Here is a 57671-nt window from a genome sequence, read left to right as displayed (position 1 = left end):
TTTATCGGCGCAGCCTTTATATGAACCCATCTATGGGCGAGGTTATTTTGTGATGAATCATTTTGCAGAAGTCATGCAAGCCTATGAGGACCTAAAACAAGGTCGCTTTATCCAAAAAGCAGGCAATGAAAAACCATAAAATCGGCTGTATAAAAAGACCAATACAACGCCAGCAAACACTGTTAAAATAGTCGGACTCAAACCGACAGATCGGTTCGTTGAAGTTCATTTTATCTCTATCTAGCGTCTTGTGAATACGACGCACATATGGCGGATACGCCGCAAATTCATTTTTAAAATTAATATTACAGTGCTCGTCATTGGGCTGAAGTGTCTCTCCCGCTTTGTCATTTCAAGCTCGACAGCACATATTTGATATGTAGATAACAATGCAAAACGTACAAACCACAAAATTAAGTCGTGCCACCTTAATGTTTCCCTTGGCACTGGTTTTATTTGAATTTTCTGTCTATATCGGAAACGACTTAGTCCAACCTGCCGTGCTTGCGATTACTCAAGAGTTTGGCGTGAGTAGTTCATGGGCACCGTCGTCGATGTCCTTTTACTTACTGGGTGGTGCGTGTGTCGCTGCGATATTAGGGCCCTTGTCAGATCGATTAGGTCGTAAAAAAGTCCTATTGGGTGGTGTAGCGTTCTTTAGCTTATGCTGTTTAGCGATATTGCTCACACATAATATCGAAAGCTTTTTAACGTTGCGTTTTTTACAAGGTTTTGGCTTGTCGGTTATTTCAGCCGTGGGCTATGCCGCTGTTCAGGAAACTTTTGAAGAGCGAGATGCCATCAAAGTCATGGCGATCATGGCCAATATTTCACTACTGGCGCCACTGATCGGACCCGTCCTCGGTGCTTTTATGATTGATCATGTGTCATGGCATTGGGGCTTTATTGGAATCGCATTTTTATCTTTTCTGAGTTGGTTTGGTTTAAAAGCCAAGATGCCGACTCAACACATCAGCATCCCCAAGCAACCAGTGGGTTATATCATTGATGACTTTAAGCAGGTGTTAAAAAACAAACGCTTTTTGGCACTGACCTTGGGTCTACCGATGGTGGCAATGCCACTGATGCTATGGATTGCGCTATCTCCGGTGATATTGGTGGAACAGCTAGGACTGAGTAGCATGCAATATGGCATGGCACAGTTTCCCGTTTTGGGCGGTCTGATCCTCGGTAATATTGTTCTGATTAAAATCATCGATAAACTGCCATTAGGTCAGTCTGTGATGATCGGGCTACCTTTGATGTTACTCGGGACGAGCCTCGTAGTTATTGGAACGATGACTGAAAGTTATTTTCTGACATTTCTCATACTTGGCATGAGCTTGGTCAGTTTTGGTGAAGGGATTAGCTTTTCTGTGCTCTATCGTTTTGCCTTAATGTCGTCTGAAATGTCGAAGGGCACAGTGGCTGCGGCAGTGTCTGTGATCATGATGCTGACGTTCTTTGCTGTGATCGAAATCGTGCGCGTGTTATATGAAAACTTTGGACTTTGGGCATATAGTTTGGCGGGTTTTACCCTCATTATCTTGTGGTTCAGCCTACCACGCTTGGTTGTGCGAGATATTATGCGACAACGTAAATTGACGGGTGAATTTTAAATTCGAGTTCATGCCATCATAGAAAAAGCCCAATGCTGTGTAGAACAACATTGGGCTTTTTTATTTTCTTTAAACAGTCTTAATTTGATGTTGCAGGTTGTTCTGCATTTTTTAATTTACGATCGAAAATAAATGGACCAAAAGGCAAAATCGATGCAATCAAGCCCATTAGAAATATGCTGAGCGACCATTTTTGCTTTTCACAGACCACAAATAGCACCACCAAGAAGGCAATAAACAAGACGCCATGTCCCATCCCGACGTATTTCACTAATATCGGGTTGCCCATTAGGTATTTCATTGGCATCGCAATAAACAACAATAACAGGAACGAAATGCCTTCCAGCAGGCCTACAAAACGTAAGGTCTTGATATTCATGTGCAGTCTAAATTCAAAGTGATTTCAGTCTTGAGTGTACCTGAAAGCACAGCAGGAACGAAGCGTTCCTACTGAAAATATTAAACTGATTTAATGGTCTAAGTTTTTGTATTTAATGTTAATTCTGAGTGGTATGCTTGGATTAATGATCTAGACTGGCAAGCGCTTCATCAACCGAACCTTGATCAAATTCATAATTACAGCCGAGTAAAATCATTGGGCTTTTTCCGGTCATTTCAGACAAGCTCAATTTGTGATTCACAGCATGAAGTTCATCGGTTTCTGCTTCAGTCCGCAATATTTTTTCACCACGGAAAAATGGCAAACCAACAAACATAGGATGCTGTTCTATACCATATTTTTGCGCAAGTTTTTTTACATCCGCTTGGCGATAGATCGCGAATACTGCATTGGAAGACAGGCCAATTTCTTGTGTCGGCATGCCAAAAAATTCAACAGCTTGCGTATTTTTATAAATATAAATAAACGGTTGATGTGGGTCATCATGACGTTTCCAACCTAATTTTGGTAAATCTTCTTCGTAGTGGGAAAGCGCCTGATGGTAATGATCATAGTCTGACTGACATTCTAAGACTTGTTTTAATTCACTTGCGGTCGGTGCAGCCACTGCATTTGTAGCGACAAGAGCAGTAGAAGCCAAAGCTACCGAAAAGAATGCATTTTTTAAATTAAAGTTTATAAAGGACATCATTATTTTCTCTATTCGGCCTATTAAAAATACAGGTCTATTCATTACAACGTTCTATTTAATTTCAGCACGAATTAATTGTGTTCTGAGTTGAATTAACTCAGGCAAGGTTTCAAGTAATAAACTGATTTGTTTAAGCACCAGTTGCAGGTGATTAGACAATATTTCTTTAGCATTGAGTGTTTGAATTTCGAAAAGTTTTTGCTGAATGCGCGCTGTATCTAAGGGCTTTTGTTGTAGTAGAACGTCATCCAAAGTCTGTTGGCACCACTGTAGTAGGTCTAGCACTTGGGCATCTTGTACCTGTTCACGATGGCTGCCCAAGGCTGAAATATAACTGAGCTGACTATGGCTATAAACCAAATAGCGAAAGGCGTGTTGTATTAAGTTCTGGTCAGGATCAGGTTCCGTACTTAAACTGGAAATCATGCTAGATAATTCAGTCTGGGCATTATGCGCTGAACGACGTGCACGTCGATAAGCAATGCTGTTGGTTTTACCTTGTAAATATTGCTCGACCACGGCATCAAAATAATTCAGCGTCGCGCATGAGCTTTTTTCAATGGTTTTGGAAATATTACGGAAATCCCAATCTGGCCAAATTGTATTTACGGCAACCCAAGCAATTAAACAACCAATGAGGGTATCCATAATGCGCGGTAAGATCACAGCATACCCTGCGCCTTTTAAATTGAAAATCAACAAAACCATCAGCGTTGCCATTAAGGTTGCCATGGCATATTTCTTTGCACTTAAGTAGAAAAAGCACACCCCAAAAATAATGGTGAGAAATAATTGTCCTTCTACACTGGGCACAAAGTACAAAACAGGAATGCCAAGTAATACGCCTAATAAGGTGCCTAAGGTACGCATTTTGAGACGGCTTTTGGTCGCGAAATAACGCATTTGGCAGACGAATAAGCTGGTTAATAAAATCCAGTAACCGTTCTTAGCAAAGGGCAATAATGAAATGCCATAACCGACGGTAAAAACGATAGCGATGCGTACTGCATGACGAAACAGCGCAGACTCAGGACTGAGATGTTGTTTAAGTTTGAGCCATAAATCATGCCAGCCATGAATATCATCATCGAGTAAATTGAGGTTATCGACATGTTGTTGATAATGTAGCTGTTGCTGACTGTCTAAATCATTTAAATGGTTAAAACGTTCTTGAACGCTGTCTAAATTACTTAAGATCAGTTGCAGGTTTTTAACTTCAATATTTTGTGGATTGGTTTCAACCCATTCTTGCATAGATGCATGTAAATTATCGAGCGCTTCAGCTGCAATAGGATTTGGAAGGAATACTTCGCGATGCAGAATACAACGTGCCAATTGCTGACAAGCTTGAGCTTGCAGACGAATATTTTTTTGAAAGCGAAAAATTAAATCGGTACGGCTAAAATTTTGCTGAATATGTTCATAGTGTAAATAATTTGCACTGGCCTGTTCGTGAATATCTTGTGCCAAGAAATATAAATTGAGCCAGTAAATCGTATTTTTATTGGCACGAGATGCCTTTAAGCGGGTTAAAAGCGAAGCTTTGGTGGTGTTAAAGATTTGCACAACTTCACTATTTTTGAGCGATAACTCATATAAGAGCGTTTCGACATTATTGGTATTGTCAGGGTCGAATAAGCGGGCTTTGGCATTGAGCACATCGGCTATTTGTAAAAAGCAACGTGATAAATTGTCTTGAACAGGTAGAGTGGGCTTAATTAAATAAAATACGATGGCCGTGAGTCCATACCATAACACCCCTAAAACAAAGCATAAGGGTTGAAAATACCAATCTTGATATTCTCCTAAACCGAACATGGTATAGATAGAGAGCAAGATTGTACCGAAGGAAATGACGGCATAACGTTGCCCCAATGCACCAAGTAAAATAAAGCCTGCACTGGATAGCGATAGGTAGAGAATAAATAAAAATTTATAGGGATAAAGAAAATCTAAAATACTGCTGACGCTAAAAAATAATATACAGACATAGCCGAGGTTACGTAGTCGAATACTGAGTCGGTCATCAAAATCGGTCAGGGCAGTGGCAATCGCACCTAAAGTCACAGGTACAATTAACTGATGCAAACCTAAAAAATACAACCCCAAAGTCGTGCCTGAAAGAACGATGCAGATTTGTAAGCAATACATTACGATTGCACTGGATTGAAATTGCTGAAACCACGAAAGACGACTGTTCACGGTTGAGGAATTGCTCATCATTATTTTTGGTTTTAGCCTGAGCTTTTTTGTATGAACTGTCAATTTTTATTCAATGTAGATTAGCAATAAAAAAGCGGACTTAAAGTCCGCTTTTCATCGCTTTTTTTGAGCAAAATTATTTGATTACACCACAGGCAATACGGTCACCACCACCGCCTAAAGGTTTAGGATGATCTGAATAATTATCACCGCCGGCATGCACCATAATGGCTAAACCTTGCACATCAGCTAGTTTTAAACGTGGGGCAATCAGAGACACTTTTGCTGTACCATTGGTTTCGACTTGAAGGATCGGTAAGTCACCTAAGTGACCTGTAATCGGCGTACCGTGGTGAGGTGCAGCTTTAGGGTTAAAGTGGCCACCTGCAGCAAGGGCAGCACCCATTTTCCCATCTTTCTCTGCCGGTGCGCATGAGCCTTTTTCATGGATGTGGAAACCATGTGGGCCTGGAGGTAATTGGGTTAAATTAGTTTGAATAACCAAGCCCGCAGGACTGTCGAGTAATTGAATTTGCCCAATATTTTGTCCAATGCCTTGTGCACTCACTGCATTTACAGTCACTGATTTTGCATTGAGGCTGGTTGCGGGTGTGGTGCTCGTACAACCAGTAAACATAGCCGCTGAAAGTGCTGCTAAAGCACCGAATCGAGTAAAAGATGCCATATGATCATCCTGTCTGTTCTTGTTGGTTAAAACCATTGAAGCAGAAGCGCAAACAGGATGACAGTTGATTTAAGTATTTGATTGTAATATTTGTTTAATCTTTATACTGAACTTTATTTGTCGTTCCTGTCATCTAATGGCTCTAAATCATGTGCCAGTGTGGCTTTCGGCATCATCACCGGTTCAATTTTGGTTTCATGTAACCATTCACGCCAAATCGCCAATAAAACAGCCAAAATGACTGGGCCTATAAATAAGCCAACCAATCCGAAGCTCGCAATACCGCCCAATACACCGAACATAATCAGTAAGAACGGGATTTGAGTTGCACCAGAGATAACTAATGGACGAATCACATTATCAGCAGTACTGACAATACAGACACCCCATGCCATCACACCAATGGCTTCAATGGTTTGACCTTGTGAGAACAACCACAATGACACAGCCGTATACGAAATTGGAGGGCCAAAGGGGATAAGCGCCAACATAAATGTGATGATGGTCAAGAGCATTGGATTCGGTACGCCTGCTACAAAATAGCTAAGACCAGCTAGAAATGCTTGGGCAATGGCGGTGAGACCAATACCATATACCACCGCGCGGGTTGTATCTGAAATGGTAGAAAGATAATGATGAATTCGAGGGCCGATCACCATTTCAAGCGCTTTACTGACCTGACTTAAAATGGTTTGGCCATCACGGTAGAAGAAAAACAAAGACATGACCGCAAAACAAAGTTTAAAAATATTTTTGCTGACTTCGCTAAATAAAACTTTACCGTAATTAAGATGACCTTGAATCCAAATCTGTACTGATTGAATGATGCTGTTTGGATCATCATTTAGTTCACGTAACGTTCGACTGACTTCTTTACCAATAAAAGGCAATTGGCGTACGAAATCTGGCACATTGAAATGGCCTGAAAAAACCTGTTTCTGTAGTTCAAAATACAAATTACGACCTTCATGTTGCAGCAGAAAGATCGCAAAAATAACTGGCAAGCCGACCACCAACATGAACAGTAAAAGCATTAAGGTTGCACTGAGGGTTGCACGTTCACCACAGAATCGGTGTACCGACTGATATAAAGGCCAAGTCATATAGGCAATGATGGCTGCCCACACCACAGGCACAATAAAGTATTTGAGTACGCTAAAGCTCAAAAAAATCAGGATGAAAAATAATCCAAACAACAAGACTTTTTGTAATGTAGGTGCGAACGTTGGCAAAGAATTCTCTGATTTTCTAATCACGGTTAGTCCAATCTTAACTGAAAAAAAAGCTCCCGAAAACGAGAGCTTGTTAAGTTATGGTGAATATCTTTCAGGCAATTTTGGCTTGAAGTTGACAATGAAATATAAAATTAATGAAATCTGTGGTTAAAACCACTCTGTTTCGTCTTCAATAATGGCATTAAGTACAGGTTGCCATTGTTGTTGCATGCCTAAATACACTTTTTGGGTTTTATCAAAAACAGTTAAACCTTGCATGGCTAATTGACCATATGCGGTACGCTCAGAAATCCAAGCAACGGGCTGTTGTTCAATCTTATTGAAAAAATCTTGAATTTCTTTCGAGTTTGCAGAATTTGGTTTAACCCGATTGGCCAATAATAAAATTTGGACTTTGCCTTTACGAATGCGTTTAATATCTTGTAAATGCTTTAAGAAACGACGCGTTGAGTCAATATCAAAAAAAGAAGGCTGCAATGGGGTGATAATCGCATGTGCTTCACTGACCAATTGGTCGGCATGTTCACCGGACAAAGCACCCGGTGCATCAATAATTAAATATTCAATGCCTTTGGGTACTTCACCAATAGATTTTTCATGACGCCAGTCAAGACTTTGAATCGGCGCTGCGGACTCGGGTCTTTGCTTTAACCACTGCCGTGCAGATTTTTGGTTGTCGGCATCGGCCAGCGCAACTTTATAGCCTTTTTGTGCAAGGGCTGAAGCTAAACTGATAGCGGTAATGGTTTTTCCGCATCCACCTTTTTGATTAGCAATTAAGATCGTTTTCATTGGCCTAAATAGATTTTATTCTGCTCAGCTCTAGCATATCATTCTTTAATGCGAGGAATATGACAACACACTAAAGTCTCAAATTTTTCATCTCATTATGTAATTTTCGATTTAAAAAAATCAGGATCAATCAATGTCTGTCTGGATGGCCATGTTAATTGGCGCATGTATTGGGGTTGTGATAACCACCATTATTTTAAGTAGCAGTCGCAATGGACGGATTAAAGCGGAATATGAACAATATATTGCAGAGCTTGAATTAGAGCATCAACAAGCTTTAGCTCATGCACAGAAGCGCAGTGTGAATACCAGTCGTGCTGTCTTGAAAGGTAAAATGGCGGAGCAACTAGCTCCGATTCTGCCTGAGTTCCAATATTTACCGAGTGATGCCAAGTTTTTAGGTGATCCAATCGATTATGTGGTGTTTGATGGTTATACCGACTTCCGCGATGGTGACGGTACAGCTGAAGATATTGAAGTGGTCTTGATTGATATAAAGAGTGGTGGGGCGCGATTAACCAAAGGCCAGCAAGCCATTGCTCAAGCGATTGCGGAAGGGCGTATTCGTTTTGAAACCATTCGCATTGATTTTGATGATGTGTAGATTATTTTAATGTACAGCACGGGTTTGGGATTAATTTTTAGTTTGGAATAAATGGAATTAAATCAATGGATAAACTATTCGCAGCCGCCGCGTTATTTGGTCTATTGCTTTGGGTCTGGGCGGAGTTTTTTCGTGCGATTCCAAATTTAGAACAAGTTGGGGTGCTGAAAAATTTTCAGCTCACGACCAAAGAGGAGATTCAAGGGCGATTCACTGTTTTAGATAAAAGATACTACAGTGCAGGTCACCGCTTGTTACATCCAGCAGCACCAACCGTAGTTGGTGGTTTTCAAGACCTCGCTTATGTCAGCAATATTGACCTACTACTGAGCCAAAATCAGCAAAGTTATCAAACCTTAAAACAACAATTCGAATGGACGCAAGACTCGCGCTGTTTCGAGCTAAAAGCTAAATCAAGCACATCAGCGCCTTTAGCACAAACATCTGAGCAATTATTCAATATGAGTGTGATTGCCAGTACAGAAGCCGTAGCAAATCAAATTCGACGACTAAAAGCAGGGCAGCAAGTTCAACTTCAAGCTGAATGGGTGGATGTGCATTCTATTAAAACTGGCCGAGCATTTAACATTGCTGCCGCTCGTCATGGACAGCATTGTCGTATTTATAAAATTAATGCCATGCAAATATTGTGATTTGCTCAAGCTCATTTAGAGTTTGCGTGCTCGAGCTAAGAGCATACGGCTTCCTATTTTGGGAATTCCCGCAGCATCAAAATATTGGCATTCATACAGTTCAAATTGTGCATTTTTGAGTAGCTTTTCAATATTACGATTGAGGTTACAACCATCCGCGACTTTTTTCTGAATTGGGTTGAGTGCATTTTGTAGGTGCCTAATTTTTGTATTTTCATTATGTTGTACATGCTCAACCAAATGAAACGTCCCTGTTGGTTTCAACACCCGATAAATTTCGTCGAGTGCCTGCTCAATTTCAGCAACGCTGCACAATGTCCAAGTACTGATAATATGATCCAGACTATTGTCCGCAAAAGGCAATTTTTCTGCACCAGCTTGTACATGTTGCACATCAAAGGGAGTGCTGTGTACCCGTTCCGCAGCCAAATGGTAGATATCGATATTGGGTTCAAGTGCATATAAGGTATCTACATTTTGATAAAACGGCAGGTTTAAACCTGTCCCAAAACCAATCTCTAAGGCTTCACCTGAAACCGCAAGCAGAAGTTCACGACGCTTATCCATCAAGCTGGCCGTTTGCATCACCTGATTTAACAGATGCGGAAAGATATATTGTTGATAAAATTTATAAATCATTTGATGGCTTTTTTATTCCAATTTCTTAAAGTGTAAATGAACTCACTATGCGAAGGAAATTGCAGCAATGACTGAAGCCCTGCATTTTGTTACCAAGTTCATAAGGTTTATTCCAAATCTGTGCGTAATATAGAGTTACAACTGTTTATTCATGTGCAGCGCATATTTTTAAGACTATTTTCATGTGGATGAATTAGTTTGAAAATTCAATCGGTATCTACAGTTGTAAATGTACAAAGTGTGGAAATTTTTAAGAGGATAGCTCGATGATCAAACGAATACTTTTAAGCACTGTTATGGCAGGCGTATTGTTGAATGTCGGTGTGCAAGCCTCTACAGAATATAATATTGCCAAAGGCTTAGCACCTGTGGCCAAAGGTCAGTCAATTTCGACTTTGAAAGACTTTCAGGGTGATTTTAGAATTTTAGGTTCAAAAACCTATCAAACTGACGAGCAAGCAAAATTTTCACCGATTGATTATGCCGTGAGTTGGGGCTTATTTGCTGAACCTGAAATTGCTCGAACTATATCTGTTAATCAATATGATCGCTTTCTGAATTGGAAAATGGCCAAAGTGCCAGTTCCTCAAAAGCAAGCGATGATGATGGTATCCAATATGCACATCATTCCTGCCAATCCTAAAATTGCCAAACAGATTACCCAAGTCAAACGCGGTGACTTAGTGCGCTTGCAAGGGGATTTGGTTGAAGTCAAAGACAAAGATCTCGTTTGGACATCTTCACTTACACCGACGGATACAGGTGATGGTGCATGTGAAGTCTTTCGTGTCAGCTCAATCCAGTGGATTGAGAAAGTAAAAGGTTAATGAAAAACAGGGTTAAACACTGGATTGAAGATGCAGAATAAAATGACACAACAGATATTTAAAAAAGTTTTTATTGGCGTGAGTTTGGTCAGTGCGTTGCTGCTAGGTGGGTGTACCAGTATGAGCTCTACAGTTGATGGTAAAACGCATGTTTTTACGGAGCAACAAAGTTGCCCAGCTCTACTGGAGATGGATCGTGGTCAAACCTTGGAAGTGGTGTTAAATGAAAACCCTTCAACAGGTTATGTCTGGTCCATAGTGGAACAACCGAAGTTGTTTAAAGTAGAAGAAACCTATCAATCTGATCAACATCGTGCAGATAAAGATGCGGTCCCGATGGTAGGTGTGGGCGGTCAGAAAATTTATCGTTTCACTGCTACCACAGCCGGTGAAGAACAATTGCATTTAAAGCATGCGCGTTCTTGGGAAAAAACCTCGGTGAGCGAATGGACTTGCCGAGTTCGAGTTTCTTAATTTTTTAGCGCTTATAAATGTTCAATAGTTTAAAAAGCCAGTCTCAAGACTGGCTTTCTGACTTATGCTCAAATATCTCGAGATCAAGTCATCTTTTCAATTTGATTTTATTTTGCAGCTAAAGCTTGCCCATCAAATTGAATACCTTCCCAACCATTCTGCATAAATTGGCGAATATTTTGGTGATCAGTCGCTTCTGGTGTCGCAAGTACTGCTGCATAATGTTCAGCAAATAGACTTAATGTTTCAGCTTGGTTTAAACCATTTAATTGCGCAAAAGAAAATACTTTGGCACTACCTTGGTTTTCAGTTGCTGCATTGGCTTGTTTACCATTGGTAAATGCCGTTGGGGTGTGGTTATAACGTGCTTCAATAAATGCGATTACATCTGAAAATTGAGCAGTCCCTGCTTCTAGTTGAGCCAATAATTCCTGAGCCATAATATCCTCAAATCATAAAAAAATAGTACAAAGCGCGCAGACTATAGCAAGCTTTTAAGCCTTTACAGAACACTATTTACGTAAAATAAATGCGTGTATAGTGGACAATACAATGGGTTGAAACATCATTGCATCAGGTTCATTTCAATTTACAAAGGGAAACTATGAATTGGTTATTGGTAGCACTCGGTGGTGCAATCGGGGCAACTTTGCGTTATGGCACAGGTGTATTGCTGATTAAACCAATAGGCATATTTCCTTGGACGACTTGGTGGGTGAATGTGATTGGCTGCTTCTTGGCCGGTGTATTTTTTGCTGTGAGTCAAAAATATTCTTTTTTACAGTCCGAAGCACGTTTGTTTTTGATGGTGGGTATTTTAGGTGGATTTACCACCTTTTCGAGTTTCGGTTTGGAAACATTTCAATTGCTGCGGCAGGGGCACAGTGCGGTGGCGTTCAGTTATGCCATTTCGAGTCTCGTTATTGGCGTGATTGTTCTGGGACTGGGCTATTATTTATTTCAATCGATTTTAAAATTTGACGCTTAAAACTGGGAAGTGTTAGTGACAACTTGATGATGTTGATATCTCTAGGCCAAAACGGACACAAAAAAAAGAAGTTCAGGCTGGAGGAGGGGTTCCCTGAACTTCTTTAATGCTTTTACTTTAAAAGCAAAAACTTAACTCAACATGAACAGATTGTTAGCGTTTGAAACGTGCAAAACGTTTATTAAAGTTGGCGATACGACCTTCATTGTTCACTTGACGCTGCTCACCAGTATAAAACGGGTGAGATGCACTCGAAATGTCGAGACTGACATAGGGATAAGTTTTACCTTCGTATTCACGCGTTTGATTCGTAGCTAAAGTACTACCAATCAAAAAGTAAGCATTGGCATTGGTGTCATGAAATAAGACTTCACGGTACTCAGGATGAATATTTGGACGCATCTTATTATTCCTTCAATTAAGCGATTAAGGAAATGTTATAACATAACAAATATAAATGCAAATATTACCCGAAGCGTGTCGGGCAATATGGTCTTTTAGAGGATTAAGCCATCTTATGCGGTTGGTGGTACAAGCTCGTCAAACAGGTCATTCAGATTGTCATTTACTTTTAAATGGATCAGATTCCAATAATGGCCAGACACAGTACGATTCACCATTAAGGTATCCGGTGAAGGTTTAAACACATCCCAATATTTCAAAGACGGTTTAATTAACTCGACGCCATCATGATGGGCAGAGTTTTCAGCAAAATCGTATTGAGTTGTGAGTGGGCGCATAAGCACTTCAAGCCATTGTTCATAGAGTTCTACAGGGAATTTGCCCAGCTCATTGAGTGATTGAAGTGCATCTAAATGTTGTTCCATTAAGGCAATATCATGCTGGCGTGCAGCATTAATTAATTGTTTAAAGTGTGAGACAACGTCAGGCGATAAGGTTTTGACCCCACCGTAGTCATAAACAATGACTGAACCATCTTCACGGAAAGCAAAGTTACCTGGATGTGGATCACAGTGGAAGCGTTTTAAGAAGAAAATCTCTTGTCCAATGGCACGGAATAAACGACGACCGAGCTCATTTCGTGTTTCCTGAGACCACGTACTGGCAGTTTCTATACTTTCACCCATTTCCAAACTTAAAGTCAGAATATGCCGTGATGAGTAGTCACTATAGACTTCTGGAATAATAATTTTTGAGTCGAGCGCACTATGGAAAGCACGTGCAACATCAAGGTTTTGTGCTTCAATTTCGTAGTTAAGTTCGTTGTCTAAACTGTCTTGAATTTCTTGGAATAGTTTTTCTTGGAGTTTACGATCAATTTTTAAAACGCCCATTAAGCGTAACGCCAAGCGCACCTGTTTTAAATCACTTTCACAGGCTTCTTCTACGCCCGGATATTGAACTTTAACAACGACTTGTTGTCCATTCGGCAAAACAGCTTTATGGACTTGCCCAATTGAGGCAGCGGCAAAAGGTTGCTCATCAAAACTTTTGAAAATTTGCGCCAGTGGTTTGCCTAGCTCTTTTTCTACTTGTGCCTTAATTTCGGCAAAAGGCATCGCAGGTGCTTGGCGCTGTAATTTACTGATAGCCTTTGCAACTTCAGGTGGAAAAATGTCCTTGTACTGCGAGGCAATTTGTCCAACTTTCATCACCGCACCTTTCATTTCACCAAGGGTATCGGCAATTTGCAGTCCGATGTCCTGAAAGAGTTTACTGCGTGACGCATTTTTCTGTTCTTCATCGGCCGTGATATTGCGGATGGAATTGGAAACGGTTTTAGTAGCAATGCTTGCCGTCATGCTGGCAAGTTTCATAAAGCGACGACCCGGTGTGCTAGCCGTTTTTGCCATGTGATGTTCCTCAAGATCATCATTTATTATCTACTACCGATCATAGGCGACAAAACACAAACTGCATACTTTAAATTGTTAAGACTTTATTTCTGTTCATAAAATGATGGGCAATAATGTAAATAATGAAATTCTTTCTGGCAAATTTAAGCTATCGCTTGAATGGTTTAAAATGTCATATCGTTTAGTAAATATTGGTTTAAAGGATCAAAGTGATGAAAGTGTATCGTTATTTAACGGGGAAAGATGACGTGAACTTCTGTGCACGCGTAACCAAAGCATTAAATGAAGGTTATGAATTATATGGCGCACCGACCATGAGCTTTAATGGTCGCGATATTATTGTTGGGCAGGCAATTGTGAGAGACGTAGAAGATGAAAGCCAAGTGCCACAAGGTTTAAAATATGCTTTGGAGTTGCTTAATTAACTGACTTTGGCTGCTCTATATTTTCGTCTTTTTCAAGTTCTAGATGTGGAGTGAGATATTTACTACATTGGTTATGGTGCAGATTTGCATTTAATTTGATGAGGTTTTGCGTCACGATAAAATCTTGATCGTCTGCAGAAGCGAATTTTTTATTGGCCATGATGAAATCTTGATAGGTATAGGCCATGCCAGATTGCTGACAACTCAACTTTAAGCGTGCGGTATATGAGTCAGCTTGTTGCTCATGATAAAAGCGAAAAGCTGTCCAAAGTGCGTGATTAATATAGTCAAATTCTGGCTGAGTTTGGACGTTAATCGGTGCTTGATACAGTGGGAAATGGTTGGGATTTATTGTTTCTTCTGCGTGTGTGGTCAGGCTTAAAATGAGCAGTGGAAGGTACAAGGCTGGTCGAAAGATTTTTAACATATTTGATCCTATTTATCCTCATAGTTGCTTAAGTGGTTATTTAAAGTATTTGTTTGTTATGCATCAAAAAGTGATGTACCTGTTTCAGTTAGGAGTTAATGTGCTCAAATCTGAAACAGGCAGAATAAAACGGGCTATTTTATTTATCAAACGTTCATGGCAAGACGTTTATTCATCATCAATAAACGTGTAACCAGTAACACGCATGCGACAGTTAAACCGACAATTAAGCCGATCCATACACCCGCGGCACCGGTATCTGTATAGCGAGCAAGATAGATGCCCACAGGGAAAGCAATAATCCAGTACGCAATCATGGTAATCCACATTGGGCCTTTGGTGTCTTGCATACCACGTAAGCAACCGGCAGCACTCACTTGCCATGCATCCATCAATTGATAGGCAATGGCAAACAATACAAGGTATACCGCAAGCTGTGCGACATCATAGTCATTGCTATACAGCGAAACAATTTCATTACGTAATAGCCACAGCAATAGCATAGTGATGAGGGCGAATAGCGTGCCAGTCAGCATGCCAACTTTTTGCACTTTACGCATGCTGAGCCAGTTTTTCTCACCATAATAAGTGCCCACGCGAATCGTGAGTGCGATTGCTAAAGACATTGGAATCATGAAGAGCTGTGAGGTGATTGAAATCGCAATTTGGTGTGCGGCAATGGTGACTTCACCTAGAGGGCTAAGCACAATGGCTGCGGTACTAAAAATACTCACTTCAAAAAAGATGGCTAAACCAATCGGCAAACCAAGTTTTAAAATGCGTTTAATCCACTCACCATTCATTTTTTCAAAAGCAGCAAATGGCTGTGTCTTTTGATAAGCAGACCCTTTAAAAATATACATTGCTAAAGCAAAGAACATCAGCCATTGTAAAATCGCAGTTGCAAAACCACAGCCTGCTGAGCCTAGCTCAGGAACAGGTCCTAAACCGTACATAAAAATAAAGTTCAGCGGTATCAGTACTAAGAGAGCAACCAAACTCAGCACAGTCACAGGGCGTGGATGCCCAAGTGCTTCGGAATAACCTCTTAGTGCTGCATACATGGTGACAGCAGGCATACCTAAACTAATCGCATGTAGAAATAAACTGGCTTTAGGAAGCAAGGCCTCAGGGACACCAAGTACAGGAAGTAAAAGCGGCATTGCTTGTAAAACCAGTGCAGCAATAATGCCAAGAAACAATGCAACCCACAAAGACTGACGGGCAATTGTGGCAATTTTTTCAGGTGTGCGCGCACCATTTGCTTCAGCGACCAATGGCGTTGTCGCAATCATGATGCCACTAAACAGTAACATGACCGGTATCCACAAACCCACACCAATGGCAATTGCTGCAAGGTCGTTAGCAGAAAGATGTCCTGCCATAATGGTATCAATCAGACCAAATCCCGCTTGCGCAAATTGCGTAATTAAAATCGGGATCATCAAGTGGAACAGTTGTTTTAATTCATACTTGCTGCTGGTCGCAGCCGTGACAGTAGACACAGAACGTACTCATTTCTTGTGAGGTGCTTAGGAATGAGGTCTTAGCGTTGGAAAGTGAGAAGCACACCAATAAAAATCACCACGCCACCCAATAAGCGTTGCCAGTTAATCGCTGTTTTTTCAGTACCGAGTAAACCATATTGGTCGACAATCATGGACATAATGATTTGCCCAAAAATAATTAAACCTGACAAGGTCAAGAAACCTAACTTCGGTGCAGTGTAAATACTGATGCTAATGGCATAAACACCTAAACATCCACCCAGCCATAAATACCAAGGAATTTGCCCTAGCGTTGCGAGGTCCGGTTTATCTGCCGATTGAAAAAACACCAAACAGGCGAGCACTATTGTACCAACCAAAAAAGAAAAAAGGGCGGCTTGTAAGGGTGAATATAAATATTCACGTAATTGACTGTTAATCGCTGTCTGAAAGGTCATGGCGATGCCAACACCCATGGCAAGCGGCATTAAATACAATAAATGGCTGCTCAATTTCATCTTCTAATCATCTAATTCTTCTTTAATTTTATTAGTCTACTGTATTGCAGATGAGTTTTCATAAGCGCTGTGATGCAGTCATGTTAAAATGCGCTTACTTCTTTTGTTCCTTTTGAGCATTTTCCTTGGCTGAATTAAATCCTGCACTTGTTCCGTTATCTTTATACATTCACATGCCGTGGTGTGTGCGCAAATGTCCATATTGTGACTTTAACTCGCATGCTGTACCGAATGGGGAGTTGTCACTTGATTTAGAGCAGGAATATTTACAGGCATTGGTGGCTGACTTTAAAACTCAAGTTGAATTTGCGCAGGGTCGTCGCATTCATAGTGTGTTTATTGGTGGGGGCACACCGTCGCTAATTTCAGCCAAAGGCTATCAATGGTTGTTTGATCAATTGCGCGCTTTAGTCCCTTTCGAAGCAGGTTGCGAAATTACCTTAGAAGCCAATCCAGGCACTGTCGAGCATGATCCTTTTGCAGGCTATTTGGATGCTGGAATAAATCGACTATCGATTGGGGTGCAAAGCTTTAATACTGTGCATCTGCAAAAACTGGGGCGGATTCATTCCAATGATGATGCCATTTTGGCAATTCGTCATGCGAAAGAAGCGGGTTTTGAGCGTGTCAATGTTGATTTGATGCATGGTCTGCCAGAACAGACTTTGGAACAAGCTTTATTAGATTTAAAACTGGCTGTTGAAAATGGGGCGACTCATGTGTCGTGGTATCAATTGACCATTGAACCGAATACGGTGTTCTTTCGGACTCAGCCAATTTTACCCTTAGATGATGTACTTGAAGATATTCAGGAACAAGGTGAAGCCTATTTAATTGAACAAGGCTTTGTAAACTATGAAGTCTCGGCTTGGCGTAAAGAACTGCCGTCTGCGCATAATTTAAATTATTGGCAGTTTGGTGATTATTTAGCGATTGGTGCAGGCGCACATGGCAAAGTAACGATGCCAGATGGCGTCTATCGTTTCCAAAAAACCCGTTTGCCCAAAGATTATTTAGCCAAAGTACCTGCTGAACATCTTCAGTTTAAGCGCATTGAGGCAGGGGACATGCCTTTTGAATTTATGATGAATGTGCTGCGATTAAATCATGGGATGGAAGCCAAGCTATATAGCGAGCGTACAGGGGAAAGTTTAGAGCCGATTGCCGAGTTATTGAACTCATTGCGTGAACGTAAATTGATGGTCAATGATCCAACACGTTTGTCTTGTACCGAACAAGGACATATCTTTTTAAATTCAGTGTTGGAGGAGTTCCTGTAATGAAAGCTATTGAAAACTTGTTTTAATATTTGAGCGACAAGTAACTTTTCATACTTCGAATGTAATTTGCACAATGTTTAGGAAATTATACAGGTGATAATTGAATTTTCGTGATGTAAAGGAACTTTAGAAAAATGAAATATATTTTAACTGCGACGTTTTTAACTGTGGCTTTGGTGGGGTGCGCAGATAAAAAAGCGCCATCAGAACAAAATGTTGCAACAGAATCAACGACGGCAACTGCACAAACAAACGATGTTGCAGTAGCTCAAGATGAGCAAGTGATTCACTTTACAGGGCCACAAGATCTAACCCTTGAATTAAAAACCAAAGATAATTTTGAAACTGCGCAATTGACTGATAATTCTGATCGTGTATATGAATTGAAACGAGCAGTTTCAGGAAGTGGTGTACGACTTGCCAATGATCAAGGGGTTTCAATTCACTTTAAGAACTTTAATGGTGTCAATGAAGGCACAGTTGAATTAGTAAAAGACAAGCCAATTAGCATTAAAGAATTTGTTGCTGAGAAAGCAAAGTAATCATAAAAAAGACTATAAAAAAAGACCGCCGAAGCGGTCTTTTTTTATAGTCTTTTTTATAGAGTCATCAAACTCAATTTAAAACTTAGTAGTCAAAGCTAAAGTGTTCAGCTGCTAGTGATGTCATGGTCTTAGATGGATTTACCATGGCTTCAGCATGACCTTGTGAGCGAGGAAGCATACGTTCAAAGTAGAAATCAGCCACTTTAATTTTCGCTTTATAGAACTCTGGAACTTCAGCACCATTACCTTCTGCTAATTTCTCAGAAGCAACCGCAGCTTGTTGAGCCCAGAAGTAAGCCATCATCACATAACCAGAGAACATCAAGAAGTCTACAGATGCAGAAGAAACGATGTCACGGTCTTTACGTGCAGCAAGCATGATACGAACAGTTAAAGCATTCCACTGTGCGCAAAGTTTTGTAAGATCCCAAGCAAAACGACGCATATATTTGTTACGCGCATGTTGACCACAGAATTTTAAAATTTCAGCAGTATAGTCGCGGATTACTTTACCTTTAGAGGTTAGTAATACTTTACGACCGATTAAGTCAAGGGCTTGAACGCCAGTTGTACCTTCGTAAAGGGTGGAGATACGTGAGTCACGAACGATTTGTTCCATGCCCCATTCTTTGATGTAACCATGACCGCCGTAAACTTGCATACCGTGGTTTGCAGCTTCATAACCCAATTCAGTCAAGAAGCCTTTAAGAATTGGTGTGTAGAAACCTAAGTGGTCATCATGTGCTTCAAAAGCTGCTGTATCACCGCGGGTTAAAGCGTCTGTCATTTTGTCCGCAATTTGCGCAGCATAGTAAATCATTGAACGGCCGCCTTCAGCGATCGCTTTTTGCGTTAATAACATACGGCGTACGTCTGCATGGTGAATAATCGCATCCGCTACTTTTTCAGGGTCTTTTTTACCTGAAAGGGCACGCATTGACATACGTTCTTTGGCATATGGAAGAGCACCTTGGAATGCCAATTCAGCATGAGCAATACCTTGGATTGCTGTACCAATACGTGCTGTGTTCATGAATGTGAACATGGCATGTAGGCCTTTATGCTTTTCGCCAATCAAATAACCAATAGCGTTGTCAAAGTTCAATACAGCCGTTGCCGAAGCACGGATCCCCATTTTGTGTTCAATCGAACCACACGTTACAGGATTGCGTTCGCCCACAGTACCATCTGCATTCACAAGGAATTTTGGAACGATGAACAATGAAATGCCTTTTGTACCTGCAGGTGCATCTGGAAGACGTGCAAGAACGATATGTACGATGTTCTCTGTTAAATCGTGTTCACCCGCTGAGATGAAGATTTTTGTGCCAGAAATTGCATAGCTACCGTCTGCTTGAGGCTCTGCTTTAGATTTTACTTGACCTAAGTCAGTACCACATTGTGGCTCAGTTAAGCACATTGTGCCTGACCAAGTACCCGCAACAAGGTTTGGTAAATATTGGTTTTTCTGTTCATCCGTACCGAACTGAAGGATGGTATTGATACAACCCACGCTTAGGCCTGGATACATTTGGAAAGACCAGTTTGCCGTACCCATCATTTCAGATTTGATTAAGTTCAGTGATTGCGGAAGATTTTGACCACCAAACTCTTCAGGGAAAGAAAGACCTTGCCAGCCACCTTGTACAAACTGGTCATATGCTTCTTTGAAACCTTTTGGTGTTTTTACATCACCATTTTCAAAATGACAGCCTTCTTCATCACCAGTTTGGTTTAATGGAGAGAGGATATTTTCACAAAAATCAGCAGCACCTTCTAAAATCATATCTACCGTATCAGCATCGGCTGCTTCACCATTAGAAAGCGATTTGTAGTGCGCAGGGTAATCGAGTACTTCGTTCATTAAGAAGCGAATGTCATGTAAGGGCGCTTTATATGCAGGCATAGTCTTAATCCTAATTTCGAAATTTTTTTGGATTATCTGTATTGATGATTTGATTATTCATATTTGGTAGAAAAAATCATTGATGAATGAGCCTTTAAAAAATGTCAGAAAGGCGAATTGTAATATTAAACCAACAAGTGAAAAGTAAAGTTCTGCTAGACTTTGAGTTGATCTTTTGATCAATAATTTCTTTTAATAAATCATAAAGAACATAGGTTCTCAGCGAATATTATGCGTTTAAAATATATAACACTTTGTTTATTAGGTTTGAGTATTAGTGGGTGTGCTCAACATGTCATAAAAACCAATACTTCTGATCAGTCACTGGGGAAACAAGCCACTCAAGGCTTAAATGCGATGTTTGAAAATGCCAACTATGATATGAAAGGGCAATTTTCAATTCAGACCGATATTGAGTTTGATCAAAAATCCGCTGAGAACAAGGCAAAACCTGCTGAAAGTTCTCAACCTGAGCTTGATCCAAAACTCAAAAAACAACTGGATCAACTGATCAAAACGCAAAAAATTCCATTTAGTCAAAAAGAAAAGAAACTGCTATATCAAGCAATTGCAAATGAATCTATTCAGCCTTCAGCTCGATACTATGATGAAGATGAAAGTGCTTCTCCACAGTCGAAAATTGCTCAGTCGCTTGTCAATGTTTTGAACGACTTACAGTTTAGCTATAGCGGTTCAGTTCATTTTAGAGAAAAGCTGGCAGCACTCACACTTCAATTAAGCTATCAAAAGCCGACATTGCAGGTGAATGCACAGTTGCCTATGATTTTTGATTTTGATGATCATAAGTTTTACACCAATTATTTTGCATTCATGCCATTTATGGTGAATCGTGAAAGTCAGGATCGATTGGCTTATGTTGATTTTTCAAAGCATAAAGAGGCTTTGGCTCAATATAACTTGAAAAAATTTGCTGACTACTTAAAACAAATGAATGCACTGCCGTACTTATTGGCAGAACAGAATCAAGTCCAAAGTATCGATTTAAGCCGTGATGAAAAAAATGCTGGTTTAATTAAAAAGATTCGCTATGTCGGCGATGTTGATACGGTATATACCCAGCTTGAACTCTTTGATTATGTCAATGCACGCTATTACACCTCTCAAATTAAAAGTCAGCCATGGGATGACACTGAGCAAAGTGATGTGGAAGATGCGGCAGTTGATGCAACAGCGGCGGAATCTGCCATGGAAGCAGCCGAAGAAGCAACAAGAGCTGCCGCAGCGGCTGCTGACGCGAGTGAAGAGGGGGATGAAGACGAAGCTTATGCATCTGTACAACGTGTCAATGAATTGGTTAATGCAAAAATTCATAATGCGATGTACCACGGACATGATCAGGATGATGAGCAGGAATATGCAGCATCGGAAGTAACAGAAGCTGTAATCGATGCAGAAAGCGCTTATGCAACTGCGGCTGCAACGGACTATGATGAAGAAAGTGAAGAAGCACATGATGCTACTGCAGCCTATGCAGAAAGCGATGAAGATGAGGAAAGCGCCAATAACCTGTCTGAGGAAGTGTGCCAGGCCTTGATCAAAACTAAGCAGGTACCGATTGGTAAAGTCACGCTTTGCCAAGACTACCAAGATATTCGCGTTATTCCATTGCAGGAAGAGTCTGCTCAGTTAGCATCTGAGGCAGAAGCGTCAGACACGGAAGCTGTTTCTGTAGATGCAGTTGAACAATTAAAACCTGTTTTTCAGCAATATCAAACTGAACAACTGGTGGATGCAAAACAGTTCCAACAATTATGGCAAAAGCATCAGCCGGAAATTCAACAGGCTTTAAATACTAAAGATAAAGTATCTTCAAAACTGGTCATGGATGTGGGTTTAGAGAAAAAAGGACGTGTCCAAACGATTGATTATAATATGGCATTTTCTGAACCGCGTTTAGGTCAGTTGAAGCTAAAAAGTACCAACCAAATTTTGAATTATGGCAATGCAACTGCGATTGATCGTCAAGCGATGAAGCAAGCGAAGTCGATTCAGGATGTGAGTAAGGGTTCATTATTTGAAAGTATGTTGAATGGCTTACTTTCACCGATCACTGGACAGGACCCTAATATAGAGGAAGCAGAAACGGCATCGGTTGACGAAATCAGTGAAGCAAATGAAGAAATCGAATTACCAGAGTATTTAAGTACTGTCGCGCTAAACAGCTATAAACGCCATCAATCAGAGTTAAAAGCGTATCAAGCGGCTTTTGCAGTGGCATTTGCTAATTACCGAGCTCAGTATGTACGTTATTACTCAGCAAATGACTTGAATGAAATTTCAGAAGTTTATGCTTACCGATTTGCTGAGGGTTTAAAAGAGCCGACAGGTCAGGCTTTGAAGCGTTTAAATCAATTACGTGATAAACATGCTTTACATCGCTATCAGGACTTTGATGATTTAGGTTCTTCAGTCAATTATTATGTTCAATCTGGGATTGGTGAGTCTAAAGGTCAGGCTGAGTGGACGCAGCTAAAAAAAACCTATAAAACCAAACAAGCCATTTTTGCGCATTTGTATCAGAAAAACTTTTTAGAAAATTATGAACTTGATCCCGCTGAAAAAGCGCAATTAGTCAAAGCTGCACAAATTTATGCACGAGCATTTGTCGACGATACCAACGGTAAATTGTCAGAAGCGTCGCTGCAAGGTTTAGCTGCGGAACATGAAGAGTTGTTTAGCCAGTCTGTTTATTATGAAACCTATAAAACTGTGCAAAAACACATGAAATAAGTTAGACAATAAAAAAAAGAACCTCTATTGAGGTTCTTTTTTGTTTATTCATTCAAACGGATGAATTAGAGAAAATCTTTTAAGTTAGGTTTTACCCCGTTCCAAATGGAAAAGGACTCAATCGCTTGGCCTACCAGCATACCGAAACCCTCTGAAGTCGGTACATGACGCGCTTTGGCTTGATCTAAAAATGTAGAAGGTTTGCCATAGGCCATTTCATAGGCATGATTGAACTGAAGACTGTCAGGTAGAATCAAAGCGTCGCCGCTTAGACTTGCTGAAGTTGCATTAATGACGATATCAAATTGACCGGATAAATCTGTGAGTGCAATGGCCTCTAATTCTGCATTTGTTACGGATACTTTTAAGTCAGCAACCAATTGTTCAGCACGGGCTAAGGTACGGTTCGCAATCACAATTTTTTTTGCGCCAGCTTGTACCAATGGATAAATCACACCACGAGTGGCACCGCCTGCGCCAATAATTAGTAAATCGGTCTGTTCAAGTGACCAATCTAAAGCATGAATCGCATCGACCAAGCCTTGGCCGTCAGTGTTATCACCATGCAATTGGCCATCCTGCATCCAAAGCGTATTTACTGCTCCAGCAATTTTTGCGCGTTCAGTCAATACTGCACATTGGGTATAGGCTTGTTCTTTAAACGGGACGGTGACATTCATGCCCATACCGCCCTCACGAAAGAAGCTTTCAACGCTGTTTTGGAATCCGTCAAGGGGAGCAAGTCGTTTGCTGTACTGAATGTCGAGCCCTGTTTTTTCGGCAAAGGCATGATGAAGTTCAGGGGAACGTGATTGTTCAATCGGGTTGCCAATCACGGCAAATTGTTTGCTCATTGCACTGCATCCATGTCGGAACGAAAAGTGCAGATAATATACGCCAAAATCAACACTGCCAGAAGTTTAGCGGGGATATTTGCGAAAATATTGCAGTGCTTTAAGGATTGCAGATATCTAAAATTGTGTGAATTAATATCGTCGCTGCGCTAAATAAGAGACCGATTAAAGCAATCACCATGAAACCGATGGCAAGGTTATCGTTGAGCGTGGTCTCTGAAAATATATTGGTACTGATTGCGCTGATTAACACCACAACAAAGCTCCAAAACACCAAAGTACGTGCACGAAGGGTTTTTTTATTGAGTGTTTGAGATGGCATTTATGTTGTACTCCATATTGGAAAATTACAGCAATCAGTTTAGTCGCTTGTCATACAACAGGGTAGCGTGAAGCTGTGTGATTCATGTGTCATTGTTGGGTATTCTGTTTACAAAGTAAATGGCTAGAAAATATTTTATTACTCAATTATTTATGAATTATTCGGTGTGAAATTTTCAATATAAAAAAAGCCTCTGAACTTCAGAGGCTTAGTTGTCTTATTTTAAAACCGTTAACCAATCTTGTGGTTTAAGATAAAAATCGGTTAATTTTTTTTCGGCAGAATTTTCTTCCCATTCAGGACGATATGACCAACCTGCTAAAGGTGGCATGCTGACCAAAATGGATTCAATGCGACCACCAGTTTGTAATCCAAACAATGTGCCACGGTCATACACTAAGTTATATTCGACATAACGGCCACGACGGTACAGTTGGAAGTCGCGTTGTGCTTCTGTATATGATTTATCTTGGTTCTTTTTAAAAATAGGCAAAATTGCATCTAGGTAGCCATTACCAACGGCTTGCATATATTGGAAGCAAGTTTCAAAGTCCCATTGATTTAAATCATCAAAAAATAGACCACCGACGCCACGTTGCTCATCACGATGCTTTAAATAGAAATAGTCGTCACACCATTTCTTATGTTCTGCGTAAACCTTATCGCCAAACGGAGCGCAGAGATCATGAGCAGTTTGATGCCAAGACAATACATCTTCATCATTTGGATAATACGGAGTGAGGTCAAAACCGCCGCCAAACCACCAAATTGGATCTTGACCTTCTTTTTCAGCCACGAATAAACGGATATTGGCATGTGAAGTGGGTACATTGGGATTTTTAGGATGGATCACCAATGAAACCCCCATGGCTTGAGCTTTAGCACCAGCAATGGCCGGGTGACGCTCAGTTGCGGAAGCAGGTAGTTTGGAAATATTGATGTGTGAAAACATCACACCGCCTTTTTCAATCACTGTGCCATTTTGCAGCACACGTGAGCGGCCACCACCACCCTCGGGGCGTTCCCAATCATCAATTACAAATTCAGCATTTCCACCGCCAGCGCGTTCTTGCTGTTCCAAAGCGGCACAAATACGTGCCTGTAAATCACGCAGGAATTCATCTACACGTTGTATATCGGCTGAAGTTGGATTCTTCATTCTGACCTGTATAAAAATAATTAAATGATAGTGTCCATCAAAGCATAAAACGCTGCAAAACTTAAGGTCTTTTTCCCAATATTGAGCATCGGTTACGCCGTATGGTCAGCTTAAATGAAAGCAATATTTGACGAAAATAACCTAGATATTCCGACTAAGTTGCTTGGTTGAATTCAAAGTAGAAGCTCCGCACAATAATCATAGGCAGATTCAATTGGAATCTCATTGATCGAAATGGTGCATCTATGTCTCAGCAGGCGAATTCCTTAATTCAAAAATATAATGTACCAGGCCCACGCTATACCAGTTACCCAACGGTACCGTACTGGGAAGAGCAGGCGTTTTCATTAGCATTGTGGAAACAGGGTTTAAAAAAATCGTTTGACGAGTCGAATCAAAGTGAAGGCATTAGTCTTTATATTCATCTGCCGTTTTGTGAAAGTTTATGTACTTTTTGCGGTTGTCATAAAAAAGTCACCAAAAAACATGAGATGGAACAACCCTATATCCAAGCAGTCTTAAAAGAATGGGCGTTATATTGTGATGTTTTGGTGGATAAACCCAATATTAAAGAGATTCACTTGGGCGGCGGTACGCCCACCTTTTTCTCACCTGAGCATTTAACACAACTGATTCAAGGCATTTTGTCCAAAGCCAATGTGGCAGAGCAGCATGAATTTAGTTTCGAAGGCCATCCGAACAATACCACACGTGAGCATTTACAAGCTTTGTATGATTTGGGCTTTCGTCGCGTGAGCTATGGCGTGCAGGACTATAATGAAAAAGTGCAAAAAGCCATTCATCGGATACAACCTTTTGAGCATGTGGAACAAGTCACGCAGTGGGCGCGGGAGATTGGCTATACCTCAATTTCACATGACTTGGTATTTGGTCTGCCTTTTCAAGATTTAATGGATGTGTTGCACACGATTAATCAGACCAATCGTTTGATGCCTGATCGTTTGGCTTTTTATAGTTATGCGCATGTGCCGTGGATTAAGGGCAATGGACAGCGTGGTTTTAAAGATGCTGATGTACCAAAAGATGAGTTAAAACGTCAATGTTATGAAGAAGGCAAAAAGCAGCTCTTGGCACATGGGTATCATGAAATTGGAATGGATCATTTTGCTTTAGAAAAAGATGCAATGTATAAAGCTTTTCAACAGGGCAGTTTACATCGTAACTTTATGGGTTATACCGCTTCTAAAACCCAAGTCATGATCGGACTGGGCTTATCTTCAATTAGTGATAGTTGGTATAGCTTCGCGCAAAATGAAAAGAAAATTGAAGACTATTATGCGCGTTTAGAGGAAAACCAAATTCCTGTTTATCGAGGTCATGTGCTGACTGAAGAAGACTTGATTATCCGTAAACATATTCTGAATTTGATGTGTACATTCCATACTTCTTGGGCAAACACAGACATGCAATTTCCGGAAATTGATGAAGTGGTTGCACAATTAACAGAAATGCAGGCAGATGAATTATTAGAGTTAGGTGATCAAAGCATCCAAATTACCGAAAAAGGCAAACCTTTTGTACGTAATATCTGCATGGCCTTTGATTTAAGGTTAAAACGCCGTGTACCTGAAAATCGTATTTTTTCGATGACGATTTGAGAATTCCTCCAAACCTCCCCTTAAAAAGGGAGGCTTCACCTCTTTAAATAAAGAGGGGGAGATAGATTAATTAAAAATCATCCTTTTGATACATATGAGACATACGATCGTGTTTGGTTTTTAAATATTGTTCATTGAATGGATTTAAGCCCACAGTCAGCGGTACACGATCAACGACATCAACGCCTTGTTCTTGCAATGCTTCAATTTTTAATGGGTTGTTGGTAATCAATCGGACTTGTTGAATATTCAAATGCTTGAGCATGATTGGACACATGTCATAACGACGAGCATCAGCAGGTAAATTCAATAGTAAATTGGCATCGACCGTATCATGGCCTTGGTCTTGTAAGGCATAAGCACGGATCTTATTGGTCAAGCCAATGCCGCGGCCTTCTTGGCGTAAATATAAAATCACACCTTGACCTGCTTCATTAATCAGTTTTTGTGTTGCTTGTAGTTGTGGGCCACAGTCACATTTCAGCGAAGCGAAGGCGTCACCAGTGAGGCACTCAGAATGGATGCGCACTAAAACAGGTTCAGTGGGTGCTTGTTCTAGTCCTTTAGAGAGTGCTACATGTTCTTCGCCGGTTTCAGGATCCTGAAAAACCGTAATATTGAATTCACCAAAAGCGGTCGGTAATCTTGACGTTGCGACAAATTCTATAGGCACTGCTTAACCCGTTTATTCGATTATAAATTGGCTAAAGTATAGCGTAATGCTTGGGCATTGGTAGAATTGCAACGATGAATTTATGCAGAACATTTTCTTTTTTGTATAAAGCGAACGATAATAGTTGATAAATAGGAAGATTATTCAGGATAATCTGACTCATTCAAAATCTCCCACTACGAGATCATTGCTTAAAATTACATCGCTAGAAGTTTGGCTGATTGTAAGGTGATACAATTCGACGATATGATCGAGTAACCCATTTAGACCGAGCTTAGGATTTGCCAGGCTTTAGAAGGCTTTGCCACATTATGCTGTATACAGAAATACCATCTCAACGCCCTGTAACTCCGTTGCTGGATACGATTCAACATCCGCAACAATTACGTGTACTCGAGCGCAGCCAGTTAGAACAAGTGGCGGATGAGTTACGTCAATTTATTTTGTACGCAGCGGGACAAAGTGGTGGGCATTTTGGTGCCAATTTAGGTGTGATTGAGCTCACGGTGGCTTTGCACTACTGTTTCAATACGCCTGACGATCGTTTAATTTGGGATGTTGGTCATCAAGCTTATCCACACAAAGCCTTAACTGGTCGTCGTGAACAGTTGGTGACAATTCGTGCAAAAGATGGTCTAGCCGCATTTCCAGCACGTGAAGAGTCTGAATTTGATACCTTTGGGGTAGGGCATTCGTCGACTGCGATTTCTGCGGGTTTAGGCATGTCTTTAGCACGTCGTTTTAAACAAGATCCTTGTCATGTGGTAGCAATTGTGGGTGATGGTGCCATGACAGCAGGTATGGCGTTTGAAGCCATGAATGATGCTGTGGCGCATGATGCAGATTTAATGGTGGTCTTGAACGACAATGATATGTCGATTTCATGCAGCACAGGTGGTTTTGCTAAACATTTAGCAGCAATTTGGGAAAGTGGTCAATCTGTTAATATCTCGGAAGATGGCGAAGCGTTTGTGCAGCCACATCCTGAATGGACCTATAACTCCCGTTTACACAGTGCAGCAACAGATGCTGCGGACAATTTATTTAAAGCGATTGGTTTTGACTATTTTGGTCCATTTGACGGCCACGATGTAACACAACTCAGCCATGTTTTTGATGCATTGAAAAAACGTAAAGGGCCTCGCTTAGTGCATGTGTATACCAAAAAAGGCAAAGGCTTTGCACCAGCTGAAGCAGACCAAATTAAATACCATGCGATTAGCAAATTAGATACACCCGCTTCAACAAGTACTGCACCGAAATATTCGGATGTCTTTGGGCAATGGTTATGTGACGAGGCGGCTCAGGATAATCGTTTATTGGCAATCACCCCTGCGATGTGCGAAGGCTCAGGCATGGTCAAATTTGCGAAACAATATCCAGAGCGTTTCTTTGATGTCGCGATTGCTGAACAGCATGCTGTAACGCTTGCAGCAGGTATGGCTTGTGAAGGGGTTAAGCCGGTTGTCGCTATTTATTCTACATTCCTGCAACGTGGTTATGATCAACTGATTCACGATGTAGCATTACAAAATTTAGATGTCACTTTTGGCATCGATCGTGCTGGTTTGGTCGGTGAAGATGGCCCGACACATGCCGGTGCATACGATTACGCCTTTATGCGTACCGTCCCGAATATGGTGATCATGGCACCTAAAGACGAAAATGAATGTCGTCAAATGTTGCATACTGCTTACCTTTATAAAGGTCCTGCCGCAGTTCGTTATCCGCGTGGTAATGGGCTGGGGGTTGAAATTCAACAGAATATGGTTGAACTTGAAATTGGGCGTGGCGAAATCTTGGCAAGTTTTAATATTCAACAAGATGCAACAATTTCGATTTTAGCATTTGGTAGCCGTGTTCAGGCAGCGGTTGAGGCGGCTGAAGTATTGGCTGAAAAACTGGATGTTGCAGTTCGTGTGGTAAACATGCGTTTTGTAAAACCATTAGATACTCAGCTGATCGACCAAATTGCAGATTCAACTCATCTGTTTGTCACTGTTGAAGAACATGCGGTGATGGCTGGTGCGGGTAGTGCAGTGAATGAATATTTGGCGCAAGCTGGAATTGTTAAACCAATGCTGAATTTAGGTTTATCTGATGAATTTATGCATCAGGCGACACATGGTCAAATGCTACAACAAGCTGGTCTTGATGTAGCAGGTATAGCAGCATCAACAGAACAATGCTGGTTAAAGCAGAGCAACAAAGCGGTTTGCTAATTTCTAATTTTTAGAAACATTTTTTACCTAAAAGCCCTTATATTTGATAAGATATAAGGGCTTTTATGCATTATTCTTTATCAGTATCTTCAAATTTGTAGTGGGTGTTCAATGGAACCTATGGTGGTTATGGCTGCGCGTGCGGCTCAATTAGTTGGTCAAGAGCTTTTAAAAGCGCATCAAAATCGTCATAAACTCGATCTACAAGTCGAAGAAAAAGGAATTGATGGTCCTGTAACGCGTGTTGACCGTTACTTGGAACAGTTGGCTATCGATACCCTACGTAAAAGCTATAAAAATCACAGCTTCCTTGGTGAAGAGTTTGGTCTACAAGAAGGTAAAGGTCACGACGCTGATTGGTGTTGGATCATTGACCCACTTGATGGCACTTTAAACTTCGTTCAAGGTGTTCCGCATTTCTGTATCTCTATCGCAGTTCAGCATAAAGGTGTAACTCAACACGGTGTTATTTATGACCCTGTGAAAGATGAGTTGTTCTCTGCAAGTCGTGGCCGTGGCGCGATGATGAACCAACGCCGTATTCGTGTAAATGTAAAAGACAGCTTAGAAAATACTTTCCTTTCAGTGGGTCATGCGTATCGCAAAATTCGTAATGGTGAAGTGGTTTCTTATGCGAAAAATCATTTCAATTCATTGTTAAATGTAACTGAAGCGGGTGCGCAATATCGTCGTACGGGTTCTGCTGCATTGGATTTGGCTTATGTTGCGGCTGGCCGCTTTGATGGTTATTTCGAACTTGGTTTGAAACCATGGGACATCGCTGCAGGTGAGTTGATTGTGAAAGAAGCGGGCGGTACTGTGGTTGATGCGCGTGGTGGTAATGACTCTATGGAAAATGGTCAAGTACTTGCGTGTTCTATGAAAATGCTTAAACCATTAATGCAAGCTGTAGTTCCAGCTTGGGGTGAAGCTGCAAAATAATAGAACCCTAGATCGAGTTTATTGACGGAATAATGAAATAAAGCCCTCCATGAGAGGGCTTTATTTTTTCTAAATGGTCAAAAACACACAGTCAAAGCCTTGTAACACAAGGAAACTTACAAATAAATAATTTGAAGTTGACTAAAACAGGTGACATTTAAAAACTTTCTGCTATAATCGCCGCACGCACTAAATTTCGTTCATTACCTGAACATTCTCTTCTATCATTGTGTATGCGCGTCCGGTCCAAAGAGAGGACGATATTTCGCGCCCCACCCAATCGCTAAGCGATTCCTTCAGGTTGCGGCTGTAATCATGTGTGCGTTATACGCATCGTCGTTCTCGGATCGCCGCTGATTCTATATTTTCAGCGTTTATTGCTGTGCCGCTTTTTGCCGATGTCCATCTGAATTTATTATTTTTAATGGAGCACCCATTTTCCGGGTGAAATACTCTATGAGCAAAACTTTTGCTGATTTTCCTTTACATGAGTCGTTACAACTGGCACTACAAGGTTTAGGTTTTACTACACCAACTCCAGTGCAAGAACAATCTATTCCGGCTGCATTAGAAGGCAATGACCTTCTTGTATCAAGCCAAACAGGTTCTGGTAAAACAGCTGCATTCTTACTCCCAACTGTGAATGCTTTGGCTGAACAAGACACATTGATGTCTTTCAAAGAGCGCATGAAAGCGGTAACTGCACCGTCAATTCTTGTGCTTTGCCCAACACGTGAATTAGCTCAACAGGTGAGCCAAGACGCGATTGCTTTGGTACGTCACATGAAAGGTGTTCGTATTGCTGCGATCATGGGTGGTATGCCTTTCGGTAAGCAAATCCAACAGCTTAAAGGTGCACAAGTTGTTGTGGCGACTCCAGGTCGTTTACTTGACCTTGTTAACCGTCGTCAAATCAAATTAGACAACGTTGATGCGTTGATCGTTGACGAAGCTGACCGTATGCTTGACTTAGGTTTCTCTGAAGACCTTGAAGCAATCAGTGATTTAGCGGCGAACCGTAAACAAACATTGATGTTCTCTGCAACTTTTGCTGGCCGTATTATTACGCTTGCAGAACGTATGATGAATGATCCAGTACGTATTGCAATTGAAACTGGTCACTCTACAAATACCGACATCACTCAGACTCTTCATTGGACTGATGGTTTCGAGCACAAGAAAAAATTATTAACACACTGGTTGAACGCTGAAGATGTAGACCAAGCTGTGGTATTTGCTTCAACTCAAGAAGATACTGATATGTTGGCTGAAGAGCTAGCTGAAGCAGGTCTTTCAGTTGTAGCACTTCACGGTGCAATGCCACAAACTGTACGTAACCGTCGTTTACGCAGCATCCGTGAAGGCCGTGCAAAAATCTTAGTTGCAACTGACGTTGCTGCACGTGGTCTTGACGTTCCAACAATTTCTCACGTAATTAACTTCGGTCTTCCAATGAAGAACGAAGACTATGTACACCGTATCGGTCGTACAGGTCGTGCGGGTCGTACAGGTAACGCGATTACATTAGCAACTTACCGTGAACGCGGTAAAATCCGTGCTTTAGAAGACTTCCTAGATGCACGTTTAAATGTATCTGAAATTGAAGGTCTTGAGCCATCTCCACCTCCTGCACGTGGTAGCCGTGATGGCGCTGGTCGAGGTCGTGGTCGTGACGGTGGTCGCGGTGGTCGCGGTGGTTTCGGCGGTGGTCGTCGTTTTGAAGGCGAAAGCAACTTCAAACGTCGCGAAGGTGGTGATGATCGTCCACGTCGTAGCTATGATGACAAACCACGTGGTGACCGTCCTTCATTCGGTGGCGAAGATCGTCCACGTCGTGATTTCGGTGATCGTCCACAACGTCGTGAAGGCGGTTTCGGTGATCGTCCACAACGTTCATTCGAAGATCGTCCACCACGTCGCGAAGGCGGTTTCGGTGATCGTCCACAACGTTCGTTCGATGATCGTCCAAAGCGTGACTTCGGTGACCGTCCACAGCGTTCTTTCGATGATCGTCCAAAACGTGATTTCGGTGATCGTCCTCGTTCTAACGATGATAACCGTGGCAACCGTGTAGATTACAAACCACGTGAAAATGGTTTTGGTGATCGTCCAAAACGTAGCTTCGGTGAAGACCGTCCACGTCGTGAATTTAATGGCGACCGCCCACAACGTTCATTTGATGATCGTCCAAAGCGTTTCGGCGATGATCGTCCAAAACGTTTCGGTGATGACAAGCCACGTGGCGAACGCACTTTTGGTGAAGATCGTCCACGCCGTAAATTCAATGACTAATTGAATTTCGAAAGAAATATCGAAAAAACCGGTGGAAACACCGGTTTTTTTTTATGGTTTTAAATTAGCTTTTTTATCGGAAAAATGTATACTTGATCAAACTTTATCTATTAAATGATAATTATGAATAGCAGCCATTTATCAAATTTGCGTACGGTCATGATCGAGGTGTTTATGCCTTATATCGGTTTAACATTATTGTTGTGTAATATTATTTACTATATCTACAATTATTTTAACTAAAGCATAGCGGCTTTTCTCAGCCAGTACATGTACAATTACTTATATAAAAATAATAACCAAATACCTGATGGAATGCAGGGAACTGTCTATATTCAAAGGTAACATTTTAAACATCAATCCTTTATAGTATGCATGCTGAAAAAAATGCAGGAAAATCCTCAGCTATGAATAATCAAACGTCTTCTCAGACTCAGGCACTGATTGAAGTGAAAAACCTGAGTTTTAAACGAGGGGAGCGCGTCATTTATGACAATGTCAGTTTAAAAATTCGTCGTGGTCAAATCACTGCAATTATGGGGCCTTCAGGCACTGGTAAAACGACTTTATTACGTCTGATTGGTGGTCAATTGACACCAGATCAGGGTGAAGTGCTGCTTGATGGTCAAGATATTGCAAAAATGTCACGTCATGAACTATTTGCTGCACGTGCGCGTATGGGCATGTTGTTTCAAAGTGGTGCGCTATTTACCGATATGTCAGTGTATGAAAATGTAGCTTTTCCTATTCGAGCGCATACCAAATTAGCGGAACATTTGATTGCTGAAATTGTCGCGTTGAAATTGGAATCTGTTGGTTTACGTGGTGCAGAACAAATGATGCCTTCAGAATTGTCTGGTGGTATGAATCGTCGTGTCGCTTTGGCGCGTGCCATTGCACTTGATCCAGAACTCATCATGTATGACGAGCCATTTGCAGGACAAGATCCGATTGTGATGGGTGTATTAACAAGATTAATTCGTTCATTGCGTGAAGCACTTGATTTAACAACAATTATTGTTTCACATGATGTTGCTGAAACCTTATCGATTGCTGATTACATTTATGTCGTCGCTGAAGGTAAAGTGCAGGGTGAAGGAACGCCGGAACAATTAAAAGCGCATGCTTCGCCATTTGTGAAGCAGTTCCTCACGGGTTCTGTTGAAGGACCGGTTGATTATCAATTTAGTCATAATCCGTATTTAAATCATGAGGTCCGTTCATGAATGCTATTGCCGCTTTAGGTAGACGCGTTATTGAACGTGTTCAAGGAATTGGCGTGGCAACGATTATGCTACTACAAATTCTATTTTCGATGCCAACATGGTTGGGTGTACGTTTATTCATATACCAGATGTACCGTGTCGGTGTGCTGTCGCTGTTGATTATTGTCGTGTCAGGCTTATTTATTGGTTCTGTACTCGGTTTGCAGATGTACAGCATTCTGTCGACCTTTGGTAGTGAGGCAATGTTGGGTACTGCAGTTGCATTGACCTTACTGCGTGAACTTGCACCTGTAGTTGCAGCTTTACTATTTGCTGGTCGTGCAGGTTCTGCATTAACAGCAGAAATTGGCTTAATGAAAGCCACTGAGCAATTGTCCAGTATGGAAATGATTGGTGTTGATCCACTAAAACGTGTGATTTCACCGCGCTTATGGGCAGGTGTTTTTAGTTTACCTATGCTCTCTGTGATCTTTGCCGCGGTGGGGATTATGGGCGGTAAATTGGTCGGTGTGGATTTTCTTGGTGCAGATGAAGGTTCATATTGGAGTGGCATCGAAAATAGTGTGCAATTCTATAAAGATGTCTTCAATGGCACCATCATTAAAAGTTTTGTATTTGCATTAATTTGTACTTGGATTGCGGTGTATCAAGGCTATGCCTGTGTCCCAACATCAGAAGGTATTGCAACGTCTACAACACGTACTGTCGTGTATTCGTCGTTGTGTGTTTTAGGATCAGATTTCGTGTTGACTGCGGTCATGTTCGGAGGTATTTAATGAAATCACGTACGAGTGAGCTGGCCGTTGGTTTTTTTGTCATTCTGTTTGCGATCGCAATTTTCTTTTTGGCGATGCGTGTAAGTGGCTTAGTGGGCAATAACATTGAAGATAGTTATGAATTGACTGCCACGTTTGAAAATGTAAACGGTATTAAACCCCGTGCTAAAGTGACGCTAAGTGGTGTGAAAGTTGGACAGGTTGAATCATTAAAATTAGATCCTGTGACGCGTTTGGTGACGGCACACTTAATTATGGACGGCGCTTTAACCTCTTATAATGCTGAGCAATTAAAAGAAGTACAAAAGAATGCTTTAGAAGAGCTACGTTACAGTTCGGATTATGAAGCAGCAGCACCAGCGCAACAAAAAGAAATGGAACAGCAACTGATTGCTAACATGAAATCCATCACCAATATTGATGAAGATGCTTACATTATGGTAGCAACCAATGGTCTATTGGGTGAGAAATATTTGAAAATTGTACCAGGGGGTGGTGTGAACTTCCTCAAACGTGGTGATCAAATTGGCAACACGCAAGGTACGATGGAAATTGAAGATTTAGTGTCGAAGTTTGTGACTGGTGGTGCAGGTAACAAATCAGACAATACAGCAGATACAGAAGAAAAAACTGCGCCTGCTGAAACAGCCGATGCAGAACCTGCATTTGTTGAATAATTTAGGAGAAGTGAAGTGAACACATTGTTAAAACATACGCTTACAGCAAGCATCTTATCTACAATGATGGCAGGTACAGCTTTCGCTGCGCCGAGCGAAGCACCACCTGCGTTTGTTAAGAAAGTGGCAGACGGCTTGATTTCTCGTTTAAAAGCAGATCATGCAAAATTACAAAATAACCCAGCTGGGGTTAAAGCGATCGTGCGTCAAAATCTTGACCCGTATATTGATTCACAAGCATTCACACGTATTGTGATGGGTACTTATGCAACGAATCAATATAGCTCTGCGGCCCAACGTGCGCAGTTTGAACGTAATTTCCGTGAAACTTTAATTGAAAATTATGGTTCTGCATTTGCTAAGTTCAGTAATCAAACTTACACCATGCGTCCTTATAAAGCATCAACCAGTAAGAACCCTGTAGTGACTATTGATTTCAATAACAATGGTGAAAAAATTCCAGTGTCTTTCCAGTTGGCTGACAAAGGTTCACAATGGAAAATCCGTAACATCAACGTTTCAGGGATAGACCTTGGCTTACAATTCCGTAACCAGTTCGCTGCGACTGTAAAACGTAATGGCGGTAATATTGATAAAGCAATTGCAAACTTTAAGCCAGATGCTGAAGCTGCAATTGACAAGAAAAAATAAGATAGGTGATGTGTGATTAAACTTCATCAACAAGAACTAGTGGTTTCAGGCAAAATCGACTATGACAATGCTCAAGCATATTATACCGATGGTCTGAAACTGATTCAGCAACAGCAGGCTTTTCCAATGGTGGTGAATCTGGCTGAATTGGAACATGGTAGTACTTTAGCACTCGCAGTATTGGTGCGTTGGCTTCGCCAAACACCGAATGCACAAGGACTACAGTTTAAAGCGGTTCCAATGAAAATGATGAAGATTATTCAAGCCTGTCATTTAGAACATGACTTGCAGATTATCTAAATAAAAAAAGCACCGAAAGGTGCTTTTTTTATTGCTTGAAAATAGGCTTTCACAAATAAGGTAAGTTTCTCTGGCTTCGCTTTGCAGCAATATCTCAAAGCTTGATCAAATCCATTTTTTCCAGCGGAAGTAAATCAGTGGGCCTATGAAGAAAGCCAATAAAATTAGGCTGACAATGATAAAACTGGTGGTGCCATGCGCAAAAGGCAGAACATCGGTATTCATCCCGTAGACACTTGCGACCAGCATTGGAGGTGCAAGCATGCTGGGTAATATCGAGAATCGACGAATGGTATCGTTTTGTTCAGTGTTAATGAATCCAGAGGTGGTATCCAATAGGAATCGGACCTTTTGGAATAAGAAGGCATCATGTTCTACTAAGGAACGAACATCTTCGCTTAACTCTCGAATATCCGCATCATAGATATGACTGCCTAAGGCACGTGGGCGCGATAAGAAGGTCAGAACACGACGTAAATCGATTAGACACAGCTGTGCTTTCCCCAACATATCTTCTAAATGCGCTAGGCGGGTAATCATGTCATCCAAATCTAAAATCATTTCACGATGACGGTTGTTAAGCACTTCTGTGGAATACTTTTCTAAGTCCTTGTGGATATCTTCTAAGATATCCGCAAGCTCATCCAACTTCGCTTCGAGTAAACCCAGCAAAATCCAAGTGGGATCTTTATAATCAATTTCGTAGTCATTGCGACGCGCACGGGCACGAAAAGCTCGAAATGCCACAAGCTTTTCGCCACGCAATGTAAACAAGCGTTCTTTATGTAAGATAAACGCAACCGTTTGAACTGTAGCTAAAGTGCCAGAGTTTTCTTCAGGTTCACCATCAACCTGATAGTTTTTATTTTTGGTTAAAAAATAGGTGCTGATGTGTAAAATGCCATCATCATCACGATAAAATCGTGCGCTTGAAGAAATGTCTTCGAGTGATTTTAAAGTTGGTAAGTTCTGATCATAGGCATCCATGATCCATTGCTGTTCTTCTTGAGACGGTGCAATCAGATCAAGCCAAACTAAATCCTGATGTAAATCAAAGTCACCATTAATGGTGACATCTTCCAGGCTACCGCGCTCTGTGGCATAAAAGGCTTCAAGCATGTTGTCTTTTCCCCTTGCGCAGTATGTAAAAATTGAATGGGTGTATTTTAGACAAGGATTTGAGGAAATACACTGTTCTAATGATTAATTTATGAAAAAATCTGTTTTGAAGTTGATTCTTTCAGCATCCCACTCTCAATATATTGGTGATTATAAATGAAATCGATCGCAATTTTCTGTGGTTCAGCACTCGGCGCTGATCCGATCTATCTACGTACCGCACAAAATGTGGGGCGTTGTTTGGCAGAGCAGGGCATAACCTTGGTGTATGGTGGCGGTCGTTCAGGACTTATGGGTGTGGTTGCAGACAGTGCTTTAGCTGCCGGTGGTCAGGTCATTGGCGTAATTCCTCAAGTGTTAGTGACAAAGGAATTAGCGCACCCTGGTTTAACTGAATTGCATGTGGTGGAAAATATGCAGCAGCGTAAAAGCAAAATGTCTGAATTGGCGGATGGCTTTGTGGCCATGCCGGGTGGTGTTGGAACATTGGAAGAAATCTTTGAGCAATGGACATGGGCGCAGCTCGGTATTCATTTGAAACCGTGTGCATTTTTAAATGTAGATGGTTTTTATGACGATTTATTGAAATTCCTGTCGATTACGGCAGAAAAAGGTTTTACGCATTCGCGGTTTATTGATCATCTGGTGGTCGCGGAGCATATTGAAACTGTGGTTGAGCAGTTTCAGAATTTTGTTGCCCCAGAGCCTAAATGGGGCATGGTTGAAAAACCTGAACTTATGCTTGAATTGGAAAAATAAACCATGAATGTCATTACTGTTGCCGCAGCCATTATCTTGAATGAGCAGCATGAATTACTGGTAGTGCGTAAAAAGAACACTGAATTTTTTATGCAAGTGGGTGGTAAGCTCGAGCCGAATGAAGCGCCTGAATTGACTATTGTGCGTGAAATCAAAGAAGAAATAAGTTGTGATGCTGAAATTGAGCAATTTGTAGGGCGTTTTGAAACGGCTGCCGCAAATGAAGAAAATCATTTACTAGTGAGCTATGTATATGTTATTCAGCTGCATGATGCACCACAGATTGATGCCGAAATTGCTGCAATGAAATGGGTGAGACTGGATGATGTTACGACCCAACTTGCACCATTAACGCGTGAAATTGTGATGCCGTGGGTAAAGCAACATTTAGTTGAGCTAAAACCAGCTGTCAGTATTGTTTAAATTTTAGCTGCAGCAAGACAGGCAATATGAATCTGCTTGCAGCCAATATTTTCAAGCTGTTCAGTTAATGCTTTAACAGAGCTGCCAGTGGTCACGACATCATCAATAATGAGGACTTTGCGATAACGCGTTTGAATGCGTGAATCTATTTTGAATTGTTGATGGATACCCTCTAAGCGTTCAACACGTGAAAGCCCTTTTTGAGCATGTTGGTGCTGTCGAATGATCGGTTGCCACACGGGAGTGTTTAACTGTCTGGCAAGCTGTTGTGCAATCAGTACAGATTGGTTAAAGCCACGTTCAACTAACCGTTCCTGTGAAATTGGCATCGGTACAATCGCTTGTACACGAGGTAGTTTTTTGCAAATTAAGCTGCCTGCCAAGAGTGTTTGAAATTGTAATTGTTGTTCATATTTGAATTGTTGAATAATGCGATCCATTGGATAACGATATTCGCAGGCTGCAATAATATTGAGCTCCTGTCGATGAATCATCTCTTGGTTCCATGGTAGATTGCTCCAGCAGTCCTGACAGACACTGTGTCGGTGCGCAGGACTCAGTTGGCACAGCACACAAGGTGGCTTGCCAACCAGCTTGTGTAGTCCTTGCAATAGCATATTCATCTGAGTCTACACATAAGCATAACGAGGCGCTTCGGGAAGCCAGCGTTTTAGAAGTGCATCGGCTTGGCTTGGATAGTCATTTAAGACTTGCTGCGCGACATGATGCGCTTGACTAAGTAGATGATCATCACGCTCTAGCTTCGCGACACGAAAGCCCATATCGCCCGTTTGTTTCGTGCCGAGTAGTTCACCAGGGCCACGAATTTCTAAATCTTTTTCCGCAATGATAAAGCCGTCATTGGTTTCACGCATAATGCGTAAACGCTCTTGTCCATTTTGTGACAAGGGGGTTTTATACAGTAGGGCGCAAAAACTGGCTTTCGCACCTCGGCCTACACGCCCGCGTAACTGATGTAATTGAGAGAGACCTAAGCGTTCCGCATTTTCAATCACCATAATCGAGGCGTTCGGGACATCCACACCGACCTCAATCACAGTCGTGGCAATCAGTAGTTGGAGTTCATTATTTTTAAATTGCTGCATCACCGCTTGTTTTTCATCGGCTTTCATTTTGCCATGTACGAGGCCAATATTCAGCGTCGGAAAACGTTCTTTAATTTCATTAAAGGTGGCTTCTGCGGCTTGGGCATCTAAAGTTTCAGATTCTTCAACTAAAGTGCAGACCCAATAAGCTTGTTTGCCGTCTGCGCAGTTGCTAGCAATACGTTGTAAAACTTCTTCACGTCGGTCGAGTGGAATGGTAACGGTTTGAATTGGTGTACGGCCGGGAGGGAGTTCATCAATCACTGACGTATCTAAGTCACCATAGGCAGACATTGCGAGTGTACGTGGAATTGGTGTTGCGGTCATCACCAGTTGATGTGGGGTCATCCCATTTAAGCCTTTATTTCGCAGTGCTAAACGTTGATCTACCCCGAAACGATGTTGTTCATCAATAATGACTAAACCGAGTTTGGCAAATTGCACATTTTCTTGGAATAGGGCATGTGTGCCGACAACTAAATTGGCAGAACCATCTTGAATACTGAGTTCGGCAGCTGCACGTGCTTTACCTTTTTGTTTGCCTGATAGCCATGAAACCGTCAGTCCCAGAGGCTCGAACCACTTTTTGAAATTGAGATAATGCTGTTCAGCCAAAATTTCAGTCGGTGCCATCATCGCTACTTGCCAGCCTTCTTCAAGGGCATGACAGGCAGCAACACCTGCGACCAGTGTTTTACCCGCCCCAACATCACCTTGTACCAAGCGCAGCATTGGTTTGTTTTTTTTCAAATCAACCACAATTTCTTTAGATACGCGCTTTTGAGCACCGGTCATTTCAAAGGGTAGCGTACTGAGTAATTGTTTAGCAAAATTCTTACTTGGACTAAATGAAGGTGCTTCAATTTGTTGAATATAGGCGCGGCGGCTAAGTAAGCTGACTTGATGGGCAACCAATTCTTCAAAAATCAGACGTTGCTGTGCAGGGTGGGAGCCTTGGCTGAGTTGTAGCATATTGGCATCCACTGGTGGATGGTGGATATAGTCTAAAGCCTGTTTGAGGGCGAAACCATTGGTGAATTTTTGTGGTAATAATTCGGGCAGATCATCACTATAATGAGTTAATGCCTGTTTAACATATTCACGTAGTTTGGGCTGGGTCAAACCTTCAGTTGCAGGGTAAATGGCTGTGAGCTGAGTTTGTGGAAGCGGGGTATGTTCACTAATAACTTGCAGTTCAGGGTGATACATTTCTAAGCCACGCGCACCGACACGCACTTCACCAAAAATACGCAAACGGTTGCCGGGTTTGACCCGATCTGTAATGCCTTTATAAATGTGATAAAAGCGCATAGTGATTTTGCCAAAATCGTCGTCCAGTATTGCTGCCATTGACTTACGTTTACCTGGTGGGAAGTCGATATTTTTCACCGTACCTTCAAGTAAATAGCTACGCCCGACAGTTAATTGGTTCATTGGAATGATCGTGCTACGATCTTCATAGTCGCGTGGTAGATGAAACAGCAGATCATCTGTAGTGAAAATATTGAGTTTTTCAAGTAATGTGGCAGAGGCCGCTCCGACCCCTTGCAACTGATGAACTGCAGCCATGTCCCCTCAACTTTGTCCGTGATTTGGTGCTAAATGCATATTTTATTTATAGGTTATGGTAAAACATCTCAGCGGCTTGCTAAACAGTTATTTCCGTATGGCCACCAAATTACCACAATTAGTCAGAGTGCAAAAACAGATTCATTTGCGACACATCTGCTTCAAGATGTTCATGCCTTAAATTTGCAGCAACTTGCGCCTATTGATACTGCGTATGTATTGCTTGCACCGCCTGAAAGTTCCGTCACAGCCTATCAACACACATATGTCGATTCCGTTCAGCCAATTGTTGCTGCTTTAGCATCACATCCGATAAAACGCATAATTGTGGTGTCTTCAACCCGTGTATATGGTGAAAATGCAGGGGAGAAGATTGATGATAATTCAGCAACGCTGCCAAGTGATGAACAAGGTCATTTATTGTTAGAAATGGAACGCTTATATCAAGCAGCCTATCCTGAAGCCTGTGTCATCGTACGTCCTACAGGGATTTATACTGGCTCAAGTGTAAGAATGCAAAAATTGGCTGAGAGCACACATCATTATCCGAATGTGCATTGGTCGAACAGAATTCATATAGATGATTTAGTCGGCTTTTTGGCATTTTTACTTCACGTGGAACATGTAAAAAAATCATACATTTGTAGCAATAATTCATCGCAACCCTTACATGAAAGAATACTTGAAATGCAAAGAGCCATGCATTTACCTGAATTGGTTTTAGACAGTCAACGGCAAACGGGGAAAAGGATCTTTGCAGAGCGAATGCAACAGAGTGGATTTAGGTTGCAGCATGATGGGTGTTGAGAGTCATCAATAAAAAGAGTTTCAATTCCTTTTAAATATAATGGGCGTTATACAAAAAATTTCCTCAATCTAAAACTAAAGAATGTACTTTCTCAGAAATAAAAAAATAAGGGGCAGTTTTTTAAACTTGCCCCTTATATTTAACATTCTCCCAAAGTCAAATTTGACTCAAGAGAAGAGTTACAACGTTTACTTCTTCTTACGCTTTAAACGTTTTTTCGCTTGTTCGGCTGCAACTTTATCTAATGCTTCTTTCAGTTCATCATCACTAAAGGTGGTGATGTGCTGCAACATTTGTAAAGTGACATCATCTAATACAAGGTTGGCGTATTGAGCAACGTTTTGGAAGTTTTCATCAAATACGATGGCATTGTCTTCGTTGGTGCTGATGTAACCTTGTTGCGTTAATACTTTAATAAAGCTTTGAAACAAGGCTTTATCGAAGAATTCAGGTGAGTTGAACTCATATAACACAGATAAGCGCTGACCGACCAAATGGCTTAATTCTTCAACTTGACGTGTAGAAATGTTACCTGAACCACGTTGAGTGATTAAGGCCAAAGTCATGTAATAACGCTCGAGACTTTGCATCACTGGTGCAGCCAATACCACCAATTGATTATGTTGTTCAGAGTTTGGTGCAGATGAAACTAAGTTGCCTTCAGCATCTTCACTAATCAGTTTTGCTTGAATCAATGCTTCAGCATAAGCACAGATTTGATCTTTTAGCTCTTCATCTTTCCATTTCAGGAATAATTCTGCTTTCAAGAATGGATACAGCGTGCGAATCACATTGATTAAATCGCCGCGACGAATCGAACCATTATGTTCAACCAATGCAGCAATTAATGATGGCAGAATAAAAGCATGCAAAATATTGTTACGGAAATAGGTCAATAAAATTGCCTGATTATCCGCAATGGCAATAATGTCACCTAAGACATGATTGACGCGTTTAATCAGTTTCAGTTTTAGACCATAGGCAATGATTTCTTTACCTGACAATGGCGTAACTTCCATACGGCTGTCGTATGGTAGGGCAGTCAAAAGGTCACGATAAGTATCTAGCTGCTTAATACAGATTGCTTCATCTAAAGTATGTTTAGATGTTGCTAATAAAATCAGTGATAACAATGAGACTGGGTTAATCACAGCAGCACGGTTAATGTTCTCTAAAATGGCGTGCGCAGAACTGTTGATTGCATTTGAGACTTCTTGCGGAATTGGATCGTCATTTTTTTCTATTTTGATATTTTCAGCATTGTGTTGCTTTAACATATCATCTAAGAAAACGGGTTCACCAAAGTTCAAATGGACTTTACCGAAGATGCGTTCAATCTTACGTAGAGTCTTCATAATGCCAAGAATAGATTCGCCTTCTTTCGGCTTACCATTCATTTCACCCACATACGTTGCACCTTCCATCAAGCGTTCATAACCAATGTATGTTGGTAAGAATACAATTGGCTTGGCTGGATTACGCAAATGGCTGTGTACGGTCATTGCAAGCATGCCAGTTTTTGGCGGAAGCAAGCGACCTGTACGTGAACGGCCACCTTCAATAAAGTATTCCAAAGGTGTGTTACGTGACAAAATGCTATACAAATATTCTTTAAATACCGTGGTGTATAAGCCATTACCGCGGAAACTACGGCGAATAAAGAATGCACCGCCACCACGTAAGATTTGACCCACAAAAGGCATGTTAAGGTTATCACCTGCAGCGATGTACGGCACCATCAAGCCACGTTTATAAATCACATATGATAAGAGTAAGTAATCGATATGGCTGCGGTGACAAGGGGTGTAAACAATTTCATAGTCTTTAGCCAGTTCACGCACAGTGCTGAAGTTATGCACTTCAACACCGTCATAGAGCTGCGTCCACAGACGCGTTAAAGCTAAATCTGCAAAACGAACTGTAGAAGCTGAATAGTCAGATACGATTTCATTTAAGTAGCCAATTGCACGGCGTTCTGCTTCGACCATGCTAATTTTGCTGCGAATGCTTTCACGACGAATGGCATCTTGCACATCAGAGGATTTAATCAAGCCGTGCATGACATTACGACGGTCAGATAAATCAGGGCCAAGTACCACTTCACGTTGCGCATCTAAATAGTCATTTAAAGTGCTAATGATGTAGGTTGCAGGCGATAAGTTTGGATGTGTGGTTTTTGCATAGTCAATCAAACGACGTAAAGACTGTGGTTCATGAAATTCTAAATAAGATTGTCGACCATGCAGACCAATATTCACCAACTGCTTAACTTTGCTTGGGGTAGACCAAGTATCGGTAAAGAGTAGTTTGAACCATGAGTCTTCTTTGTCTGGCTCGCGGCCCCAAAGTACGGTCACAGGAATGAGTTCAATATCCAATTCTGGATCTTTGTCCAGTACATCAATCAAACGCAGCAAACGAGGTGGGAATGCATGTGGAGGTGGGTTTAACAGATTGTCTTCATCATGATGTTGTAAAAACACCACAGACGCTTTTTCTGTATGTGATCCGGTCACCAACGGGTCAAGTGCAGGATGTAGTTTTAATCGACGAGTTTCACCATCAACGATCAAAGCATTACTGCGAGAGTGATTTTGTAGAACGTAACAGCTAATTTTTTTTGTCTGTACGTCGGCATTTGCATCGGGTTCTGTCACTACAGGTTCAACGGGAACTTCGCCTAAAACATGCGGTGTTACCACGAGGTCAAGCAGTTTACTTGAAAGCTTCCGATACATTTGACCAAAGCCGCTCTTGGACATACACACTCCTACTTTTAATGACCAAAACCACAGAAATTCTGAGGGGTATCTATTTGCGTAATTGTAATAAAAAACAGTATGTCATTTTCTGACAATTTGCATGGATATTGTAAGATTTTATCGTTAAAAAACGTATTTTTAGCAGATAAATTACATCATCTATGTGACACAGCAGTCAGTCAATCTTTAGGGTTTTAGTCAGATTTTATGGCAAAATGAAGCAAAATGGAAAACATCCACAGATTTTGCCGACTTAGGTAATTCCGAATTATAGATAGGTTTGTTATGAATGCCTTAACACAAGAGTTGGTTGATTTACTCAGCCTTGAAAAACTGGAAGAAAATATATTTCGTGGGCAAAGCCGTAATTTGGTTGGCAAGCGTGTTTTTGGTGGACAGGTATTAGGTCAGGCTTTACGTGCCGCATCTTACACCACAGATCGTCCGGCACATTCTCTACATGCCTATTTCCTTTTTGGTGGTGATATTAACGCGCCGATCATTTATGAAGTGGATCGGATTCGTGACGGTCGTAGTTTTGTGAGTCGCCAAGTTCGCGCGATTCAACATGGAAAAACAATTTTCATGTGTATGGTGTCTTTTGCTGACTATGAAGCGGGCTTAAGCTACCAAATTTCTGAACCTGAATATCCTGCGGTGGATCAGCTCAAAAATGAGGCTGAACTGAAAAAAATGATGGTGGAATTTGTGCCGGAAAATGTGCGTGCCAGCTTCATGCGTGACCGCCATGTTGAGATTCGTCCTATTAATCCAAGCAATCCGTACCAACCACAGCCAGAAGCGCCAAGCTATGCACATTATTTGCGTACACATGATGCGATTGCACCCGAAGTGGACGAGATTTCTTTACACCAAGCAATTGCAGCATTCTATTCAGACTTTACCTTGATGACGACAGCTTTACGCCCACATGGTTTAAGTTACCTGTCACCAAGTTTGCAGTGTGCCAGCATTGATCATGCAATGTATTTCCATAAACCATTCCGTGTAGATGACTGGATGTTATATGACATGGATGCAACAGTAAGTGCGAGTTCACGCGGTTTGAACTTTGGCCGGATGTGGCAAAATGGTGAATTGGTATGTAGCACGACGCAAGAAGGTTTGATTCGCTTACGTGAAATAGAAACCCAATAATCTAATATGTGTATCAAAAAGCCGAATCTTGTGATTCGGCTTTTTTACTTTTATATGCTTAGTGGCAATGTGGAAGCTCTGAAGGGGAATGTTTATGGCAACCTTGTTTGGTGCTTGTGCCTGAAGAGTGTGCATAAACTGTAGAGATGCTACAAATAAGTGCAGAAAGTAATAAAATTCTTTTCATAAGTGTACCGTTTTGACCCATTGTTAAAATTTATATGCACTGAACTAGCACGATGCATGCCACATCAAATAAATACATCTAAAATGCTGCTGAGCCTTTGCAGCATTATTGCAGAGTATGTGACAAAAAATTCCTCGATTCTCTATAGTCTGCATGGCATAGTGCCTACACAGAAATCATGATAAAAGCATGCAGAATGAGCTTAAATACACAGATTTTATTGGCTGCAATATTAGGTGTAGCTTTTGGTTTTATTTTAAACCTATTTCCTGAAACCCAATTTTTGAGTGCCAGTCTCTATGGGCTGGGTATTGCCAGCAGTATTTTTATTGGCTTGCTGAAAATGCTTTTAGTGCCACTGATCTTCAGTTCGATTGTGGTGGGCGTGTCTAACCTACAAGCGGGTGGTCAACTGAGCCGCACATGGAAAATCACCTTGGCTTGCTGCGTGACCACCACGACCTTAGCACTGATCTTGGGGCTTGCTTGCGCACATCTGTTTAAAGTGGGGCAGGGTGTGGACATTGTGATGTTCCAGGATGCAATGAATCAACACCAAACGCCAGATACATTGACTCCAGGTTCGTTCTTTACCAATTTTATTCAAAATACCTTAATCAATCCGTTTAAAGCTTTTAGTGAAGGCAATGTGTTGGCTGTGGTTGTGTTTTCGCTGTTTTTGGGTGTGGCCTTGGTCAAGGGTGGTGAGAAGTTTCGTAGTGTGCGCAAGTTAAGCCAACAGTTTTTTGACATCATGATGATGATGATTGGCTGGGTAATGAAACTTGCGCCAATTGGTATTTTTGCTTTGCTGGCAAAATTAATTGCCACTGAAGACATTTCTGTGCTGAGCCGTTTAGCGGAATTTGCAGCCGTTGTCACTGGGACGACCATTTTTCATGGTGTCGTGGTATTGCCTTTATTGTTGTGGATTTTTGGCAAAATGAATCCAATCACCTTTTTTAAAGGGACACGTGCAGCACTGATTACTGCCTTTGCTACCAGTTCAAGTTCGGCAACGATGCCTTTGTCCATGAAGTGTGCACAGGAAAATTTGGGTGTGCGCCCACAAACTGCGGGTTTTGTCATTCCTTTAGGAACACAACTGAACATGGATGGCACTGCATTGTATGAAGCTGCTGCCGCTTTATTTATTGCGAACTTAATGGGCTTGGACTTAACACTCGGGCAACAGCTTATCGTCTGTGCAACAGCGATGATTGCTTCTTTAGGTGCACCGGGTATTCCAAGTGCAGGGATGGTCACCATGATTATGGTTTTGCAATCGGTGGGCTTGCCGGCAGAAGCGATTGCAATTTTACTCCCGATTGACCGTCTATTAGATACGGTTCGGACAGTGGTGAATGTTCAAGGTGATATGATGATTAGTGTTGTTGTTGATCGTCATACGCGTGATCTAGACATGCCTATTCATTCAAATTAAATCTGGGTTATACGCAATTTCCCATAAATGACCATCTAAATCCTGAAAATAACCTGCATAGCCACCGTAAAAAGTGGTCTGTGCGGGTTTAACGATCCTTGCACCTGCATTTTCAGCTTGACGCATGACTTGATCGACCATGGACTTACTTTCTACATTATGTGCAAGAGACATTTGGGTTGGACAAAACTGGTTAGCGGCTAAGCCAGTGTCTCTGCTTAAGCTTTGCTGTGGCCAAAGTGCAAGTTTCAAGTTGTTTTGCAAATCAAAGAACGCGACGGCACAATTTTCATATTCAGTGCCTATAATCCCTGCGCTATTTAAACCCAAGCCTTGGTGATAAAACTCAAAAGATACTTGAAGATCCTGAACGGCCAAGGTAATCATGGTGATATGTGGCTGCATTCAACGTTCCTTTTTATTGTTATGAGTCGTGCTGTAGAGTATAAGCTTAAACCTTTTCGTAGATAGACAAACAAAAAAATGTATCAAGTTTGGTCGTATTAACTCACTTAAAAAAAAGCAGGAGTGAACTCCTGCTTTGATCGGTGGAAATTTTTAGTTTAAGTCTAGGCCACTTTAAGCGTTGCGCGTTTTGCCGCAGGCGATTGATCTAGATAGGCAATTGCATCTTCAGTTTTAGCCTCATGTACCGGATCATACCAAGGCATTAAATAGCCCAATTGTTGTGAAACCAACCAAAATGGATGTGGGAGTAGGCGATTGTCTTTTTGTGCAATACGCGCCCATTCACGCCAAATCCAAGGTTTATATGCAGCAGGTTGAATAGACGCATAGCGTGGGTCTTGTTTCATGATATGTGCTGCGCCATCGACCCATAGACCAAGTACTGCTGCAATCACAATCACACTTTGATAATAACGTGAAATATAACCACCGCCGAGATGACGATATAAATCGAATGCAACTGTACGATGTTCAATTTCTTCGGCACCATGCCATTTCACTAAATCGAGCATGTTGGCATCTGCGCCCAAACGTTCCCATTCTTTATTGTAAAGGGCATATTTACCCAAGACACAAGTCATGTGTTCAACGGTTGCCACAATGCCGAGGCGGAAAAGATCCCATTGATGATCAAGCGCTTTTGGCACATTGAAACCTAAAGGCTGATCGGCCAGTAATTTTCCAAAGAGAAAATCCATCACATCTAAGTTGCGTTGAATGCTGATATTGCGCTGGGATAAATATTCTTTATTTGCCGAATTATGTGCTTGAGCGTGCATGGCTTCTTGGCGAATGAATGCTTAAACATCATCTTTTAATTTTTGGTCAGTAATTTGTGGAAGGACTTTGTTGTAAAGACGGCAGAACCAAAACTCGCCCGCAGGTAAGATCATATTAATTTCATTAATGAAGTAGCTAACGAAAGGTTGATTGGGAACCCAATCGACTTGCGTGTCCTGCCATTCAAACTTCACTTTACGTGGCTTAATTTTATATTCAATTGATGAGCCTATTTTTGAATTTCTAAGGCGGGAGAGTAATTTCATGGGCTGTCCTTATTTTTATGTGATGTCGTACACATCCAATAAGTTCAGTATCCAAAAAAAATCCTGCATTGTGATTAGCAATACAGGACATTTCATTATCATCATATGATGGATTTTGTCAGACAATCAATCCAATCAGTGAGTTTGATGGTTTATTTAGTCAGCTTTGGGCTGTTGTTCTGTTGAATGATCTTGCGTGGCAGCATCAACTTCTACCTCATTAATGTCTGCTAAATCATCATGATCTACACTGTCATCTAAGCCGTCTTCAATATCATCTTCAGAAGCTTCAGGAATGCTGTCGAGATCAAATTCAGTAGACTGCTCAAGTGTAAAGTTAAGACGACCAGCCATGACACTGGCTAATTCTTGTAGGCCTTCTTTATTTAACGATGAGAACAACTGAATAGAGAAGCTCAGCTTCATTTTTTTCAATTCAGCTTTAACTTCTTGTAGTGCTTTCGATGCAGGGCCACGATTCAGTTTGTCGGACTTGGTTAATAGCACATGCACGAATAATTTACGTGAATAAGCCCATTCCAACATCATCACGTCAAAGTGTTGCAGCGGATGGCGAATATCCATCAAAAGCACAAGACCTTGCAAGCTTTGACGGTGAATTAAATAGTTTTCGAGTTCTTTTTGCCAAACGATTTTCATTGCTTCAGGTACAGCAGCATAGCCATAACCAGGTAAATCCACCAAACGCTGGTCAGGATTACCTAAGCTGAAGAAGTTAATCATTTGCGTGCGACCTGGTTTTTTAGATGCACGAGCCAACTGTTTTTGATTAGTTAGTGCATTAATTGCACTTGATTTGCCTGCGTTTGAGCGGCCAGCAAAGGCAATTTCATAACCTGTATCTTCCACACAAAGATTTAGTTTTGGCGCACTCATGAGGAATTCGGCTTTGCGTAACCAGTTGAGTGAGCGAACAGCATATTCAGTAACAGCAGAATCTACTTTCTTTTCATAAGTAATCTTTTGCTTTGGCGCATTGGCCGTTTTACTGTTTCGTGATTTTCCTCTGTGCTGATGCATAACCCAACTTCAATAACTAATTTACAAGCACGTATTATAAAGGAAGTCGGGCAGGCAAGCGAATTTTGTCGTGGATAATCTAGAATTACAGATTAATCATTTGGATAGGGGAATGAGTGGTAAATTTAGATTGACCTGTGGGTTGGATCACATCGGCAAGTGTGTGCTGATCTAAGCGTTGATAAAATTGCTCCAAAGCCTGATCAAGAATACCTTTTAAGCCACACTGATTACGTAATACGCATGGGGGTTCGTTACACTCAACAATTTGTTGATCACCCTGCAATATGCGTACAATTTGTCCGAGTCGCATGTCTAGGACTTGCGGGTTGAGTCGCAGGCCGCCACCTTTCCCGCGTGTGGTAATCAGCCACTCGTGTTTCGCCATAAAATGAACGATTTTCACTAAGTGATTACGCGAGACCTGTAAATCTTCTGCTATTTCTGCAATGTTGTACGGTTGCTCGCGTGGGCGGGCAATATACAGCAGAATCCGCAAAGCATAATCTGTGAATTTATTGAGCTGCATGAGGGTACTGATCGTTGATAAGCAAAAAAACAAAGGGCTAGTCTAGCATAACCTGACTAACCCTCTCTATTTTATGCCGATGACATGGGTTAGTGATGAACACCACCTGTGCCAAAAGCTTCACTGTGAATATTTTCGGCAGGAACACCACGGGCAATTAGGGCTTTTTGTTGTTCAGCCATAAATGGCATTGGGCCGCATAAGTAGTAGTCTGCTTGTACTGGTAGAATCGCGCTATCAATGGTACTCAAATCAAGGCGACCCTTCGCATCATAATCTTGACCTAAAACATCGCTTTGATGTGGGAACTCGTACGCAGTAAAGGTACTTAAGCGTGGGTATTTGGCCTTTAAGTCATGAATGTGCTGTTTCATGGCATGCACTTGTTTGCTGCGGCAGGCGTGTACAAAAGTCACAGGTTCTGGCATATCTAAAGTCACCAACTGATTCAGCATCGCCACCATTGGCGTGAGGCCTACACCACCACTAATGAATACATTGCGTTTGTTTGGGTCAATCAGGTAGAAGTTACCTGTTGGTGCAGATACTTCAATTTCAGCACCTTCGGCTAAACCATGCAGGGTATTTGACACCCAGCCTCCTGCCAAATCACCTTTTTCATCTTCGCGTTTGACCGAGATACGTAAATAGTCAGCTTGAGGGCTAGTTGAAAGGGTATATTGGCGAGGTTGTTTTAGACCAAGTTCCTCAACAAATACACGTACTGAAATGTACTGACCTGCTTCATATTTTGGTAAATCACCACCGTCCACAGGGGCAAGATAGAAAGAAGTGATTTCATCGCTTTCAACCACTTTTTTCGCAATTTTAAAGTTGCGCCAGCCTAACCAGCTCCCTTTGGTTTGTTGATGTTGCTCATAAATCGCTTTTTCAGTGCTAATGAATAAATCAGCCAATTGACCATACGCTGTAGCCCAAGCATCAATCAATGGATCTTCCATTGAAATACTTAAAACTTCACTAATCGAATGGAGGAGGTTTTCACCAACAATGTTGTAGTCAGGTGCTTGAATATTCAAGCTGACATGTTTGTGGGCAATCAGCTCAACCACAGGAAGCAATACAGAAGGATCTTCAATGTTTTCTGCATAGGCCAACACAGCACCCGCCAAAGCTTGGGCTTGAGCACCACTGCGTTGATGCCCCATATTAAAGGTTTCTTTTAAATTAGGATTGTTGCCTAACATGCGGTTATAAAAATAACCTGTAAGTGCGACACCATTTTCACGAAGGACAGGAACAGTTGCTTTTACAAGGTCAATTTGCTGCGGAGTCATGTTTGATCTCTCTTGGCTATCATTTATAAGATGTATTTAAAATACATCTTATAAAATGTATTTACAATACATGTTTTAAATAAAACCATAAAAAAATTATGGGATATTAAAATATCCCATAATTCTGTTTGCTTTAATCGAATGAGTTAATTATCGAAGTCTTATTTTCTGCCAAACAGTGAGCCAAGTAGTCCACGAACAATTTTCTGACCCGTTGAGCCACCGAGGCTGCGAGCTGCACTTTTGGCAAATGTGCCTACGGTGTCCTGAATCAATTTTTCACGTTGCTTTGCAGAGCGCTCAGCTTCTTTTTGTTGCTCGCGCGCAATACGTTCTTGTTCTCGTGCTTGCTGTTTAGCGAGTGCCTCAGCTTCTTTGGCTTGTTGTTTGGCTAGAGCTTCTTGTTCTTTTGCTTGCGCTTTATCGACTTCGGCTTGTGCTGCTTGTTGTTGGCGTTGTTGTACTTTGTTTTGTAATTTTTCAAAGGCACTTTCACGGTCTGCTTCTGTGTCGTATACACCCGAGACAATGCTGCTTGCCATCAGTGTTTTACGCTCATCGACACTGATTGGACTAAATGAGGAGTAGGGTGGCATCACCCAAGCACGTTCTACAATTTGTGGAGTACCTTGCTCATCTAGACAGCTAATCAGCGCTTCACCGACAGCCAGTTCCGTAATCACCTGATCGACTTTAAACTCAGGATTGGCACGGAAAGTATCTGCGGCAGTTTTGACAGCTTTTTGATCTTTAGGGGTGAAAGCACGTAAGGCATGTTGTACACGGTTACCTAGTTGACCAAGAACACTTTCTGGCAAATCGAGCGGGTTTTGCGTGACAAAATAAATACCCACGCCTTTAGAGCGTATTAGACGCACCACTTGCTCAATTTTTTCTTGCAATGCAGGGCTGGCGTTATCAAACAATAAATGTGCTTCATCAAAGAAGAACACCAGTTTAGGTTTGTCCATATCACCGACTTCAGGTAATTGTTCAAACAACTCTGACAGCATCCAAAGTAAGAAAGTCGCATAGAGTTTTGGTGTGTTCATTAATTTGTCAGCAGCTAATAAATTAATATTGCCGCGGCCCTGAGCATCCGTTTGGATAAAGTCCATGATGTCGAGCGCGGGTTCACCAAAGAACTTGTCACCGCCTTGATCTGCTAGGGCAAGCAAATTACGTTGAATTGCCCCTAAACTTGCAGGTGAAAGATTACCGTAATCATTTTTAAACTCAGCTGCATGTTCAGATACATAGCTGATCATGGCTTTGAGGTCTTTAAAATCCAGTAATAACATGCCTTGATCATCCGCAATGCGGAAGACGGCTGACAGCACACCTTCTTGTGTGTCATTTAAATTTAAAATACGCGCCAATAGCAGTGGGCCAATTTCAGATATTGTGGTACGAATGGGATGACCTTGTTCTCCGAATAAATCCCAAAACACCACTGGCGAAGCTGCAAATGGAATTGAATCAATATGCAAGCTTTGAATGCGTGCATCAAATTTAGGGTTACTTTCACCTGCTTTTGCTAGACTGGAAACATCGCCTTTGGCATCAGCTAAAAATACAGGTACGCCAATTCTAGAAAAATTTTCTGCCAACACTTTGAGGGTGACAGTTTTACCTGTCCCTGTTGCACCGGCAATTAAGCCGTGACGATTGGCAAATTGTGAATGTAAGACCACATCTTGTGTGGTGTCTTGCGTTTTCTTCGCAATAACAATTGGTGTACCCATAGATTGTCCTGTAATTATTCGAATTGCTGTTTATTTAAGTGTTGTAGTGCGTTTTCTATATCTTGGATTAAATCTGCAGGATGTTCTAGTCCTATACAGAAGCGAACCAATAATCCTGTTTTGATATGTGAATGTTCAAGCACACGCATCTCTTTTAAGTTATATAACATGACTAAACTGACTGGGCCACCCCAACTAAAGCCAAGTTTAAAGAGTGTTAATGCATCACAGAAAGTACGAATATCTTCAAGTGTGTATTTAGGATCAAACACCACACTGACTAAACCTGCACTATGTTGCTCTGTGCAGATTTCTTTCCAATAGTTGTGACCCGAGGATTGTTCGTCAGCAGGATGTAAGACTTGTACAAATTGCTTTTGTTGTTTCAGCCAATCAAGTAGCTGTAGTGCACTACGTGATTGATGCTCATAGCGGAGACGCATCGATGAAAGGCTGCGTTGTACTTGAGCGGCATCGTCGCCAGAAATACTAATCCCTTGAATGGCATGGGCACGGAATAATTGATGATGTAGCTTTTTATCTCGCGTGACAACAGAGCCCATAAGAATATCGCCACCACCACTTGGGTATTTAGTTAGTGCATGCACAGTAATATCAACACTTAAGTGCTCTGTACTAAAATCAAATGCATTAAAGGCAATACCTGCACCCCAAGTATTATCTAAAGCAGTCAACACATTGTGCGCTTGCGCTTTTTTAACCAAGCCAACTAAATTTGGAAATTCAAGCGTGACCGAACCTGCGGCTTCTAACCAAATGAGTTTTGTCTTATTGCTTGGAGCGAAGCTATCAACATCTATAGGGTTGTAAACTTTAACCATGACACCGTAGCGTTTTTCTAGATTGCGCAAATGTTCCATGTTTGGGCCATAGATATTGTCTGCCACCCAAACTTCATCACCGTGATTTAAAAAGCATGCATTGACAAGGTTAATTGCAGACAGACCACTTGGTGCAAGTAAGTGGTGTAGGCCACCTTCAATTTGCGCAATGTTATCACCTAAAGTAAATGTGGTTGGTGTGCCATGCGTACCATAGCTATAGTCATAGTCATCGGTCCAATGGCGATTAAATAGGGCATTGGTATTTTCAAAAATAATGGTCGATGCGCGATACAGGGGAGGTTGAACCGTTGAAACGTATTGAGGGGCTTTTCTTGGTGCATGAATTAATTCTGTTTGTGGATTTTTTTTCACGGCTCAACTCGAAAATAGTGCTGCATAGCAGTGTATCGTATTGGAATGTGTCTTAAATACGCAGATTTAAGATGAATTTGTATAAAGAGATACTTTATAACAAAAGTTGGCTTCATTTTTGCAAAACCTGAATCAGAGCAACAACAATAGGTTTGAGCGCATGAAGTCGCATTTAAAAGTACATTATTTTCAGCACATTGCTGGTGAAGGGTTCGGAAGTTGTCATGATTTTTTAAAACAGCAAAATGCGCAAATTAGCGCAACTGAATTTTTTGCCTTACCTATAGATCAGACCTTAGATCTTGAAGCACTCCCTCATGTTGAGGATGTGGATTTATTGATCATTATGGGAGGAACCATGAGTGTCAATGATGAGGCAAACTTTCCATGGTTAAAAATTGAAAAACGATGGTTAAGACGCTATTTGGCACTCGGTAAACCTGCCATTGGTTTGTGCCTTGGTGGTCAGCTTATTGCCAATGCGTTGGGTGGGGCGGTCAGTCGTAATCCGCAACAAGAATTGGGTTGGACGACTGTGCGTAAAGTGACAAATGTACCTCTAGAATGTTTTGAATTACCTGAAAACTTTAAAGTCATGCAGTGGCACAGCGAAACGTTTGAAATTCCACGCGGAGCAGTGTTGCTTGCAGAAAATGATGTTTGTCGTAATCAGATGTATCAAATAGGAAGTAATGTGTTGGGTTTTCAGTTTCACCCTGAAATAACCCCTGAAGTGCTCGATTTATTTTTAGAAAATGATGAAGAAGTTGCAATTTTTACAGGCAATCATGTGCAACCAGTAAATGAATTGCGTAAAAGTGCGAAAAGTAAATTTATTCAAGGAAATCAAATACTAAACCAAGCAATAGAGTATGTGTTAAGAAAAACCGCTTGCTGATTAAAAGTTAAGCGATTGATCTTGCATAAAAAATGAAAAATATAAGAAAAACAGCAAAAGAGATTTGCTTATGCAATAAACAATAGCTATAATGAGCGACCCTTTAATGAAAGGGGGTTAGCTACGAATAAAGTAGTTAACATCGTGACAGTCGCGGCATCGATCGTGACCTTAGTGATATTTCACTGCTCTTGACACTTGCCTCTTTAAAGTGGGGTGAGATGCGTCAAGGGTGATTCTTTATATATTTGGCTTGGAGTTAACTGGTATGTCTAACCAGAGAATTCGTATCCGTCTTAAGTCTTTTGATCACCGTTTAATTGATCAATCAGCTCAAGAAATCGTAGAAACAGCAAAACGTACTGGCGCACAAGTTTGTGGTCCAATTCCGATGCCTACACGTATCGAACGTTTTAACGTTTTAACATCACCACACGTTAACAAAGATGCGCGTGACCAATACGAGATCCGCACTTACAAACGTTTGATCGACATCGTTCAACCTACAGATAAAACTGTTGATGCATTGATGAAGTTAGATCTTGCAGCTGGTGTTGATGTTCAGATCGCTTTGGGTTAAGGCTTTCGGTTAATTAACGCTCTAAGTTAATTAGGCCGCTTTTTTAGAGGTTTATGCACATGGCTATTGGTTTAGTCGGTCGCAAGTGCGGTATGACACGTATCTTTACAGATGCTGGTGTTTCTGTACCTGTAACAGTGATTGAGGTTGATCCTAACCGCATCACACAAATCAAAACGCTTGAAACTGATGGTTATCAAGCGATTCAAATCACTACTGGTGAACGTCGCGAATCTCGCGTAACTAACGCTCAGAAAGGTCACTTCGCTAAAGCGGGTGTTGCTGCTGGTCGTCTAGTTCAAGAATTCCGCGCTACAGAAGCTGATCTTGAAGGTCGTGAAATTGGTGGCACTCTTACTGTTGAGTTGTTCACAGTTGGTCAAATCGTTGACGTAACTGGTACTTCTAAAGGTAAAGGTTTCCAAGGTGGTGTTAAGCGTTGGAACTTCCGTACGCAAGACGCAACTCACGGTAACTCACTTTCTCACCGTGTTTTAGGTTCTACTGGTCAAAACCAGACTCCTGGTCGCGTATTCAAAGGCAAAAAAATGGCTGGCCATTTAGGTGCTGAACGCGTAACTACACAGGGTCTTGAAATTGTATCTATCGACACAGAGCGTTCAGTTCTTGTTGTTAAAGGTGCGGTTCCTGGTGCTACTGGTGGCGACGTTATCGTTCGCCCTACGATCAAGGCCTGAGGGGAAATATTGTGAATTTAAATACTGTTTCCGGCTCTGCTGTTGAATTATCTGAAGTTGCTTTCGGTCGTGACTTTAATGAAGCTCTTGTACACCAAGTTGTTACAGCTTACTTAGCTGGTGGTCGTCAAGGTTCGA

Annotated in this window: 57 protein-coding genes and 1 pseudogene (2 of these 58 running past the window's edge); 29 read left to right on the top strand and 29 right to left on the bottom strand. The window is 41.4% G+C overall.

What is annotated here, in order from left to right; genetic code table 11:
* Window positions 1-139: the final stretch of a pirin family protein gene (locus A9J31_RS05600; protein ID WP_067763246.1), read on the top strand. It extends 743 nt beyond the left edge of the window; 139 of the gene's 882 nt are visible here — the last part of the coding sequence; its start codon lies beyond the left edge, outside the window; it ends in the stop codon at window positions 137-139.
* A 250-nt stretch (window positions 140-389) separates the two neighbouring features.
* Window positions 390-1619 (top strand): chloramphenicol efflux MFS transporter CraA, encoded by a 1230-nt coding sequence (gene craA / locus A9J31_RS05595; protein WP_067762966.1) that lies wholly within the window; start codon window positions 390-392, stop codon window positions 1617-1619.
* Between the two features lie 79 nt (window positions 1620-1698).
* On the opposite strand, the gene A9J31_RS05590 is transcribed toward craA, so the two are convergent.
* The 6 genes from A9J31_RS05590 to A9J31_RS05565 form a co-directional block, all read right to left on the bottom strand.
* Complete coding sequence (locus tag A9J31_RS05590) at window positions 1699-1998, bottom strand: DUF3817 domain-containing protein (RefSeq protein ID WP_067762965.1); 300 nt, start codon at window positions 1996-1998, stop codon at window positions 1699-1701.
* A gap of 142 nt (window positions 1999-2140) precedes the next feature.
* Window positions 2141-2710, bottom strand: coding sequence for a hypothetical protein (locus A9J31_RS05585; RefSeq protein ID WP_081410276.1), 570 nt, complete (start codon window positions 2708-2710; stop codon window positions 2141-2143).
* Between the two features lie 51 nt (window positions 2711-2761).
* Window positions 2762-4912, bottom strand: a complete 2151-nt coding sequence (yccS, locus tag A9J31_RS05580; RefSeq protein ID WP_150922951.1) for a YccS family putative transporter — start codon at window positions 4910-4912, stop codon at window positions 2762-2764.
* 136 nt (window positions 4913-5048) lie between these two features.
* Entirely contained in the window at window positions 5049-5597 is a 549-nt protein-coding gene (sodC, locus tag A9J31_RS05575; RefSeq protein WP_067762963.1) for a superoxide dismutase family protein, read from the bottom strand.
* 113 nt (window positions 5598-5710) lie between these two features.
* Window positions 5711-6829 (bottom strand): AI-2E family transporter, encoded by a 1119-nt coding sequence (locus A9J31_RS05570; protein WP_162270476.1) that lies wholly within the window; start codon window positions 6827-6829, stop codon window positions 5711-5713.
* Between the two features lie 150 nt (window positions 6830-6979).
* The gene (locus A9J31_RS05565) at window positions 6980-7624 is read right to left on the bottom strand and encodes a ParA family protein (protein WP_067762962.1); all 645 of its coding nucleotides are present in this window, start codon (window positions 7622-7624) and stop codon (window positions 6980-6982) included.
* A gap of 133 nt (window positions 7625-7757) precedes the next feature.
* Between A9J31_RS05565 and A9J31_RS05560 the strand changes: the two genes are divergently transcribed.
* Window positions 7758-8228 (top strand): Holliday junction resolvase-like protein, encoded by a 471-nt coding sequence (locus tag A9J31_RS05560; RefSeq protein ID WP_067762961.1) that lies wholly within the window; start codon window positions 7758-7760, stop codon window positions 8226-8228.
* A gap of 65 nt (window positions 8229-8293) precedes the next feature.
* Window positions 8294-8881, top strand: coding sequence for a hypothetical protein (locus A9J31_RS05555; RefSeq protein WP_067762960.1), 588 nt, complete (start codon window positions 8294-8296; stop codon window positions 8879-8881).
* A gap of 15 nt (window positions 8882-8896) precedes the next feature.
* Here the strand turns inward: A9J31_RS05555 and A9J31_RS05550 are convergent, their stop codons facing one another.
* The gene (locus A9J31_RS05550) at window positions 8897-9520 is read right to left on the bottom strand and encodes a class I SAM-dependent methyltransferase (protein WP_067762959.1); all 624 of its coding nucleotides are present in this window, start codon (window positions 9518-9520) and stop codon (window positions 8897-8899) included.
* 296 nt (window positions 9521-9816) lie between these two features.
* On the opposite strand from A9J31_RS05550, the gene A9J31_RS05545 reads away from it, so the two are divergent.
* A complete protein-coding gene (locus tag A9J31_RS05545; RefSeq protein ID WP_373685013.1) occupies window positions 9817-10347 on the top strand; it encodes a hypothetical protein in 531 nt (176 codons plus the stop codon).
* Between the two features lie 30 nt (window positions 10348-10377).
* Window positions 10378-10821 (top strand): protease inhibitor I42 family protein, encoded by a 444-nt coding sequence (locus tag A9J31_RS05540; protein WP_245668208.1) that lies wholly within the window; start codon window positions 10378-10380, stop codon window positions 10819-10821.
* A 107-nt stretch (window positions 10822-10928) separates the two neighbouring features.
* Here A9J31_RS05540 and A9J31_RS05535 read toward each other — a convergent pair whose 3' ends face one another.
* Window positions 10929-11261, bottom strand: coding sequence for a HopJ type III effector protein (locus A9J31_RS05535; protein ID WP_067762957.1), 333 nt, complete (start codon window positions 11259-11261; stop codon window positions 10929-10931).
* A gap of 164 nt (window positions 11262-11425) precedes the next feature.
* On the opposite strand from A9J31_RS05535, the gene crcB reads away from it, so the two are divergent.
* Window positions 11426-11809 (top strand): fluoride efflux transporter CrcB, encoded by a 384-nt coding sequence (crcB, locus tag A9J31_RS05530; protein ID WP_067762956.1) that lies wholly within the window; start codon window positions 11426-11428, stop codon window positions 11807-11809.
* Window positions 11810-11962: 153 nt separating this feature from the next.
* Here crcB and A9J31_RS05525 read toward each other — a convergent pair whose 3' ends face one another.
* Both A9J31_RS05525 and A9J31_RS05520 read right to left on the bottom strand, forming a co-directional pair.
* The gene (locus A9J31_RS05525) at window positions 11963-12211 is read right to left on the bottom strand and encodes a type B 50S ribosomal protein L31 (RefSeq protein ID WP_067762955.1); all 249 of its coding nucleotides are present in this window, start codon (window positions 12209-12211) and stop codon (window positions 11963-11965) included.
* Between the two features lie 113 nt (window positions 12212-12324).
* On the bottom strand, window positions 12325-13623 hold the full coding sequence (locus tag A9J31_RS05520; protein WP_067762954.1) for an ABC1 kinase family protein: 1299 nt from the start codon (window positions 13621-13623) through the stop codon (window positions 12325-12327).
* Between the two features lie 215 nt (window positions 13624-13838).
* Between A9J31_RS05520 and A9J31_RS05515 the strand changes: the two genes are divergently transcribed.
* A complete protein-coding gene (locus A9J31_RS05515) occupies window positions 13839-14051 on the top strand; it encodes a DUF1737 domain-containing protein (protein ID WP_067762953.1) in 213 nt (70 codons plus the stop codon).
* Here A9J31_RS05515 and A9J31_RS05510 read toward each other — a convergent pair.
* The 3 genes from A9J31_RS05510 to A9J31_RS05500 form a co-directional block, all read right to left on the bottom strand.
* Complete coding sequence (locus tag A9J31_RS05510) at window positions 14044-14478, bottom strand: hypothetical protein (RefSeq protein WP_067762952.1); 435 nt, start codon at window positions 14476-14478, stop codon at window positions 14044-14046. The genes A9J31_RS05515 and A9J31_RS05510 overlap by 8 nt on opposite strands.
* Window positions 14479-14624: 146 nt before the next feature.
* Window positions 14625-15923 carry an MATE family efflux transporter gene (locus A9J31_RS05505; protein WP_167348718.1) on the bottom strand — a complete coding sequence of 433 codons (1299 nt, stop codon included), beginning with the start codon at window positions 15921-15923 and terminating at the stop codon, window positions 14625-14627.
* Window positions 15924-16024: 101 nt separating this feature from the next.
* A complete protein-coding gene (locus A9J31_RS05500) occupies window positions 16025-16483 on the bottom strand; it encodes a DMT family transporter (protein WP_067762950.1) in 459 nt (152 codons plus the stop codon).
* A 125-nt stretch (window positions 16484-16608) separates the two neighbouring features.
* Between A9J31_RS05500 and hemW the strand changes: the two genes are divergently transcribed.
* Both hemW and A9J31_RS05490 read left to right on the top strand, forming a co-directional pair.
* Window positions 16609-17763 (top strand): radical SAM family heme chaperone HemW, encoded by a 1155-nt coding sequence (hemW, locus tag A9J31_RS05495; protein WP_067762949.1) that lies wholly within the window; start codon window positions 16609-16611, stop codon window positions 17761-17763.
* 134 nt (window positions 17764-17897) lie between these two features.
* Window positions 17898-18305, top strand: a complete 408-nt coding sequence (locus tag A9J31_RS05490; protein WP_067762948.1) for a hypothetical protein — start codon at window positions 17898-17900, stop codon at window positions 18303-18305.
* 85 nt (window positions 18306-18390) lie between these two features.
* Here A9J31_RS05490 and A9J31_RS05485 read toward each other — a convergent pair whose 3' ends face one another.
* Entirely contained in the window at window positions 18391-20214 is a 1824-nt protein-coding gene (locus A9J31_RS05485; protein WP_067762947.1) for an acyl-CoA dehydrogenase C-terminal domain-containing protein, read from the bottom strand.
* 231 nt (window positions 20215-20445) lie between these two features.
* Between A9J31_RS05485 and A9J31_RS05480 the strand changes: the two genes are divergently transcribed.
* Window positions 20446-22965: a hypothetical protein gene (locus A9J31_RS05480; RefSeq protein WP_067762946.1), complete on the top strand. Its 2520-nt coding sequence runs from the start codon at window positions 20446-20448 to the stop codon at window positions 22963-22965.
* 65 nt (window positions 22966-23030) lie between these two features.
* On the opposite strand, the gene aroE is transcribed toward A9J31_RS05480, so the two are convergent.
* From aroE to hemF, 3 genes are all read right to left on the bottom strand, one after another.
* Entirely contained in the window at window positions 23031-23819 is a 789-nt protein-coding gene (aroE, locus tag A9J31_RS05475; protein WP_067762945.1) for a shikimate dehydrogenase, read from the bottom strand.
* Window positions 23820-23919: 100 nt separating this feature from the next.
* On the bottom strand, window positions 23920-24141 hold the full coding sequence (locus A9J31_RS05470; protein WP_067762944.1) for a hypothetical protein: 222 nt from the start codon (window positions 24139-24141) through the stop codon (window positions 23920-23922).
* 217 nt (window positions 24142-24358) lie between these two features.
* Entirely contained in the window at window positions 24359-25300 is a 942-nt protein-coding gene (hemF, locus tag A9J31_RS05465; protein ID WP_067762943.1) for an oxygen-dependent coproporphyrinogen oxidase, read from the bottom strand.
* Between the two features lie 245 nt (window positions 25301-25545).
* Here hemF and hemN point away from each other — a divergent pair, with 245 nt between their 5' ends.
* Complete coding sequence (hemN, locus tag A9J31_RS05460; protein WP_067762942.1) at window positions 25546-26919, top strand: oxygen-independent coproporphyrinogen III oxidase; 1374 nt, start codon at window positions 25546-25548, stop codon at window positions 26917-26919.
* A 70-nt stretch (window positions 26920-26989) separates the two neighbouring features.
* On the opposite strand, the gene ribA is transcribed toward hemN, so the two are convergent.
* Window positions 26990-27592 (bottom strand): GTP cyclohydrolase II, encoded by a 603-nt coding sequence (gene ribA, locus A9J31_RS05455; protein ID WP_067762941.1) that lies wholly within the window; start codon window positions 27590-27592, stop codon window positions 26990-26992.
* Between the two features lie 311 nt (window positions 27593-27903).
* Here ribA and dxs point away from each other — a divergent pair, with 311 nt between their 5' ends.
* The 8 genes from dxs to A9J31_RS05415 all read left to right on the top strand — a co-directional run bounded on the left by dxs (window position 27904) and on the right by A9J31_RS05415 (window position 36678).
* Window positions 27904-29814, top strand: a complete 1911-nt coding sequence (dxs, locus tag A9J31_RS05450; protein WP_067762940.1) for a 1-deoxy-D-xylulose-5-phosphate synthase — start codon at window positions 27904-27906, stop codon at window positions 29812-29814.
* A 111-nt stretch (window positions 29815-29925) separates the two neighbouring features.
* Window positions 29926-30756, top strand: coding sequence for an inositol monophosphatase family protein (locus A9J31_RS05445; protein ID WP_067762939.1), 831 nt, complete (start codon window positions 29926-29928; stop codon window positions 30754-30756).
* A 456-nt stretch (window positions 30757-31212) separates the two neighbouring features.
* Window positions 31213-33048 (top strand): DEAD/DEAH box helicase, encoded by a 1836-nt coding sequence (locus A9J31_RS05440; protein WP_067762938.1) that lies wholly within the window; start codon window positions 31213-31215, stop codon window positions 33046-33048.
* 407 nt (window positions 33049-33455) lie between these two features.
* Window positions 33456-34274, top strand: a complete 819-nt coding sequence (locus A9J31_RS05435) for an ABC transporter ATP-binding protein (protein WP_067763239.1) — start codon at window positions 33456-33458, stop codon at window positions 34272-34274.
* Window positions 34271-35050 (top strand): lipid asymmetry maintenance ABC transporter permease subunit MlaE, encoded by a 780-nt coding sequence (gene mlaE / locus A9J31_RS05430; protein WP_067762937.1) that lies wholly within the window; start codon window positions 34271-34273, stop codon window positions 35048-35050. The genes A9J31_RS05435 and mlaE overlap by 4 nt, the downstream gene beginning before the upstream one ends.
* A complete protein-coding gene (mlaD, locus tag A9J31_RS05425) occupies window positions 35050-35727 on the top strand; it encodes an outer membrane lipid asymmetry maintenance protein MlaD (RefSeq protein WP_067762936.1) in 678 nt (225 codons plus the stop codon). The genes mlaE and mlaD overlap by 1 nt, the downstream gene beginning before the upstream one ends.
* Window positions 35728-35742: 15 nt before the next feature.
* Window positions 35743-36378 carry an MlaC/ttg2D family ABC transporter substrate-binding protein gene (locus tag A9J31_RS05420; protein ID WP_067762935.1) on the top strand — a complete coding sequence of 212 codons (636 nt, stop codon included), beginning with the start codon at window positions 35743-35745 and terminating at the stop codon, window positions 36376-36378.
* A 12-nt stretch (window positions 36379-36390) separates the two neighbouring features.
* Complete coding sequence (locus tag A9J31_RS05415) at window positions 36391-36678, top strand: STAS domain-containing protein (protein ID WP_067762934.1); 288 nt, start codon at window positions 36391-36393, stop codon at window positions 36676-36678.
* 105 nt (window positions 36679-36783) lie between these two features.
* On the opposite strand, the gene A9J31_RS05410 is transcribed toward A9J31_RS05415, so the two are convergent.
* Window positions 36784-37797, bottom strand: a complete 1014-nt coding sequence (locus tag A9J31_RS05410; RefSeq protein ID WP_067762933.1) for a CorA family divalent cation transporter — start codon at window positions 37795-37797, stop codon at window positions 36784-36786.
* A 156-nt stretch (window positions 37798-37953) separates the two neighbouring features.
* On the opposite strand from A9J31_RS05410, the gene A9J31_RS05405 reads away from it, so the two are divergent.
* Window positions 37954-38556 carry an LOG family protein gene (locus tag A9J31_RS05405; RefSeq protein ID WP_067762932.1) on the top strand — a complete coding sequence of 201 codons (603 nt, stop codon included), beginning with the start codon at window positions 37954-37956 and terminating at the stop codon, window positions 38554-38556.
* Between the two features lie 3 nt (window positions 38557-38559).
* Entirely contained in the window at window positions 38560-38979 is a 420-nt protein-coding gene (locus A9J31_RS05400; protein ID WP_067762931.1) for an NUDIX hydrolase, read from the top strand.
* Here A9J31_RS05400 and A9J31_RS05395 read toward each other — a convergent pair.
* The gene (locus tag A9J31_RS05395; RefSeq protein WP_081410274.1) at window positions 38976-39602 is read right to left on the bottom strand and encodes a ComF family protein; all 627 of its coding nucleotides are present in this window, start codon (window positions 39600-39602) and stop codon (window positions 38976-38978) included. The genes A9J31_RS05400 and A9J31_RS05395 overlap by 4 nt on opposite strands.
* A gap of 6 nt (window positions 39603-39608) precedes the next feature.
* Window positions 39609-41654 (bottom strand): ATP-dependent DNA helicase RecG, encoded by a 2046-nt coding sequence (gene recG / locus A9J31_RS05390; RefSeq protein ID WP_067762930.1) that lies wholly within the window; start codon window positions 41652-41654, stop codon window positions 39609-39611.
* Between the two features lie 33 nt (window positions 41655-41687).
* On the opposite strand from recG, the gene A9J31_RS05385 reads away from it, so the two are divergent.
* Window positions 41688-42461, top strand: a complete 774-nt coding sequence (locus A9J31_RS05385) for a Rossmann-fold NAD(P)-binding domain-containing protein (protein ID WP_067762929.1) — start codon at window positions 41688-41690, stop codon at window positions 42459-42461.
* 189 nt (window positions 42462-42650) lie between these two features.
* Here the strand turns inward: A9J31_RS05385 and plsB are convergent, their stop codons facing one another.
* A complete protein-coding gene (plsB, locus tag A9J31_RS05380; RefSeq protein WP_067762928.1) occupies window positions 42651-45224 on the bottom strand; it encodes a glycerol-3-phosphate 1-O-acyltransferase PlsB in 2574 nt (857 codons plus the stop codon).
* Between the two features lie 285 nt (window positions 45225-45509).
* Between plsB and A9J31_RS05375 the strand changes: the two genes are divergently transcribed.
* Window positions 45510-46382 (top strand): acyl-CoA thioesterase, encoded by an 873-nt coding sequence (locus tag A9J31_RS05375; protein ID WP_067762927.1) that lies wholly within the window; start codon window positions 45510-45512, stop codon window positions 46380-46382.
* 383 nt (window positions 46383-46765) lie between these two features.
* Window positions 46766-48013: a dicarboxylate/amino acid:cation symporter gene (locus A9J31_RS05370; protein ID WP_067762926.1), complete on the top strand. Its 1248-nt coding sequence runs from the start codon at window positions 46766-46768 to the stop codon at window positions 48011-48013.
* Here the strand turns inward: A9J31_RS05370 and A9J31_RS05365 are convergent.
* The 7 genes and pseudogenes from A9J31_RS05365 to A9J31_RS05335 all read right to left on the bottom strand — a co-directional run bounded on the left by A9J31_RS05365 (window position 48005) and on the right by A9J31_RS05335 (window position 55357).
* Entirely contained in the window at window positions 48005-48418 is a 414-nt protein-coding gene (locus A9J31_RS05365; RefSeq protein WP_067762925.1) for a VOC family protein, read from the bottom strand. The genes A9J31_RS05370 and A9J31_RS05365 overlap by 9 nt on opposite strands.
* A gap of 164 nt (window positions 48419-48582) precedes the next feature.
* Window positions 48583-49527, bottom strand: a pseudogene (locus A9J31_RS05360) (metal-dependent hydrolase).
* Between the two features lie 156 nt (window positions 49528-49683).
* Window positions 49684-50568, bottom strand: a complete 885-nt coding sequence (gene yihA / locus A9J31_RS05355) for a ribosome biogenesis GTP-binding protein YihA/YsxC (RefSeq protein WP_067762924.1) — start codon at window positions 50566-50568, stop codon at window positions 49684-49686.
* A gap of 85 nt (window positions 50569-50653) precedes the next feature.
* On the bottom strand, window positions 50654-51097 hold the full coding sequence (locus A9J31_RS05350) for an RrF2 family transcriptional regulator (protein ID WP_067762923.1): 444 nt from the start codon (window positions 51095-51097) through the stop codon (window positions 50654-50656).
* 89 nt (window positions 51098-51186) lie between these two features.
* The gene (gene hmpA / locus A9J31_RS05345; protein ID WP_067762922.1) at window positions 51187-52395 is read right to left on the bottom strand and encodes an NO-inducible flavohemoprotein; all 1209 of its coding nucleotides are present in this window, start codon (window positions 52393-52395) and stop codon (window positions 51187-51189) included.
* 161 nt (window positions 52396-52556) lie between these two features.
* The gene (locus A9J31_RS05340) at window positions 52557-54140 is read right to left on the bottom strand and encodes a helicase HerA-like domain-containing protein (RefSeq protein ID WP_067762921.1); all 1584 of its coding nucleotides are present in this window, start codon (window positions 54138-54140) and stop codon (window positions 52557-52559) included.
* Window positions 54141-54154: 14 nt separating this feature from the next.
* Entirely contained in the window at window positions 54155-55357 is a 1203-nt protein-coding gene (locus A9J31_RS05335) for a PLP-dependent transferase (RefSeq protein WP_067762920.1), read from the bottom strand.
* 160 nt (window positions 55358-55517) lie between these two features.
* Between A9J31_RS05335 and A9J31_RS05330 the strand changes: the two genes are divergently transcribed.
* From A9J31_RS05330 to rplD, 4 genes are all read left to right on the top strand, one after another.
* Window positions 55518-56255 (top strand): type 1 glutamine amidotransferase, encoded by a 738-nt coding sequence (locus A9J31_RS05330; RefSeq protein ID WP_067762919.1) that lies wholly within the window; start codon window positions 55518-55520, stop codon window positions 56253-56255.
* Between the two features lie 268 nt (window positions 56256-56523).
* Window positions 56524-56835 carry a 30S ribosomal protein S10 gene (gene rpsJ / locus A9J31_RS05325; RefSeq protein ID WP_000070912.1) on the top strand — a complete coding sequence of 104 codons (312 nt, stop codon included), beginning with the start codon at window positions 56524-56526 and terminating at the stop codon, window positions 56833-56835.
* Window positions 56836-56894: 59 nt separating this feature from the next.
* Window positions 56895-57533: a 50S ribosomal protein L3 gene (gene rplC, locus A9J31_RS05320; protein WP_067762918.1), complete on the top strand. Its 639-nt coding sequence runs from the start codon at window positions 56895-56897 to the stop codon at window positions 57531-57533.
* A gap of 11 nt (window positions 57534-57544) precedes the next feature.
* Window positions 57545-57671, top strand: the start of a protein-coding gene (gene rplD, locus A9J31_RS05315; RefSeq protein ID WP_067762917.1) for a 50S ribosomal protein L4. The gene runs 476 nt beyond the window's last position; 127 of the gene's 603 nt are visible here — the first part of the coding sequence; its start codon is at window positions 57545-57547; the stop codon falls past the right edge of the window.

Origin of the sequence: Acinetobacter gandensis (assembly GCF_001678755.1) — a bacterium.
Classification (GTDB): domain Bacteria; phylum Pseudomonadota; class Gammaproteobacteria; order Pseudomonadales; family Moraxellaceae; genus Acinetobacter; species Acinetobacter gandensis.
This window is presented reverse-complemented; position numbering and strand designations above follow the sequence as displayed.

Bases quoted from the DNA above. Each gene is read 5' to 3' on its own strand.
- craA (WP_067762966.1), top strand. From the start codon at position 390: ATGCAAAACGTACAAACCACAAAATTAAGTCGTGCCACCTTAATGTTT.
- A9J31_RS05590 (WP_067762965.1), bottom strand. From the start codon at position 1,998: ATGAATATCAAGACCTTACGTTTTGTAGGCCTGCTGGAAGGCATTTCG.
- A9J31_RS05585 (WP_081410276.1), bottom strand. From the start codon at position 2,710: ATGATGTCCTTTATAAACTTTAATTTAAAAAATGCATTCTTTTCGGTA.
- sodC (WP_067762963.1), bottom strand. From the start codon at position 5,597: ATGGCATCTTTTACTCGATTCGGTGCTTTAGCAGCACTTTCAGCGGCT.
- A9J31_RS05565 (WP_067762962.1), bottom strand. From the start codon at position 7,624: ATGAAAACGATCTTAATTGCTAATCAAAAAGGTGGATGCGGAAAAACC.
- A9J31_RS05560 (WP_067762961.1), top strand. From the start codon at position 7,758: ATGTCTGTCTGGATGGCCATGTTAATTGGCGCATGTATTGGGGTTGTG.
- A9J31_RS05555 (WP_067762960.1), top strand. From the start codon at position 8,294: ATGGATAAACTATTCGCAGCCGCCGCGTTATTTGGTCTATTGCTTTGG.
- A9J31_RS05550 (WP_067762959.1), bottom strand. From the start codon at position 9,520: ATGATTTATAAATTTTATCAACAATATATCTTTCCGCATCTGTTAAAT.
- A9J31_RS05545 (WP_373685013.1), top strand. From the start codon at position 9,817: ATGGCAGGCGTATTGTTGAATGTCGGTGTGCAAGCCTCTACAGAATAT.
- A9J31_RS05540 (WP_245668208.1), top strand. From the start codon at position 10,378: ATGCAGAATAAAATGACACAACAGATATTTAAAAAAGTTTTTATTGGC.
- A9J31_RS05535 (WP_067762957.1), bottom strand. From the start codon at position 11,261: ATGGCTCAGGAATTATTGGCTCAACTAGAAGCAGGGACTGCTCAATTT.
- crcB (WP_067762956.1), top strand. From the start codon at position 11,426: ATGAATTGGTTATTGGTAGCACTCGGTGGTGCAATCGGGGCAACTTTG.
- A9J31_RS05525 (WP_067762955.1), bottom strand. From the start codon at position 12,211: ATGCGTCCAAATATTCATCCTGAGTACCGTGAAGTCTTATTTCATGAC.
- A9J31_RS05520 (WP_067762954.1), bottom strand. From the start codon at position 13,623: ATGGCAAAAACGGCTAGCACACCGGGTCGTCGCTTTATGAAACTTGCC.
- A9J31_RS05515 (WP_067762953.1), top strand. From the start codon at position 13,839: ATGAAAGTGTATCGTTATTTAACGGGGAAAGATGACGTGAACTTCTGT.
- A9J31_RS05510 (WP_067762952.1), bottom strand. From the start codon at position 14,478: ATGTTAAAAATCTTTCGACCAGCCTTGTACCTTCCACTGCTCATTTTA.
- A9J31_RS05505 (WP_167348718.1), bottom strand. From the start codon at position 15,923: ATGATCCCGATTTTAATTACGCAATTTGCGCAAGCGGGATTTGGTCTG.
- A9J31_RS05500 (WP_067762950.1), bottom strand. From the start codon at position 16,483: ATGAAATTGAGCAGCCATTTATTGTATTTAATGCCGCTTGCCATGGGT.
- A9J31_RS05490 (WP_067762948.1), top strand. From the start codon at position 17,898: ATGAAATATATTTTAACTGCGACGTTTTTAACTGTGGCTTTGGTGGGG.
- A9J31_RS05485 (WP_067762947.1), bottom strand. From the start codon at position 20,214: ATGCCTGCATATAAAGCGCCCTTACATGACATTCGCTTCTTAATGAAC.
- A9J31_RS05480 (WP_067762946.1), top strand. From the start codon at position 20,446: ATGCGTTTAAAATATATAACACTTTGTTTATTAGGTTTGAGTATTAGT.
- aroE (WP_067762945.1), bottom strand. From the start codon at position 23,819: ATGAGCAAACAATTTGCCGTGATTGGCAACCCGATTGAACAATCACGT.
- A9J31_RS05470 (WP_067762944.1), bottom strand. From the start codon at position 24,141: ATGCCATCTCAAACACTCAATAAAAAAACCCTTCGTGCACGTACTTTG.
- hemF (WP_067762943.1), bottom strand. From the start codon at position 25,300: ATGAAGAATCCAACTTCAGCCGATATACAACGTGTAGATGAATTCCTG.
- hemN (WP_067762942.1), top strand. From the start codon at position 25,546: ATGTCTCAGCAGGCGAATTCCTTAATTCAAAAATATAATGTACCAGGC.
- dxs (WP_067762940.1), top strand. From the start codon at position 27,904: ATGCTGTATACAGAAATACCATCTCAACGCCCTGTAACTCCGTTGCTG.
- A9J31_RS05445 (WP_067762939.1), top strand. From the start codon at position 29,926: ATGGAACCTATGGTGGTTATGGCTGCGCGTGCGGCTCAATTAGTTGGT.
- A9J31_RS05440 (WP_067762938.1), top strand. From the start codon at position 31,213: ATGAGCAAAACTTTTGCTGATTTTCCTTTACATGAGTCGTTACAACTG.
- A9J31_RS05435 (WP_067763239.1), top strand. From the start codon at position 33,456: ATGAATAATCAAACGTCTTCTCAGACTCAGGCACTGATTGAAGTGAAA.
- mlaE (WP_067762937.1), top strand. From the start codon at position 34,271: ATGAATGCTATTGCCGCTTTAGGTAGACGCGTTATTGAACGTGTTCAA.
- mlaD (WP_067762936.1), top strand. From the start codon at position 35,050: ATGAAATCACGTACGAGTGAGCTGGCCGTTGGTTTTTTTGTCATTCTG.
- A9J31_RS05410 (WP_067762933.1), bottom strand. From the start codon at position 37,797: ATGCTTGAAGCCTTTTATGCCACAGAGCGCGGTAGCCTGGAAGATGTC.
- A9J31_RS05405 (WP_067762932.1), top strand. From the start codon at position 37,954: ATGAAATCGATCGCAATTTTCTGTGGTTCAGCACTCGGCGCTGATCCG.
- A9J31_RS05400 (WP_067762931.1), top strand. From the start codon at position 38,560: ATGAATGTCATTACTGTTGCCGCAGCCATTATCTTGAATGAGCAGCAT.
- A9J31_RS05395 (WP_081410274.1), bottom strand. From the start codon at position 39,602: ATGAATATGCTATTGCAAGGACTACACAAGCTGGTTGGCAAGCCACCT.
- recG (WP_067762930.1), bottom strand. From the start codon at position 41,654: ATGGCTGCAGTTCATCAGTTGCAAGGGGTCGGAGCGGCCTCTGCCACA.
- A9J31_RS05385 (WP_067762929.1), top strand. From the start codon at position 41,688: ATGCATATTTTATTTATAGGTTATGGTAAAACATCTCAGCGGCTTGCT.
- plsB (WP_067762928.1), bottom strand. From the start codon at position 45,224: ATGTCCAAGAGCGGCTTTGGTCAAATGTATCGGAAGCTTTCAAGTAAA.
- A9J31_RS05375 (WP_067762927.1), top strand. From the start codon at position 45,510: ATGAATGCCTTAACACAAGAGTTGGTTGATTTACTCAGCCTTGAAAAA.
- A9J31_RS05370 (WP_067762926.1), top strand. From the start codon at position 46,766: ATGAGCTTAAATACACAGATTTTATTGGCTGCAATATTAGGTGTAGCT.
- A9J31_RS05365 (WP_067762925.1), bottom strand. From the start codon at position 48,418: ATGCAGCCACATATCACCATGATTACCTTGGCCGTTCAGGATCTTCAA.
- yihA (WP_067762924.1), bottom strand. From the start codon at position 50,568: ATGCATCAGCACAGAGGAAAATCACGAAACAGTAAAACGGCCAATGCG.
- A9J31_RS05350 (WP_067762923.1), bottom strand. From the start codon at position 51,097: ATGCAGCTCAATAAATTCACAGATTATGCTTTGCGGATTCTGCTGTAT.
- hmpA (WP_067762922.1), bottom strand. From the start codon at position 52,395: ATGACTCCGCAGCAAATTGACCTTGTAAAAGCAACTGTTCCTGTCCTT.
- A9J31_RS05340 (WP_067762921.1), bottom strand. From the start codon at position 54,140: ATGGGTACACCAATTGTTATTGCGAAGAAAACGCAAGACACCACACAA.
- A9J31_RS05330 (WP_067762919.1), top strand. From the start codon at position 55,518: ATGAAGTCGCATTTAAAAGTACATTATTTTCAGCACATTGCTGGTGAA.
- rpsJ (WP_000070912.1), top strand. From the start codon at position 56,524: ATGTCTAACCAGAGAATTCGTATCCGTCTTAAGTCTTTTGATCACCGT.
- rplC (WP_067762918.1), top strand. From the start codon at position 56,895: ATGGCTATTGGTTTAGTCGGTCGCAAGTGCGGTATGACACGTATCTTT.